Consider the following 57,671-nt stretch of genomic DNA (forward strand, 5'->3'; position numbering starts at 1 on the left):
GCAACTACATCGTTTCGCTGGCAAATGTCACGCGCTGGCTGGGTCAGCAGGCTGAAGCACTGGGTGTGGAAGTATTCCCTGGCTTTGCCGCTGCCGAAGTCTTGTATAACGATGATGGCTCAGTCAAAGGCGTGGCGACTGGCAATATGGGCGTAGATCGCCATGGCCAACCGTCCTCCTCCTTCCAGCTCGGTATGGAACTGCATGCGAAATACACCCTGTTTGCAGAAGGCGCACGCGGCCATCTGGGCAAACAAGTCATCGCCAAATACGATTTGAGCAAGGGCAAAGATCCGCAGTCCTATGGCATAGGCATCAAGGAATTGTGGGAAATCGATCCAAAACAACATAAGCCCGGCCTGGTCGTGCACACCACCGGCTGGCCATTGATGGATCAGTACAGTGGCTCTTTCCTGTATCACCTGGAAGATAATCTGGTGGCAGTCGGCTACGTGGTTGGTCTGGCGTATGAAAACCCTTATCTGTCTCCTTACGAAGAATTCCAGCGCTTCAAGACCCACCCTTCCATCCGCACTTTCTTTGAAGGCGGCAAACGTATTTCTTATGGTGCGCGTGCGATTACTGCCGGTGGCTTGCAATCCCTGCCCAAGCTGGTGTTCCCGGGTGGCGCATTGATAGGCTGTGATGCTGGCTTCCTCAACATGAGCCGCATCAAGGGTAGCCACGCTGCAATCAAGACCGGCATGCTGGCTGCAACGGCGGCCTTTGAGGCAGTATCAGCCAACCGCCAGCATGATGAACTGAGCGCTTATTCAACAGCGTTTGAACAATCCTGGCTGCATGAAGAGTTATATACTGCCCGCAACGTCAAACCCTTGCTCAAGCGCGGCACTTATGGTTCACCACTGGTATGGCTGGATCAGGTGGTTTTGCGCGGCAAGGCACCGTGGACTCTGCATCACAGCAAGGCTGACCATGAATGCCTGCGCCCTGCTTCTGAATGCAAGCCTATTGTCTATCCAAAACCGGATGGCAAGCTGACATTTGACCGCCTGTCGTCGGTATTCATCTCGAATACCAACCATGCAGAAGACCAGCCCATACATCTGACCTTAAAAAATGCCGATGTGCCAGTGTCTGTCAACCTTGCAAAATTTGCAGGACCAGAAGCACGTTATTGCCCGGCAGGCGTGTATGAGTTCGTGAAGACAGAAGAAGGTGCAGACCGCCTGCAAATCAATGCGCAGAACTGCGTGCATTGCAAGACTTGCGATATCAAGGACCCGACGCAGAATATTGTCTGGGTGACGCCTGAAGGTGGTGGAGGACCCAATTATCCAAACATGTAGTCGAAGTTCTGATTAAGCTACTGCGCAGTGCGATTTTGAGCCTGCGATGCTCGTCGTACGTATGTACGACTGCGCTTCTTAACTCAAACTAGCCCTGCTCGCTACGCTTACTCAGAACTTCTTGACATATTAATGTCGGGAATGAGTTTCTAATGCAAAAAGCCGCTAATTAGCGGCTTTTTCGTTTTCAAGATTTCTACGACTTCAAGTTTTAATCACCACTTACCAGCCAGGATTTTCTCCAGCCAGAATGTGCCTATGACGGTTTTTACGTCAGTGATCTGGCCGGATTTAATCCAGTCCAGCATTTCTGGCAGCGTGGCAGTGAATACTTCGAGGAATTCTTCTTCATCCAGGGCGGCCTGCCCTGCTGTCAGGCCTTTGGCCAGGTAGATGTCCAGATGCTCGTCTGAATAAGCGATGGCATTGTGTATGGTGCAGATGAAAGACCAGTCACTGGCTGTATAGCCGGTTTCCTCGCGCAGCTCGCGCTGGGCGCACAGCAAGGGATCTTCACCCACATCTATTTTACCAGCGGGGAATTCTATGAAGACTTGGTGCAAGGGATAACGGAACTGTTTTTCCAGCAGAATGCGGCCATCATCAAACAAGGGGATGATGACGACGGCTCCCGGATGACGTATGTATTCACGTGTGGCAGTCTGCCCATCCGGCAAGGACACGACATCCTTATCAACCTTCAGAAAACTGCCTTCATACACCAGCTCGCTGCTGATCTTGTTTTCTCGCAGATCCAGCTTGCTGGTGATTTTTTCAGCCATGACTGCGCTTCAGGTAGCGATACACAAAACCGGGAAATGCCAATACCAGGAACAGACAGGCATTGATGGCATAAAACTCCCAGCCTTGTGGAAAGCGATTGCCTGCTGCAGATTCCAGGACAGCAGCAATCCCGCCGACACAGAAATACAGGATGATGAGCTCGAAAAGGCGCAGCCACAAGGATTTCAGCGGTGCGCCAGCACGATCCGCAGAGGCTTCAATATCACGGGATTTTTCCAGCGAACCATCACTGGAAGAAAAAACCAATCCACTTGCGCTTATATCCACAGCAGGAAAATCTGTTTTTACCCTGTTCTTTGAGGCGTCAGAGAAAATTGATTTAATGAATGAGAAGTGATGCAAAGAGATGATCGCAAAGCAACGCTCATTCAAAAAAGGCAGGTTGGCAGCGAAAACTGCCAACACAATGATCAACCAGATAGAAGCTGAATTACCCACTGTAACCGTATCAGTATTTAAGCGTGTTGGAAATGGCTTGCACGCATGCTGTCATCAATGAGCCTGGCACAATCCCCAGAACCACAACGATCAAGCCGTTCACACTCAACACCATGCGCATGTCAGTGCTGGCAACGATAGGGCTATGATCGAGCGGTTCGTCAAAGTACATGAGTTTGACGATACGCAGGTAATAGAAAGTACCGATCAGTGAGAAGGCGACGGCAACCAGAGCCAGCCACAATTTGCCAGTAGACAAAACTGCCTGCAAAACTGAAAGCTTGGCATAGAAGCCCATCATAGGCGGGATACCTGCCAGAGAGAACATCAGCAACAGCATGACCAGTGCAAACCATGGGCTACGCTTGTTCAAGCCTTTCAGGTCATCCAGATTTTCTGCCTCAAAGCCTGAACGCGCCAGCAACATGATGATGCCGAAAGTACCCAGTGTAGTCAGTACATAGGTGATGCTGTAGAACATGGAAGAACTATAAGCATCGACCGCCAGATCAGAATTGCCATTTGCCACGCCGGACAACAGGCCCAGCAACATGAAACCCATTTGCGAAATGGTGGAGTAAGCCAGCATACGCTTCAAATTGGTTTGCGCAATCGCGGTCAGGTTACCAATCGCCATAGACAAGACTGCCAGCACAACCAGCATTTGCTGCCAGTCCACCGCCAGCGGGAACAGGCCCTCTACCAGCAAACGGAAGGTGATTGCAAATGCCGCCAGTTTAGGTGCGCCACCCAGCAGCAAAGTCACCGCAGTTGGTGCCCCCTGATACACGTCAGGCACCCACATATGGAAAGGTACAACACCCAGCTTGAAGGCCAAACCAGCTACCAGGAAAACAATACCGAATACCAGAATAGTTTTGTTGGCTGTTGCAGTGGCAGTCACTTTAACGACTTCACTCAATTGCAGGGAACCAGTAGCGCCGTACAACATGGAAATACCATACAACATGAAACCGGAAGCCAGCGCACCCAGGATGAAATACTTCATTGCTGCTTCAGTAGAAACAGTATGGTCACGACGCAGAGCAACCAGGGCATACAGCGCCAGGGACATCAATTCCAGACCAAGATAAATTACCAGGAAATTATTACCGGAAATCATCACCATCTGGCCCAGCAAGGCGAACAGCGCCAGCACATAGTATTCGCCACCCAGATGCGTGTTCGTCATGGCGCGGTCGCTGACATACTGACGTGAGTAGATCAGGGTAATGCCTACCGCAATATAAGAGAACAATTTCAGCAATACTGACATGGGGTCAGAAACAAACATATTATTACTGACGTATTCAGACTTCACCGGATCAGCGAATAACACCGTCAGGACACCACAGATCGTCAATGCCAGTATGCTGAGCACATAAGTCACATTGCGTTTGCTGTCAGGCAAAAACATATCTATCAGCAAGATGCCGCAAATAGCCAGCAGCAAAAAGATTTCAGGGTAAAGTGGTATCAGGTTCATATTATTCATTTTTTACTAGCATTGATCTGCTGCCACGACTATCTGATGCAGACTGCCGTGGCTCGCGTATCCAAATTCCTGGTCAGGGTGTCAGCTTGGGAACTGCCACATGTCTCAACAGATCAGCTACTGAGACCTGCATTGCATCTGTAAATGGTGCCGGATACAAACCCATCACCAGTACCGCTATTGCCAACACACCCAGCATGAAGAATTCACGTTTGTTCAAATCGCTCAGGTGTGCTACATGTTCATTCGTGATATTGCCAAACACCACCCGTTTGACCATCCACAATGAGTAGGCTGCACCAAAAATCAGGGCTGTTGCTGCCAGCATGCCTATCCAGAAATTGAATTGCACTGCACCCAGGATCACCATGAACTCACCAACGAAACCGGACGTTGCTGGCAAGCCGCAGTTAGCCATGGAGAACAAGACGAACAAGGCAGCAAATTTAGGCATGGTATGAACTACACCACCGTAGTCAGCAATTTCGCGGGAGTGTACGCGGTCATACAAGACACCGATACACAGGAACATCGCGCCGGAGATAAAGCCGTGAGAAATCATTTGCACGATAGCGCCCTGCACCGACATGTCATTAAACATGAAGAAGCCCAGAGTCACGAAACCCATATGCGCAATCGAAGAATATGCCACCAGCTTTTTCATATCCTTTTGCACCAGTGCTACCAGGCCAATATAGATAACAGCGATCAGCGACAGTGTGATCATGAAACCTGCCATGTAATGGCTGGCATCAGGTGCGATAGGCAAAGAGAAACGCAGGAAGCCATAGGCACCCAGCTTCAGCATGATGGCTGCCAGTACGACAGAACCACCAGTAGGCGCTTCCACGTGGGCATCCGGCAACCAGGTATGCACTGGCCACATAGGTACCTTGACTGCAAACGCCATCAGGAAGGCACAGAAAATCATGATCTGTGTCGTCAGCGGCAACGGCAGTTTATGCCATACCAGGATGTCGAAAGAGTGACCAGCTTTCAGGTACAGGTAAATAATGGCAACCAGCGTCAGCAGAGAACCCATCAAGGTGTACAGGAAAAACTTGAACGCTGCGTAGACGCGGTTTGGGCCACCCCATACACCAACGATGATATACATAGGGATCAGCGTGGCTTCAAAGAAGACATAGAATAACATGCCGTCAGTCGCGCAAAACACACCTATCATCAAACCAGACAAAATCAGGAAGGCCCCCATGTATTGGGAGACTTGCTTTTCTATGACTTCCCAGGCGGCAATCACGACAATCACAGTGATGAATGCGGTCAGAGGCACCAGCCACAAAGAGATGCCGTCTATGCCCAGTGCATAGAACACATTGAAGCGTTCTATCCAGCTATGCTTTTCAACAAACTGCATGCCGTGTGCAGTATTGTCAAAAAGTTTGATCAAAGGCAGTGTGACAATGAAACTGCAAATCGAACCGATCAGTGCAACACCACGCACCAGCGTAGGGTTGTTGTCACGACCAAAGGCCAGTATGAAGATACCGAAAACAATCGGTAACCAGATCGAAAGGCTAAGTAGAGTAGAAGTTGACTGCATAATAATTATCTTTTTATAGCCGTGGTCACTTATTTAGCAAAGGGAAACAGCACTGTATAAGCCAGGAAACCCATCACGCCGAGTATCATCACAAATGCATAGTGGTAAATGTAACCACTCTGCAAATGACGTATCAGTTTGGAGACCCAGCCAACCAGTTTCGCGCTGCCGTTAACAACCAGACCATCAATGAGGCCCTTGTCACCAATATTCCACAAACCTGCACCAAGTACACGCGCACCGCCAGCAAATACGATCTCATTAAAGCGATCCATGTAGTATTTGTTGTCCAGCAAAGTGTACAGCGGGCTAAATGTTTTCTTGATCGCAGCAGGAATACCAGGCTTGACCATATAGAACACATAAGCAGTCACTACACCAGCCAGTGCCAGCCAGAAAGGCAGTGTTGTAAAGGAATGCAGGCCCATTGCACCAGCACCATGGAATTCTTCTTTCAGTGCATGCATTGCATGATGAGCTTCATTGACAAAAATTACATTTTTGAAGAAGTCACCAAACAACATAGGCTCAATCGCGATCGCACCGATGAACAGCGAAGGAATTGCCAGCAAGACCAGAGGCAACCAGACAACCATCGGTGACTCATGCGGTTTTTGACCTGGAGCCAGACCATGGTGGTGGTCGTCATGATGATCATCAGCAGCATGGTGGTCGTCCTTATGTGCATTTTTATGATCATCGTGATGATCATGCGCATGCGCCTTGCCAAAGTTTTCCTTGCCATGGAAGACTAGGAAATACATACGGAAAGAATAGAAAGCCGTGACGAATACGCCTGCCAACACTGCAAACTTGGCAAAACCAGCGCCTGGCAAGTGGCTTTCCATGACTGCTTCAATAATGCTGTCCTTGGAATAGAAGCCAGACAGGAATGGCGTGCCTATCAGTGCCAGTGAACCTGCCAGGGAAGTCAGCCAGGTGATGCGCATATACTTCCACAGGCCGCCCATGTTACGGATATCCTGATCATGGTGCATGCCGATAATCACGGAACCTGCACCAAGGAACAACAGCGCCTTAAAGAAAGCATGTGTCATCAGATGGAATACCGCAACCGAGTAAGCAGAAGCACCGAGTGCCACTGTCATATAACCCAGTTGTGACAATGTGGAGTAAGCCACGACGCGCTTGATATCGTTTTGGATGATGCCCATGAAACCCATGAACAGCGCAGTAATCGCACCTATCACCAGGATGAAGGACAAGGCAGTATCAGACAACTCAAACAATGGTGACATGCGTGACACCATGAAGATACCGGCGGTAACCATGGTTGCCGCGTGGATCAGTGCAGAAATCGGGGTTGGGCCTTCCATGGAATCTGGCAACCAGACATGCAGAGGGAATTGTGCAGACTTACCCATCGCGCCGATGAACAGGCAGATACAGGCAACCGTGATCAGCATCCAGTCTGTATGTGGCAGCAACATGGCTGCGAGTTCATTTTTCTTGGCGAATACTTCAACATAGTTCATGGAACCGGTATTAGCGACCAGCAAGCCTATGCCCAGAATGAAACCAAAGTCACCGACACGGTTGACCAGAAAGGCTTTCATGTTGGCGTAGATCGCTGTTGGTTTGGTGTACCAGAAGCCAATCAGCAAATAAGAAACCAGACCCACAGCTTCCCAGCCAAAGAACAATTGCAGGAAGTTGTTACTCATTACCAGCATCAGCATGGCAAATGTGAACAGGGAGATATACGAGAAGAAGCGGTTATAGCCTTCGTCTTCTGCCATGTAGCCTATGGTGTAGATATGTACCATCAGTGACACAAAGGTCACGACGCACATCATCATGGCTGTCAGGCTATCGACCATGAAGCCAACTTCCAGCTTCATGTTACCGACCTTCATCCATTGATACAGGGTTTCGTTATAAGTTGCGCCATCCATCACGGCTGACAAGGTCATGCAGGAGATGATCAGTGCAATCAATACACCAAGTATGGTGACTGTATGCGATACCTTGCGGCCAACCACATTGCCGAAAAACTTCGTTCCTAGCAGACCTGCAATAGCAGACCCAACCAGCGGCGCCAGTGGTACTGCCAATAATAATTGTGGGTTAAGTTGCCCCGCCATGATGACCCTTTGTTAGCTTTATTACTTTTTCTAAATCGCCAGCCTATACCGGACTGCCGGACTGCCGCAGCAGGCGACAATCCGCACCATTAACCTGATTAACCTTTTAATGCATCCAGATCTTCGACATTGATGGTGTCCAGATTACGGAACAAGACCACCAGAATCGCCAGACCCATTGCTGACTCAGCGGCAGCAACGGTAAGTATGAAGAACACAAATACCTGCCCTGCTGCATCACCCAGATAATGGGAGAATGCGATGAAATTGATATTCACAGCCAGCAACATCAATTCAATCGCCATCAGCAAGACGATGATGTTTTTACGGTTGAGGAAAATACCGACGATGGAAATCGCAAACAGAATTGCGCCCAAAATCAGGTAGTGCGTCAAACTTAAAGTCAAAGCCATTTAAGCCTCCGGATTCACATTAGCTGCCGCAGCAGTGGCATTATTCTCAGCGCGTTCGGATTCAGCTTTCATGCTGACGATACGGATACGGTCCTTGGCTTTTACTTTGACGGCAGCAGCCGGATCAAAATATTTACTGTCTTTGCGACGGCGCAAAGTCAGGGCAACCGCAGCGATGATAGCCAGCAGCAAAATAGCTGCAGCAACTTCAAAAGCAAATTGATAATTCGTGAAAATCTCTATACCCAGATACTTGGTATCGCCGATCTTGTCAGCAGCGGCTGGGACATGATTGTCCGGACGTAGGAAACCACGCCACAAGACAGCCGCCATCTCCAATACAATCACGCCACCAACTGCGGCTGCCAATGGGAAATGGCTCCAGAAACCCTCCCTGAGCTTGTCGAGATTAATGTCGAGCATCATCACCACAAACAGGAAGAGCACCATGACTGCACCGACATATACCAGCACCAGCACGATGGCGAGGAACTCAGCTTTCAGCAACAACCAGATACCAGCGGCATTGAAAAAGGTCAGGACCAGAAACAGGGCAGCGTGCACAGGATTACGCGCAGAAATAACCTGGATCGCGGCGATTATCATGATCGCCGAGAAAACATAAAATAAAACAGTAGTAAATTCCATATCGAACCAGATCCAGTTAGCGGTATGTAGCATCAGCGGCACGCGCTGCTGCAATTTGTGTCTCGTAACGATCACCTACGGCCAGCAACATCTCTTTGGTGAAGTACAGATCGCCGCGTTTTTCACCGTGATATTCCAGTACATGGGTTTCCACGATGGAATCAACCGGGCAAGACTCTTCGCAGAAACCACAGAAGATGCACTTGGTCAGGTCGATGTCATAACGGGTCGTGCGACGGCTGCCATCAGCACGCTGATCAGACTCGATCGTGATGGCCATTGCCGGGCAGACTGCTTCACACAACTTACAGGCGATGCAACGCTCTTCTCCGTTCGGGTAACGGCGTAATGCGTGCAGACCACGGAAACGTGGAGACTGCGGTGTTTTTTCCTCAGGAAATTGCACCGTGATCTTGCGGGCGAACATATAGCGGCCTGTCAGAGCCAGGCCCTTGATCAGTTCGCGCAGCATCAGGCTGCCAAAAAAATCCTTGATTGCTTCCATTTTTTTAGCCTCTTACTTCCAAATATTCCATGGAGTTTGTATCCATGCTGCGACGATAACCAGATACACCAAAGTCAGCGGGATAAATACTTTCCAGCCCAGACGCATGATCTGATCATAGCGATAGCGTGGGAAAGATGCGCGTGCCCAGATAAACATGGAAACCACAACAAAAGTCTTGATACCGAGCCAGATCCAGCCAGGAATGAAATCCAGAAAACTGAACGGTGCAGACCAGCCGCCGAGGAACATCAGAGATGCCATGGCAGAGATCAAAATCATGTTGGCATATTCAGCCAGGAAGAACATGGCGAAAGACATACCGGAGTATTCAACCATGTGACCGGCAACGATCTCTGATTCACCCTCAACCACGTCAAATGGGTGACGGTTGGTTTCAGCAATACCGGAAATCACATACACCACGAACATCGGCAACAGCGGCAACCAGTTCCAGGAGAACAGATTAAAACCATAGCTGGCAGCAATACCTTTGGTCTGGGCATTGACGATATCAGTCATATTCAGGCTGCCAGATACCATCAGGACGATAACCAGTACGAAGCCCATGGCGATTTCATAGGACACCATCTGTGCAGATGCACGCATGGCACCAAGAAAAGCATACTTGGAGTTGGATGCCCAGCCAGCGATGATGATGCCGTAGACTTCCATCGAGGTGATAGCCATGATCAACAGCAAACCGGCATTGACATTAGCCAATACAGTTTCAGGACCAAAAGGAATCACCGACCAGGCAGCCAGTGCAGGCATGATAGTCATGATAGGTGCCAGCACAAACAAGACTTTATTGGCCTTGGCCGGGATGACGATTTCCTTGAGCAGCAGTTTCAGCGCATCAGCGATAGGCTGCAGTAAACCAGCAGGACCTACGCGGTTAGGGCCAAGACGAATGTGCATCCAGCCTATCATCTTGCGTTCCCACAAAGTCAGATAGGCTACACAGCCCATGACTGGCAACGTGATACAGACAATCTTGATCAAGGTCCACAAAGGCAGCCACAAGGCACCAAGGTAGTGCTGACCCAGTTCATGGATAGAGAGCAGCAAATTCATTATGCACGCTCCAGTTTGATCGCGCCGAACATGCCATCCAGATTACTTGTCAGGCTATGGCCTGCAGCAATCCTGACTACATTATCAGGCAAGGATTTATCGATTCCAACAGGGATCAGGGTAGAACCTGTCTTGCTCAATCTCACCATATCACCTTCGGCAATACCCAGTTTGCTGGCGTCAGCAGAGCTGATCCATGCTTGTGGTGCACGCGCATCTGCTGTCAGTTGCAGTGATTCTGCGCGACGAACGATAGCGTCTGTGCTGTAAATACCAACATCAGCAATACGTTCCATACCAGCTGCAGCGCTGGCAGGAACTGCCGGAGCCAGCTTGGCCAGGTTAGTCAATTGCGTAGTCAGGTCTGCTTGCGTCAATACTGTTGCGCGCACTGCTTCTGCTGTTTCAAAATCAAAGTTCTCCAGACCCAGCAAATTGCCAAGTACACGCAAGACTTTCCATGCGGGACGTGTATCGCCCAGGGGCTTGACCACACCGTGGAAACTTTGTGCACGGCCTTCGCAGTTCACGAAAGTACCGGAAGTTTCTGTGTATGGAGAAACTGGCAGCAAGACGTCAGCATATTCAGCACCGTGCTTGAATGGTGACATAACGACGACCATTTCAGCATTATCCAAAGCTGCCTTGGCTTGCACAGGATGCGCGCTGTCAAGCAAAGGCTCGGCGTGCAAAACGATATAAGCTTTTTTGGCTTCAGTGAATACTGGCTTGGCATTATTGGCAGGGATGGCATTTGCCAGGTAACCGCCAACTGTATTTGCTGCTTCTGTCAGATAACCAAATTCTGTCCCTGCGTTTTCAGCTATCCATTGTGCCAGCGCATGCAATTGCGATGCCTGTGGATGGTAAGACGCTGTATTGCCCAGGAATACGCCAGCATTACCAGCCAGCAGATTTGCCGCAATCGCTTCTGCTTTGGCAGATGCTTGCACAGCTTCAAAACCAGCAGGTTTGGCGATTTCTTTTTTAGCTGCGATAGCAACTGCAACTTCAGCCAGGAATGCTGTCCACAGTGATGGAGCTACTACTGCATTATTTGCCAGTTTGATAAGCAATTCATCATTGGTCGCGTGCAGTATGCTGAGCTTGGCACCCATTTTTACTGATTGACGCAGACGTGCCGCCAGCAAAGGATGATCCTTACGCAGGAAAGAACCGATCACGAAAACGTTTTTCAACTGACCAAATCTGGCGATGCTGGTACCCAGCCAAGGTTTGACAGAAGAATCCAGAGCAAAGTCAGACTGACGCAGGCGGAAGTCAATGTTGTCCGAACCCAGGCCACGCACAACACGTTGCAGCAATGTCAGCTCTTCCAGTGTAGAACTAGGTGCAGCAACCGCAGCGATGGCATCAGCGCCATGTTCATGTTTGACGTTACGCAGACCATGCGCAACATATTCGAGCGCTGTCTGCCAGTCAGTTTCCTGCCATTGTCCGCCCTGCTTGATCATGGGCTTGGTCAGGCGTTCTGTGCTGTTGAGTGCTTCGTAAGAGAAACGGTCTTTATCAGAAATCCAGCATTCATTGATTTCTTCGTTTTCCAGAGGCACGACGCGCATGACCTTATGGTTCTTGACCTGAACGATCAGGTTGGAACCCAGGCCATCATGGGCGCTGACCGATTTACGGCGTGACAATTCCCAGGTACGGGCAGAGTAACGGAAAGGCTTGGATGTCAGTGCGCCAACTGGGCACAGATCGATCATATTGCCTGACAATTCAGAATCAACCGTTTTACCGACGAAGGAAGTGATTTCAGAATGTTCGCCACGGTTGAGCATGCCCAGTTCCATGACGCCAGCGATTTCCTGACCGAAACGAACACAACGCGTACAGTGTATGCAGCGGCTCATTTCTTCCATGGACACCAGAGGACCTACGTCCTTGTGGAATACCACGCGTTTTTCTTCATCGTAACGGGATGCAGTGCCACCATAACCAACGGCCAAATCCTGCAATTGGCATTCACCGCCCTGATCGCAGATAGGGCAATCCAGCGGGTGATTAATGAGCAGGAATTCCATCACTGCTTTTTGTGCTTTTACTGCCTTGTCGCTGGAAGAACGGACGATCATGCCCGCTGTCACAGGTGTGGCGCAGGCAGGCAAAGGCTTCGGTGCTTTTTCAACCTCGACCAGACACATGCGGCAGTTAGCCGCAATAGATAATTTTTTGTGATAGCAAAAGTGCGGGATGTAGGTGCCAAGCTTATTGGCAGCGTCCATCACCATACTGCCCTCTTGGACTTCGACTTTTTTGCCGTCTATTTCGATTTCAACCATGGTCTACTCTAAGTGTGCTAACCGAAGCTGGCTTACATGTAAGTGGGCACCAAGCAATGCTTATGCTCGATGTGATATTCAAATTCTTCGCGGAAATTCTTGATCATTGCGCGTACTGGCATCGCTGCTGCATCGCCCAGAGCGCAAATCGTTTTGCCCTGGATATTGTCAGCAATAGAGTTCAGCATATCCAGATCATCCGGACGGCCATGACCATGTTCTATCCTGTGCACCATGCGATACAACCAGCCGGTACCTTCACGGCAAGGTGTGCACTGACCACAGGATTCTTCAAAATAGAAATAAGACAGACGCAACAGTGACTTGACCATGCAGCGTGTTTCATCCATGACGATGACAGCACCAGAACCCAGCATGGAGCCCGCCTTGGCAATGGAGTCATAATCCATGTCGGTCGCCATCATCACATCGCCAGTCAATACCGGCATGGAAGAACCACCAGGGATAACTGCCTTGATCTTTTTACCGTCACGCATGCCGCCTGCCAGTTCCAGCAAGGTGGCAAACGGTGTGCCCATAGGCACTTCATAATTGCCTGGTTTTGCTACGTCACCAGACATGGAGAAAATCTTGGTGCCGCCATTATTTGGCTTACCCAAGGCAGCGTATTTTTCACCGCCCATGGCAAACACGAAAGGCACAGCAGCAAATGTCTCTGTGTTATTGATCGTGGTTGGCTTGCCGTACAAACCAAAGCTGGCCGGGAAAGGCGGCTTGAAGCGTGGCTGCCCTTTCTTGCCTTCCAGCGATTCCAGCAAGGCTGTTTCTTCGCCACAGATGTACGCGCCGTAGCCATGGAAAGCATGCAACTGAAAGTTGAAGTCAGAGCCAGCAATCTTGTCGCCCAGCATATTGGCTGCACGTGCTTCTTCCAGCGCTTCTTCGAAACGGTCGTAGTCAGCAAAAATTTCGCCGTGGATGTAGTTGTAACCTACCGTGATGCCCATGGCGTAAGCGCCTATGGCCATACCTTCGATCAGGGCATGCGGGTTATAACGAATGATGTCACGGTCCTTGAATGTACCAGGCTCGCCCTCATCTGTATTACATACCAGATATTTTTGACCAGGGAATTGACGCGGCATGAAGCTCCACTTCAAACCAGTAGGAAAACCCGCACCACCGCGGCCACGCAATGAAGAAGCCTTCAACTCAGCAATGACTTGCTCAGGAGGGATTTTCTCATTGAGGATACGCTTCAGGGATTCATAGCCACCGCGTGCTACGTAATCTTGCAGATGCCAGTTTTTACCATCCAGGCCAGCCAATATTAAAGGCTTAATATGGCGATTATGCAGACTCGTCATTATTTAACCTCTTTCAATTCATTGACCAGACCGTCAATTTTGTCATTCGACATAAAACTGCACATGCGTTTGTTATTGACCAGCATCACAGGCGCATCACCGCAGGCACCCATGCACTCGCCTTCAACCAGGGTAAATTGGCCGTCAGCGGTAGTTTCTCTGTAATCGATACCGAGTTTTTGCTTCAGGTGATGTGCTGCACGCTCACCACCAGACAAGGCGCAAGGCAGATTGGTACAGACCGAAATCTTGAACTTGCCCACCGGCTTGGTGTTGTACATATTGTAGAAAGTCGCCACTTCCTGTACTGCTACTGCCGGCATGCCGATGTAGTCAGCCAGAGTCTGCATGACTTCCGGGGATACCCAGCCAGTTTCATCCTGGGCAATAGCCAATGCGGCCATCACAGCGGACTGGCGCTGGTCAGCCGGGAACTTTGCAAGTTCACGATCAATTTTTTTAAATGCCTGCTCTGATAACACCATAGCTAATGCCTCGATTCGACGTCCTCAGGACGCCGCTTTATCTGTCAATCTCACCAAACACAATATCCTGAGTACCGATGATCGTTACTGCATCAGCAATCATGTGACCTTTTGCCATTTCATCCAAACCCTGCAAGTGCGCGAAACCTGGCGCACGGATTTTCAGACGATAAGGCTTGTTAGCACCATCGGACATCAAGTAAATACCAAACTCGCCTTTCGGATGCTCCACTGCGGCATACGCTTCACCAGCAGGAACATGGAAACCTTCGGTGAACAGTTTGAAGTGATGGATGAGTTCTTCCATGTTCGACTTCATGTTCACGCGATGTGGCGGCGCAACCTTGTGGTTATCAGTAATCACCGGACCCTGGTTGTTTCTCAGCCACTCTACGCATTGTTTGATGATGCGGTTGGACTGGCGCATTTCTTCCACGCGCACCAGGTAACGGTCATAACTGTCGCCATTGACGCCAACTGGAATATCAAAATCCAGCAAGTCGTAGACCTCGTACGGCTGCTTCTTGCGCAAATCCCATTCGATACCGGAACCACGCAACATAGGTCCACTAAAGCCCATGGCCATGGCACGCTCAGGTGACACTACGCCAATACCAACCAGACGCTGTTTCCAGATACGGTTGTCGGTCAACAGTGTTTCGTATTCGTCGACATATTTCGGGAAACGGTTAGTGAAGTCTTCAATGAAATCCAGCAGGGAACCCTGACGATTTTCATTCAGCAACTTCATCGCTTTTTCATTTTTCAAAGCAGATGTTGTGAATTGCGGCATTTGATCCGGCAAATCACGATACACACCGCCCGGGCGATAGTAAGCAGCATGCAAACGTGCACCTGAGACTGCTTCATAGCAATCCATCAGATCTTCACGTTCGCGGAATGCGTACAGGAACACCGCCATCGCACCCACGTCCAGCGCATGCGCGCCTATCCACAGCAAGTGGTTCAACAGACGCGTGATTTCATCAAACATGACGCGAATATATTGCGCACGCAAAGGCACTTCCAGGCCCAGCATCTTTTCTATGGCCATGACATAAGCATGCTCATTGGCCATCATGGATACATAGTCCAGGCGATCCATGTAAGGCACGGATTGCAGGAAAGTTTTTTGCTCAGCCAGTTTTTCAGTCGCGCGATGCAAGAGACCAATGTGCGGGTCAGCACGTTGTATCACTTCACCGTCAAGCTCCAGCACCAGGCGCAGTACACCGTGCGCAGCAGGATGCTGAGGACCAAAGTTCAGGGTGTAATTCTTAATCTCAGCCATTATTTCATCCCGTAATTTTCTTCACGAATCACACGCGGCACATTTTCGCGCGGTTCTATCGTGACAGGCTGGTAAACAACGCGCTTTTGATCTGCGTCGTAACGCATTTCAACATAGCCGGAAACTGGAAAGTCTTTACGGAATGGATGACCGATAAAACCATAGTCAGTCAAAATACGACGCAAGTCATTGTGACCATCAAACAGGATACCGAGCAAGTCGAACGCCTCACGCTCATACCAGTTGGCAGCATTCCAGATATCGATCAGCGATGGCACGACCGGCATTTCATCATCCGGCGCAAACACGCGCACACGCAAACGCCAGTTATGCTTGATCGACAGCAGATGTGAAACAGCGGCAAAACGCGCACCTTCCCACAAGCCATCACCATAGGCAGAATAATCGACACCACACAGGTCGATCAATTCTTCGAAGCTGGTTTCTGCATGATCACGCAAAGTGCGCATCACATCCAGATAAGCAGTTGCAGAAACCACGATAGTGATTTCACCCAGCGCATTCTTCAAGTCCAGAATACGCTCACCCAAGACATTTCTTACTGCCGCCTCAAGGTTTTCCAGTTTGGTAGTCATAATTTATTATTGCCCCAGCGATCGCGCGATTAACGAGCAATGGTATTGGTACGTTTAATCTTGTTTTGCAACTGTATGATGCCGTACATCAGTGCTTCAGCAGTTGGCGGGCAACCTGGCACATAAATATCAACTGGCACAATACGATCGCAACCACGTACTACGGAATACGAATAATGGTAGTAACCACCACCATTGGCGCAAGAACCCATGGAGATAACCCAGCGTGGCTCGGCCATCTGGTCATATACCTTACGCAGCGCAGGAGCCATCTTGTTGCACAATGTACCGGCAACGATCATGACGTCAGACTGACGCGGAGAAGGACGAAACACCACACCAAAGCGATCCAGATCGTAGCGGGATGCACCAGCATGCATCATCTCTACCGCGCAGCAGGCCAGACCAAAAGTCATTGGCCACATGGAGCCGGTACGGGTCCAGTTGATCAGCTTATCGGCTGTTGTCGTAACAAAGCCTTCGTTCAATACACCTTCAATTGACATAATCCATCACTCCCAATCCAGAGCGCCTTTTTTCCAGATGTACCAAAATCCAACGCCGAACTCGAGCACGAAGCCGAGCATAATCAGAAAACCTGTCCAGCCCAGATCACGCATTGCAACGCCCCACGGGAAGAAGAATGCCGTTTCCAGATCGAACAAAATAAACAGAATCGCCACCAGGTAATAACGCACGTCAAACTTCATACGCGCATCCTCAAATGCCTCAAAACCGCATTCGTAAGCAGAATTTTTTTGTGAATCTGGTTTATAGGGAGCAAGAACACGCCCCAGAATTTGCGGCACCACACCAACGGCGATACCAACCAGAATAAAGAGAAGAACTGGGAAATAATTTTCGAGGTTCACGTTAGGCTACCTGTAATTGAATGCCAGATTGAAGCAAGTCATTTCTTAAGATCAAACCGCAAGAAAAGACTGCTTCCTCGACCGGGCCAGCAAAGAAAACTGGCCTTATTTTTTTGGTGCCGACGACGAGACTCGAACTCGTACAGCTTTCGCCACTACCCCCTCAAGATAGCGTGTCTACCAATTTCACCACGTCGGCTTAAGCCCAGCATTCTACTATGTATAGCCTCATTGTTCAACGCGCAATTGCAGCAATTCAACGTTTTTTGCTGAGCAAGATCAAATTATTTTGGAATCTGACCCGATTGACCAGCAGATGAAGCAGGCGCAGGCGCTGCAGTGACTGCCGGAGCAGATGCTGGCGCACTGGCCGCTGCATTAGTCGCAGGCTGAACTACCGTTACGCCTTCCATCACGCCACCAGACGGCTTGCGCGCACCAGTGCTGAACACAGCCAGGCCCAAAGTTGCAGCAAAAAATATCGCGGCAGCTATCCCCGTTGCCTTGGACATGAAATTGGAGGAACCAGTTGCACCAAACAAACTACCAGAGGCACCAGAACCAAAAGAGGCCCCCATGTCAGCACCTTTACCGTGCTGCAACAAAACCAGACCAATAATTGCCAATGCAGACAAAATCTGAACAACAATGACCAACGTATGTAAAGTTTGCATTCAAAACATCCAAGTAAAAATTAAGTACTACAATAAATCAATTAACTGGCAGCGATAATTACAAGAAAATCTTGCGATTTCAGTGCAGCCCCACCAATCAAACCACCATCAATATCGGGCATTGCCAACAACTCTTTGGCATTTTCCGGCTTCATGCTACCACCATACAAAATCTGTACTTTTTCTGCGACACCAGCATCACGAACAGCCACTTGCTGACGCAGGAAATGATGCACTTCCTGCGCCATTTCAGGAGTTGCCGTTTTACCCGTACCTATAGCCCAGACAGGCTCATAGGCAATCACCAGGCCATCCAGACTATCCAGCACATCGAGCACAGCATTCAATTGCGCCGCCACAACTGCATTAGTCTGACCGCTTTCGCGCTGCTCCAGAGTCTCACCCACACAGACGATGGGCAATACACCATGCTTCAACAATTGCTGCGCCTTGTGCGCTACCAGCTCATTTGTTTCAGCATGATAAGCACGGCGCTCGGAATGTCCGACAATCGCATATTTACATGCGCAATCCTGCAACATGGAAGCAGAAATTTCACCGGTGTAAGCACCATGCACATGCACAGATACATCTTGCGCACCCCATGAAACAGCTGTACCACCCAGCATTTCAGCGCATTGCGCGAAATACGGAGCAGGAGGACAAACCAGCACATCACACTGCAAACTGACAGGCAAACCCGCCTTGATTTCAGACAACAACGAACGGTTGGCAGCAAAACTACCATTCATTTTCCAGTTACCGGCTATTAAGGTGCGTCGCATAGTGAGCCAAAATATAAATAACCGTCTATTGTAGCCTTCGCGGCAGACAGGGTCAAACCAGCAAGACCAGTTTTACATGAAGATTTGCCTCAAAGACATAATTACATCAGATATATGATCAATATAGCATCATAAAATGCCATCACGCCAGCCATCAACCAACCATCCGCAAAACCCAAGTGCGAGACGAAACTGCAAGCCTAATCCAGTGTTAGCATGATTTTACCTATATGCAAACCCTCTTCCATCATGGCATGGGCTTGCACAGCCTGCTCCAGCGGGAAAGTTTGATGTATCACTGGCACTATTTGCCTCGTCGTCAGTAAAGGCCAGACACGCTCCTGCAATTCAGCAGCAATTTTTTCCTTGAAAGCGACAGAACGGGGCCGTAAAGTCGACCCGGTCACAGTCAGACGCCTGCGCAAGACCTGCCCCAGATCAAGCTCAGCCGAATTTCCACCAAGCAGGGCAATAATGGCCAGCCTGCCATCATCCGCCAGACAATTGATTTCTTTTGGCACATAAGAGCCAGCAACCATGTCCAGGATGACATCGACGCCCTTGCCTGCCGTCAATTCCTTGACGACTTCGACGAAATTTTCAGTCTTGTAATTAATACCGCGCTCAGCACCCAGCTTTTCGGTCGCCCGGCATTTTTCATCCGATCCAGCCGTAGCAAAAACCCTGTGCCCCAATGCCCGGGCAATCTGGATTGCTGCCACACCTATGCCTGAAGTACCACCCTGCACCAGAAAACTTTCGCCAGGCGACAAATGCGCACGCTGGAATACATTACTCCAGACCGTAAAATAGGTTTCCGGCAATGAGGCCGCCTCTATCATGGACAAGCCTTCTGGCGCCTTCAGGCACTGACCCGCAGGTGCCATGCAATACTCAGCATACCCGCCACCTTGCACCAGTGCACAAACACGGTCACCCAGCGCAAATCCACTACCTTGCACATCACCACCAACCACCTCACCAGCCACTTCCAATCCGGGCAAATCAGAAGCACCTGGCGGCACAGGGTAAAACCCCAGGCGCTGCAAAACATCAGGCCGATTCACGCCAGCCGCTGCAACCTTGATTAATAGTTCTCCCTTGCCGGATACTGGCACGGGCCTGCTGCAAATTTGCAAGACTTCAGGTTTGCCATATTGGGTAATTTCAATTGCGCGCATTTCAGTTTTCATCTTCAGCCTTTGTAGGGATCCAGCGATACAGTACGCAATTGTAAGCCAATAAAAAAACGCCCGTACGAGACGGGCGTTTTCAACTCTGAAAGGCCCGGAGACCTTAGAATTTATTACTGCTGTTGCTGCTGCTGTTGTTGAGGCTGAGCTTGCGCCTCAGATTCAGAAGCAGCTGCTTTCATCGACAACTTGAAGCGACCACGGTCATCAGTTTCCAGCACTTTAACGCGTACTTGCTGGCCTTCTTTGAGGTAGTCAGCAACCGCATTCACGCGCTCATTGGCGATCTGGCTGATGTGCAGCAAACCGTCTTTACCTGGCATGATTTGCACGATCGCGCCGAAGTCCAGCAACTTCAATACTGTACCTTCGTAGATTTTGCCGACTTCAACTTCTGCAGTCAGCTCTTCGATACGGCGTTTGGCTTCCTGGCCAGCTGCGGCATCAACAGAAGCGATAGTCACTACACCTTCATCGCTGATGTCGATTTGTGTACCAGTTTCTTCTGTCAGAGCACGGATCACTGCACCACCCTTACCGATCACATCACGGATTTTTTCAGGGTTGATCTTGATCGTGATCAGGCGTGGAGCGAAGTCCGACAATTCGGTTTTACCGACAGGTACTGCCTCTTGCATTTTACCCAGGATATGGATACGGCCTTCTTTGGCTTGCGCCAGAGCGACTTGCATGATTTCTTTAGTGATACCCTGGATTTTGATATCCATTTGCAGGGCAGTAATGCCTTCTGCAGTACCAGCTACTTTAAAGTCCATGTCGCCAAGGTGATCTTCATCACCGAGGATATCTGTCAGAACAGCAAACTTGTTGCCATCTTTGATCAGGCCCATGGCGATACCGGCAACGTGTGCTTTCATAGGCACGCCAGCATCCATCAACGCCAGACAGCCGCCGCAGACGGAAGCCATGGAGGAAGAGCCATTGGATTCAGTAATTTCAGACACCAGACGAACGGAGTAGCTGAAATCCTCTGGATCAGGCAGGGCAGCTTGCAATGCACGCTTAGCCAGACGGCCATGACCGATTTCACGACGCTTAGGTGTGCCAACACGGCCAGTTTCGCCAGTAGCAAACGGAGGCATGTTGTAATGCAGCATGAAGCGGTCAGAGTATTCACCCATCAGCGCATCAATTTTTTGCTCGTCACGGGCAGTACCCAGAGTAGCAATCACCAAAGCCTGAGTTTCACCACGGGTGAACAGGGCCGTACCATGCGTACGTGGCAAAACGCCAGTGCGGATAGTGATAGGACGCACAGTGCGTGTATCACGGCCATCAATACGTGGCTCGCCTTCCAGGATTTGGGAACGAACGATTTTCGCTTCCAGATCAAACAGGATATTGCCAACTTCAGATGAATCAGGAGCAGCTTCGCCTTTGGCAGCAGCTTGCTCAGCCAGTGCTGCAGCAACTGTAGACGTTGCCGCCTTCAATTGTTCAGTACGTGCTTGTTTTTCTTTGGTTTGATAGGCAGTGCGCAACAGAGGCTCTGCCACTGCTGTCACAGCAGCGATCAGCGGTTCATTTTTTGCAGCAGGCGCCCATTGCACTTCTGGCTTGCCACCGTCGCGTACCAGATCATGGATAGCATCGATCACAGCCTTCATTTGCGTGTGGCCGTAAACAACCGCACCCAGCATGATTTCTTCAGACAATTGCTGCGCTTCAGACTCAACCATTAACACGGCTTGCTCAGTACCAGCAACAACCAGATCCAGCTTGGATTGCTTCAGTTGAGTTGCTGTTGGGTTCAATACATATTGCCCCTCAATATAACCAACTCTTGCCGCACCAACCGGACCGCTGAATGGGATACCAGCAACAGAGATCGCAGCAGAAGCACCGATCATCGCAGCGATATCAGGATCGATTTCTGGATTGACGGACAATACATGGATGATGACCTGAACTTCGTTCAGATAACCTTCTGGGAACAGCGGGCGGATAGGGCGATCGATCAAACGGGAAGTCAGTGTTTCTTTTTCTGATGGACGACCTTCACGCTTGAAGAAACCGCCAGGAATACGACCGGCAGCGTAAGTTTTTTCCATGTAATCCACGGTCAGGGGAAAGAAATCCTGACCTGGTTTTGCATCTTTCTTGGCGACCACGGTTGCCAGTACAACGGTATCTTCTATGGATACCAGGACTGCACCCGATGCCTGGCGAGCGATTTCGCCGGTTTCCAGTGTTACCTGGTGCTGACCATATTGGAAGGTTTTAGTAATTTTATTAAACACAATGTGTCCTTTCTATTTGCCGACAGATTTTCAGGCGCTGTCGTTCACCTCACCGCGAGCAACCCGCCTGGATTGCTTTTTGCCTGTTTTTTAATATGGGTATCAAAAACCGGGCTAAAACTGGATAAAACTAGATGAAACCAAAACTCTAGATGGACAAAAAGCCTGCGACAGTTAAATGACGCAGGCTTTTTGCTACAAATCTTTTGCTAAATTCAGCAAGAATTACTTACGCAAGCCGAGTTTTTCGATCAGTGAGCGATAGCGATTCAAGTCTTTACCTTTCAGGTAAGACAACAGACTCTTACGACGGTTAACCATCATGATCAAACCACGACGTGAGTGGTGATCTTTAGAGTGTGCTTTGAAGTGACCATTCAGATCATTGATACGTGCAGTCAACAGAGCAACTTGCACTTCAGGAGAGCCTGTGTCGTTTTGACCACGGGCATTGTCCGCTACGATAGCGGCTTTTGCATTTTTTTCGATAGACATGATTTTCCTTAACATGCGATAACAATAGTCATATTAACTATACAAACCATCATTATCGTGACATAACAATTCCGCCGGAATGGCAGAACGCGTGACTATAACACCGTTTTTAACCAGAATCAAATCCCGGATTAAATCTGTGGATTCAGCTTTTCTGTTTTTGATTGCAATTTATTCAATGCAGACAAATAAGCTTTCGCCGAAGCAACAACGATATCAGGGTCAGCCCCAACACCATTGACGATACGGCCAGCTTTGGACAAGCGCATGGTGACCTCACCCTGCGACTGCGTACCAGTGGTAATCGCATTCACCGAGAACAGTAACAGCTCTGCCCCACTCTGCACCTTGGAATCGATAGCATTCACGATGGCATCTACCGGGCCATTGCCATTTCCTTCACAAGCAACCTCTTTGCCTTCAGAAGTAAATACGACTTTGGCATACGGCAACTCACCTGTTTCCGAACGCTGGGACAAGGATACATAATGGAAGGCATCATTGTTATGCGCATATTCCTCATCAGAAACCAGAGCCAGAATATCTTCATCGAAGATTTCAGACTTACGGTCGGCCAGTTCCTTGAAGCGGGCAAAGGCGGCATTGACTTCGGTTTCCGACTCCAGTGAGATACCCAATTCTTCCAGACGTTGCTTGAAGGCGTTGCGGCCAGACAGTTTGCCCAGGACCAGCTTGTTGGCACTCCAGCCTACGTCTTCTGCACGCATGATTTCGTAGGTATCACGCGCTTTCAAAATGCCATCCTGATGGATGCCGGACGCATGTGCAAAAGCATTCGCACCGACAACTGCTTTATTCGGTTGCACAGCAAAACCAGTGATTTGCGACACCAGCTTGGATGCAGGCACGATCTGACTGATGTCGATACCGAGTTGCAAATCAAAATAATCCTTGCGAGTACGCACGGCCATGACAATTTCTTCGAGCGCCGTATTACCAGCACGCTCGCCCAGGCCATTGATGGTGCATTCAATCTGACGTGCGCCACCTATCATGACGCCAGCCAGGGAGTTGGCAACCGCCATGCCCAGGTCATTATGGCAGTGCACAGACCAGACGGCCTTGTCGGAATTGGGGATGCGCTCACGCAAGGACTTCAACATATTGCCGTACAGCTCAGGCACGGCATAGCCGACGGTGTCAGCAAAATTGATCGTCGTCGCACCTTCTTTAATAACGGCTTCCAGCACGCGACACAGAAAATCCATATCTGAGCGGCTGCCGTCTTCAGGGCTGAACTCCACATCATCAGTAAAATTGCGTGCATAGCGCACGGCCTGTATGGCTTGCTCCAATACCTGGTCTGGCGTCATGCGCAATTTCTTTTCCATGTGCAGAGGAGAAGTTGCGATGAAGGTATGAATACGCTTGCGTTGCGCGGCTTGCAAGGCTTCTGCTGCGCGGGCGATGTCGCGGTCATTGGCGCGCGACAAAGAGCAGATCGTCGAATCCTTGATGATGGAAGCAATTGCCTTGATGGACTCAAAATCACCTGGCGAAGCTGCAGCAAAACCAGCCTCAATCACATCGACTTTCATTCTTTCCAGTTGCTTGGCAATACGGATTTTTTCATCCTTGGTCATGGATGCACCAGGGGATTGCTCGCCATCGCGCAAGGTTGTGTCAAATATGATGAGTTTGTCGGCCATGTTATTACTCCTGATATAAATTTAAGTCTGAAATGTTGTAGATGTAAAACTGCAAACTGTGAATATTCTTTGGCCTACCCTTGCAAGACGCACATGGGTGGCGAGACTACTCGAATTGTGGATATAGGGGGATTTAGCGCGTGAACGCTAGTAGAGATGCCAGCAATAGCGATAGCAGACCAGACAGGCCTGCTGTAATGTTTTTTGCTATTGATGTAGATGCGGAGTTCATGCCAAAGACTATAAGCGCAAAGGCGAAAAAGTGCAAGAATTTATAGCAGGAAAATCCTGCTTTTCTCAGGCAGAAAAGCAAAAAAGCCGCAATACATTTTCCGTATTGCGGCTTTTCTTGAAAAACACCGAATTTAATCTGGCAGCGCGAGTTTTGATGCCAATTTATTTTTCATCGTGATGATGATCATCAACACTGGTCTGCACGATGCTGACCGGCCTGCCCTTGCGCCAGCGCCACAGCAAAACGACGTAGCCAGACAAGCCATACAGGACGAACAAGCCAAACAAAACCTTGGGTGGATCACTGACTACCGCAACATAGGCCAGCACAATAAGGAAAGGCGCGATGAATGGTACAGACTTACGCAGGTTCACGTCCTTGAAACTATAGAAAGGCACATTGGTCACCATCGTCAAACCTGCAAACAAGGTAATGCTCCAGGTACTCCAGCTCAAGTCACGCCCGAGGAAATGCAGATCTTCCATCAGCAATACAAAGCCCGCAACCAAAGCAGCGGCCGCAGGACTGGGCAAGCCCTGGAAATAACGCTTGTCGACCACACCAATATTGGTATTGAAGCGAGCCAGGCGCAAAGCAGCACCGGCACAATAGACGAAGGCAGCCAGCCAGCCCAGCTTGCCCATGCCCTTCAACGACCATTCATAAGCCACCAGTGCCGGAGCGGCACCAAAGGAAATCATGTCTGACAAACTATCGTATTGCGCCCCAAACTCACTCTGGGTATTGGTCATGCGGGCGACGCGACCGTCCAGACTATCCAGCACCATGGCCGCGAAAATCGCCAGGGCCGACCGGTCAAAACGTTGATCCATTGCCATGACAATCGCATAAAAACCGCAAAACAAGGCGGCAGTCGTAAATGCGTTCGGCAATAAATAAATGCCGCGCCGCCTCTTGGGAGCGACCTCAGTAGCAACAACTTCAGCAGACTGTTGCGTTTTGCGTATACCCTTGGGGAAAAGCTTGAAACTACCCTTGGGCTTGCGTCGATTAGGTGTGGACATGCGGTTATTTCGTAGAAACTTGCCCGGCAATGCCAGACAATAGAAATCAAAAGTGTGGGAAGTATAACCGTGATTATTGACTGCGAAAACAATTCGCACACTTGAATGACATGTTCGTGACAGCAAAAGGTGGCCTGACAACAGCCACAAAACAAAAATCGCCCTTGCGGACGATTTTTGTTTTAGCACCACCTGCACCAACCAGCGCACGCCGGATGATGCCCGGCGATCTTAAAAATTAGTTTTTGGATTGATCAACCAGTTTGTTTTTAGCAATCCAAGTGCACTTGAAGGTGTAAAAAAGTCGTCCTAGTGGACGACTTTTACCCTTCGAGCTGCGTGCGCCTACGAGCGCACGCTGGATGATGTCCGGCGATCTTAAAAATTAGTTTTTGGATTGATCAACCAGTTTGTTTTTAGCAATCCAAGTGCACTTGAAGGCGTAAAAAAAGTCGTCCAAGTGGACGACTTTTAGCCTTCGAGCTGCGTGCGCCTGCAAGCGCACGCTGGATGATGCCCGGCGATCTCTGCAATTAGTTTTTGCTTTGATCAACCAGTTTGTTCTTCGCTATCCAAGGCATCATCGCACGCAATTTCGCGCCCACTTCTTCGATCTGGTGCTCGGAAGTCAAGCGACGGCGGGAAATCAAAGTCGGTGCGCCAGCTTTGTTTTCCAGGATGAAGCTCTTCGCATATTCACCAGTCTGAATATCTTTCAGGCATTGGCGCATGGCGTTTTTAGTGTCTTCTGTAACGACTTTAGGGCCGGTCACATATTCGCCGTATTCTGCATTATTGGAGATCGAGTAATTCATGTTGGCGATACCGCCTTCATAGATCAGGTCAACGATGAGTTTCAATTCATGCAGACATTCGAAGTAAGCCATTTCTGGCGCATAACCAGCTTCAACCAGGGTTTCAAAACCAGCTTTGATCAGCTCAACGGCACCACCGCACAGAACCGCTTGCTCACCGAACAAATCAGTCTCTGTTTCTTCACGGAAGTTGGTTTCGATGATACCAGCACGACCACCGCCGTTAGCCATTGCATAAGACAAGGCGATGTCGCGGGCAGAACCGGATTTGTCCTGATACACAGCGATCAGGTGAGGTACGCCGCCACCCTGGCTGTAAGTACCACGCACAGTGTGGCCTGGCGCTTTAGGGGCGATCATGATGACATCCAGATCGGCACGTGGCACAACCTGACCGTAGTGAACATTGAAGCCGTGAGCAAATGCCAGCACTGCGCCTTGTTTGGCGTGAGGTGCAACGTTTTCAGCGTAAACCTGGGCGATGTTTTCATCTGGCAGCAAAATCATGATGACGTCAGCTGCTTTAACTGCGTCATTGACTTCAGCGACGTTCAGACCAGCATTTTTTGCCTTGTCCCATGAAGCGCCGCCTTTACGCAGGGCGACAGTCACTTTACAGCCGGAATCATTCAAGTTCTGTGCATGAGCATGACCTTGAGAACCGTAGCCGATGATAGCAACGTTTTTGCCTTTGATCAGGGAGAGATCACAATCTTTGTCGTAGAAAACTTTCATTTTGTATCCTAATAATTAAGTATTTTTGTAGGGGATGGCGTATGCCTGAAACTATATTAAACCTTGAGGATGCGTTCGCCGCGTCCTATGCCTGAACCACCGGTACGTACCGTTTCCAGAATTGCCGTGCGGTCTATGGAATCAATGAAAGCATCCAATTTACCTTTATTACCGGTCAATTCTATGGTGTAGGTCTTTTCGGTGACATCAATGATGCGGCCACGGAAAATGTCTGCGGTGCGCTTCATTTCTTCGCGCTCCTTGCCAACCGCTCTTACCTTGATCAGCATCAGCTCACGTTCTATGTGCGCGCCTTCGGTCAGATCAACCACCTTGACCACCTCAATCAGGCGGTTCAAATGCTTGGTGATCTGTTCGATGATGTCATCAGAACCGGAAGTCACGATCGTCATACGTGACAGTGTCGGGTCTTCAGTCGGTGCAACCGTCAGGGTTTCAATGTTATAGCCGCGGGCAGAAAACAGGCCAACCACACGGGACAAGGCACCAGCTTCATTCTCAAGAAGGATGGAAATAATATGTCTCATTACAGATCCTCCGAACCCAGCAACATTTCAGTCAAGCCCTTGCCTGCCTTGACCATGGGCCAGACATTCTCAGTTTGATCAGTAATGAAATTCATGAATACCAGCCTGTCTTTCATGGCAAAGGCTTCACGCACTGCGCCGTCAACGTCTGCAGGGTTTTCTATCTTCATGCCGACGTGGCCATAAGCTTCCACCAGCTTGGTAAAGTCAGGCAGAGAGTCCATGTAAGACTCGGAATAGCGTGAGCCATAATCAATTTGCTGCCACTGCCTGACCATGCCAAGGAAGCGGTTGTTCAACAAGATAATTTTTGGTGTCAGATGATATTGCTTGCAGGTTGCCAGTTCCTGTATGCACATCTGTATCGAGGCTTCGCCAGTGATACAGGCAACAGTCGCATCCGGATTAGCCATCTGCACACCCATGGCATACGGCAAACCTACACCCATGGTACCCAGGCCACCGGAATTGATCCAGCGACGCGGTTTATCAAAGCGATAGTATTGCGCAGCCCACATCTGATGCTGACCTACGTCTGAAGTAACAAAGGCATCGCCCTTGGTGACTTCCCAGACTTTTTCAACCACGGACTGTGGTTTGATAACTTCATTTGAAGTCGGGTATTTCAGGCATTCACGACCACGCCATTCATTGACCTGCTTCCACCAGGTAGCCAGCGCCTTGGGATCAGGGCGAGTCTCAACCGTACTCAGTTGCGACAGCATTTCCTGCAAGACGTCTTTGACATTACCTACGATAGGAATATCAACCTTGACACGCTTGGAAATCGATGAGGGATCAATATCAATATGAATGATCTTGCGTGGATGCGAAGCAAAATGCTTGGGGTTGCCAATTACGCGGTCATCAAAACGAGCGCCAATGGCGATCAGCACATCACAGTGCTGCATGGCCATATTGGCTTCGTAAGTACCATGCATGCCAGGCATGCCGAGGAATTTTTCATCGCTGGCACGATAGGCACCGAGACCCATCAGGGTATTGGTACATGGGAAACCGAGTAAATCTACCAGCTTGTTCAGCTCCGGTGCTGCATGCGCGAGTATCACGCCGCCACCGGTATAAATCATGGGACGTTCAGCCTGCAACAACAGTTGCACAGCCTTGCGAATTTGCCCTGCATGCCCTTTGTCGACTGGCTTGTAAGAGCGCATTTCGACTTCTTTAGGGTAGCTATAGGTAGTTTTGTGCATGCTGATATCCTTGGGGATATCGACCAGCACAGGACCAGGACGACCTGTCGTTGCAATATAGAATGCTTTCTTGACGGTCTCGGCCAGGTCCCTGACGTCTTTCACCAAAAAATTATGCTTTACGCATGGACGGGTAATACCAACGGTGTCGCACTCCTGGAAGGCATCCTGGCCAATAACGGCACTGGGAACCTGACCCGAAATGATGACCATGGGAATCGAATCCATATAAGCAGTTGCCAGACCGGTTACCGCATTGGTAACGCCAGGTCCGGAAGTGACCAGAGCCACACCTACTTTATTGGAGGAACGGGAATAAGCATCGGCAGCATGTACTGCAGCCTGCTCATGACGCACCAGGATGTGTTGAAACTTGTCCTGATTGAAGATTGCATCATAGATATAGAGTACGGCACCACCCGGATATCCGAATACATGCTCAACACCCTCTTCGGCCAGACACTTGACAAGTATCTCTGCGCCTGTAAATTCTGAACTCATAAATTGTGTCCTTTCAAGGTCCATAGGAGATTGATCGGATGTTCTTTCCTGGCGAAATCGACATGTAAATACCGGAAAGCTGAGATCCCTTTACGTGCGGTCACATTCCCCTTTACACATCCGTTGGATATGGTACCAGGCAAGGCTTATTGCACTCGTTCAATCAGTATTAAGGCTTTACAACGACAGACTTCTCACGCTTGTGGCATGGGTCAGAACAAACAGCTTCTTAAAGCGAACCTGTCGGCGACGGCATTGTGAGCTGTTCCAGACAAGTATTTTGTGCCCCGAGATTTTGGAGCGGACTCACAAGGTACTGCGTCGCAGCAATTTGGTCAAGGAAAATTCTATAAGAAAAGAAACTTATTTGCCTTTGAAATGTTATCAAATGACAAGAAAGCACAAAATTCAGGACATAAGCACGTATTTTTGCTAGCATGTGCGCAATTTTGCATGGTCCGCTTCTTTAAAAAGCTCAATGACTTTGCCCTGGTATCTCAGGGGAAGCAGCGCCTGCTATAAACCACGTAAAGCACGTAACTGCCAACAATGGCCACAGACAAAGAATTATCCAGCTTTTTGGAAGGTGTGGAACGCCGCGCTTTCAAACATGCTGTCTACACAGTAAGAAATGAAGAATCTGCTCTGGACATCGTCCAGGAAGCAATGATCAAGCTCGCCGAAAAATATGGCGACAAGCCTGCGGCAGAATTGCCCATGTTGTTTCAACGCATATTGCAAAACACCATCCTGGATTTTTTTCGCCGGGAAAAGGTCAGAAACACCTGGGTCAGCTTGTTTTCCAACATTACGCCATCAAATAATCAAGATGACGATAATTTTGACTTATTGGAAAGTTATGCCGCAGAAGATGGCACAGAAGCATCAGAATCCAGTGCCGACAAGATAGAACGTGAGCAAGTTCTCAACATAATTGATGAAGAAATAAAAAAACTTCCTGCGCGTCAACGGGAAGCCTTCCTCATGCGTTATTGGGAAGACATGGATGTAGCGGAAACCGCCGCTGCAATGGGTTGCTCAGAAGGTAGCGTCAAAACACACTGCTCCAGAGCAACACATGCATTGGCTGTCACGCTCAAGGCTAAAGGAATTCACCTATGAACTATTCAAAAGAAGCGAAAGACCTTGAATTTGCTTACAAGGTAAGACGGGCGCTGAATGAGTCAGCGGAAAGCCTGCCTGCTCCCACTTTAGACAGGTTGGCGCAAGCGCGCAAGCTGGCTTTGTCACGCAAGAAACAGGAAGCACCTGTAGCCGTAAAGGTATTCAAAGGCGTGCTGGCTGGCAATTCGGGCTTTTCTTTCCAGGGGCCTGGTTCCTGGATGGGCAAACTCGGCCTGGTATTGCCTTTGCTGGTGCTGGTTGTGGGCCTGCTGGGTATTTACGAATACGAGCAACAGCAAAACATTAACGAACTGGCAGATATTGATACTGCCGTCCTGGTGGACGAATTACCGCCAGCCGCCTATGTTGATACCGGGTTTAGTGCGTATTTGAACAAAACGGAGGAGTAGTAGTGACGTTTGCGTTAATACCGAATTCTGTTTGTCTCATTATTCTGTCTCTTGCAATACCGCTGGCTTTCGCTGGCGGTATTTCTGTTCCTGCGTCCAATGCACAAGCTACCAGTAAAGCCAGTACCGGTTTGCTGGGCGGCAGCACGCTGAGCAAACCCCTGTGGGCGGAACTCAGTGCAGCGCAAAAACAGGCTTTGGCACCGCTGAGCCCTGAATGGGACAAGATGTCAGAACTCGGTAAGAAAAAATGGCTGGGCATCGCCGATCGTTACGCAACGATGAAGCCAGACGAGCAAGCCAGGTTGCAAGAACGTATGCGTGACTGGGTCAAGTTGACTCCAGAGCAACGTATGGCTGCCCGTGAAAATTACGCAAAATCGACACAACTCAAGCCTGAACACAAGTCAGCACAGTGGCAACAATACCAGCAGTTAAGCGAAGAAGAAAAAAAACGCCTGGCTGATGAAAATCAAAAAAAGAAAAGCGTGACCAATTTGCCATCGGAATCTGTCAAGAATCCAAAAATCCTGGCACCGATTAAGGTGGGCCCCAAGCCAGCAGGTGTTACCCCCCCTGCTGTTAAGGTGGTCACTCCGGCCTCACAGCCTGCAAGCAGTGTTGCTCCCGCCATCAACCCAGCACCTGCCTCAGGCGCAAATGAGGTGCCAGCAAGCATTCCTGCGTCTCAGGGAACAAGCAAGTAATCCTGTGAATTCTGATCTGACTGCCCCACCACTACGTCGCCGCCTGATCTGCATGGTGTATGAAGCCATGCTCCTTTTTGGCATTGTTTTTGTTTCTGATTTTGCATTCGATGTTATTACCCAGAGCAAACATGCTCTGGTGTTACGGCATGCCCGTCAGTTCTGGCTGTTTCTGGTGATAGGTGCGTATTTTGTATTTTGCTGGACGCGCAGCGGCCAGACCCTTGCCATGCAAACCTGGCGCATCAAGGTAGTCGACCTGGATGGCGGCAAGCTCCCAGTCGTCAAGGCGATTGTGCGCTATTGCCTGGCCTGGATGTGGTTTTTGCCTGCTGCAGCCCTGGTTTACCAGCTAGGCCTCAAGCAATGGAAAATGGCTGCCGCAATCGCTCTGGGCATGCTGGCCTGGGCATTGACAGCCCGTCTCGACAAATATGGACAATTTCTGCATGACCGTCTTGCCAAGACCAGACTGGTGCATATTCCTTCAGAAAAAGAACTGAAAGTACAGTCCGAAGCCTGATACTCTTTTGATGTTGCGCTTTCAATGTTATTCTTATGAAATAATTTATCGAGAAGAATGACATGCAACACAAAGCTCCTCGTCGCACCAGGGAACGGATACTAGAACTTTCCCTGCGCCTTTTCAATGAGTTCGGTGAACCGAATATCACCACGACCGTGATTGCGGAGGAAATGAATATTTCCCCCGGCAATCTGTATTATCATTTCCGCAACAAAGACGATATCGTTAATTCCATCTTCGTCCAGTTCGAGGCAGAGATTAACAAGAAGCTGGCTTTCCCTGAAGGGCGCAAAGCCAATATTCAGGATATCTGGACTTATCTGCACCTGACATTTGAACTGGTCTGGCGTTATCGCTTTTTCTACCGCGACCTGAATGATTTACTCTCCAGGAATCGCAAGCTTGAACTCAATTTCAAAGAAATACTGACGCACAAGATCAAGGTTGCAACAGGTCTCTGCACAGGCTTGCGTGCCGATGGTGAATTTGAAGCCAGTGATATCGATATCGATGCCCTGGCCACCAATATGGTGGTAGTGGCAACTTACTGGCTGTCGTATGAATATGTACGCAATCCGCGCAAATATACTGAACTGCAAACCATGTCCGAGTCACTGGCACGTGGCTGTTATCAGGTGATTGTCCTGATCAGCCCTTATCTGCGTGGCGAGACCAAGAATGTCTTTGAAAAACTGTCGCAAGACTATTTGCGCAAAATTAATCCGGCATGAAGAATATTTGCGTTTATTGCGGCTCATCTCCAGGCATTACTGAAGATTATGCCATTGCAGCACGCCAACTGGCTGCCGAACTGGTCACGCAAGACCTGGGGCTGGTGTATGGCGGTGGCAATGTTGGGTTGATGGGTGTCATTGCCGACGAAGTCATGCGTCTGGGTGGCAGAGTCACCGGAGTCATCCCCAAGGCATTGATGGACAAGGAAGTCGGCCACACTGCCCTCACGTCCCTGCATGTCGTTGCCAACATGCATGAACGCAAGGCCATGATGGCAGAATTGTCCGACGCCTTCATCGCCATGCCTGGCGGCATAGGTACTCTGGAAGAATTATTTGAAGTGCTGACCTGGTCACAACTGGGTTTTCATGAAAAACCTGTTGGTTTATACAATATCAATGATTTTTATCGAAAACTGCATGATTTTCTCTTGCATACGGTAGAACAAGGCTTCCTGCGGCCTGCTCATCTGGATCTCTTGTATATGGAAACTAAACCTGCAAAACTATTGCAAAAATTTGCCGACTACCGTCCCAAGCACATCAAAAAATGGCTGGAAGTCAAAGACCTTTGATTTTCCAAGAACCTGTTTACGATCTGTAGCGAGCGGGCGTCAGCGGGGTCGAGAGTAACAAAAACGCAGCGCAAAAAGCGGAATGTACTTGAGTACATGAGCATTTTGAGCAGCGCATGAACCCCCGCATTAACTCCGGTTGCGCTCGCGCTTAAGATCGGAAACAGCTTATAAGTCAATTGAAGCTTTACTCAAAGGGCAAAACACCATAGTCAGCCCAAAAGAAGAGTAAAATGCGGCTTCATCCGACTTTTTGTGTTTATTTCAAATTATGAAATTCTCCAAGCAATTCTCGCTGTACGAATCCGAAGCAACCAATTTCATCAAAGACTTGAAAAAAGCCAATCCTGCGCTGGAACAAAGTCAGCGCGATGGCCGTGCCCTGCTGTGGGACAAACAAGCCATAGACCTGGATACGCAAAAACGCAATCAGGAATCGCGCATCAACCAGCAAGCCTACGTGTATCAAAACAAGGGCTGATACAGCCTGTATTGATACTACAGATATCTAGCCGGAAAGCTTGTGAGCACCACAAACGCTTTAACGCCAACCGATTTACCTCTGGTTGGTGCAGTCGACAGCACACCTGATGTTGTCGACGGTCTGGCTTTTGCCAGACTGTATGGCGAGCCGCTGTTCAAGCTGCCAAACGACCTCTACATCCCCCCCGATGCGCTGGAAGTATTTCTGGAAGCATTTGAAGGCCCGCTGGATTTGCTGTTGTACCTGATACGCAAGCAGAATTTCAATATCCTCGACATTCCCATGGCGCAAGTCACGCTGCAGTATTTGCAGTATGTCGATCAGATACGCAAGCACAATCTGGAACTGGCTGCTGAATATCTGCTGATGGCTGCCATGCTCATCGAGATCAAATCACGCATGCTGCTGCCCTCCAACAAGAGCACAGACAGTGAAGAAGCCGATGATCCGCGCGCAGAACTGGTACGCCGCCTGCTCGAGTACGAACAGATGAAGCTGGCTGCTTATGATCTCAATGCAGTACCACAACTGGGCCGTGATTTTTTGCATGCCCAGGTGTTCGTCGAACAAAACACCGTGCTGCACTGGCCGCATGTCGATATCGCTGACTTGCAGTCTGCCTGGGCAGATGTATTGAAGCGCGCGACTCTGGTGGCCCATCACAAGATCAGCCGCGAAGAACTGTCGGTGCGCGAACACATGACAGGGATTTTGCGCAAGCTGCAGTCATCCAAGTTTGTTGAATTCTCCGATCTGTTTGACGTCAGCCGTGGTGCGCCGGTGCTGGTCGTGAATTTTGTCGCCCTGCTTGAGCTGGCCAAAGAAACCCTGATAGAAATCACCCAGGCTGAAGCCTTTGCGCCTATTTATGTGCGCCTGGCATATTCACCAGCCTGATGGCAAGAATAAAACTATTCCTCACTAAAGAGCCGTAACATGAAAATCATTTCCTCCATTGAAGAATTGCGCGACCAGTTGAGTGGACAATTGCGTACTGCATTTGTACCTACCATGGGCAATTTGCATGAAGGGCATTTATCCCTGATGCGGCTGGCAAAAAAACATGGCGACCCGGTGGTCGCTTCGATTTTCGTGAACCGCCTGCAGTTTGGTCCGAATGAAGACTTCGACAAATACCCGCGCACTTTCCAGGCTGACGTAGAGAAGCTGGAAAAAGAAGGCGTGTATGTCCTGTTTGCACCGACTGAAAAAGACCTGTATCCAGAGCCGCAGGAATACCGCGTACGCCCACCAGATGATCTGGGCAATATACTCGAAGGTGAATTCCGACCTGGTTTCTTCACAGGTGTCACCACCGTCGTATTGAAACTGTTTTCTTGCGTACAGCCACGCGTTGCCGTCTTCGGTAAAAAAGATTATCAGCAGCTCATGATCGTACGTAATATGAGCAAGCAATTTGCCTTGCCGACCGAAATTATCGCCGCTGAAACTTTCAGGGCAGAAGACGGCCTGGCGCTGTCTTCGCGCAATATGTATCTGTCACCAGAAGAGCGTGCCGAGGCACCTGCCTTGTACAAAGTCTTGAATGAAGTCGCGGCAGAAGTACGCGGCGGGCATCTGGATATGTTTGAACTCGAACGTCAGGCCATGGCAAAACTGGCGACACGTAACTGGAAGCCAGATTACATCTCCATACGCAAGCGCGCAGACCTGCAACCACCATCTGCTGGCGATATCGCCCAGCAATCGCCACTGGTGGTAGTCGCTGCCGCTAAACTGGGTGGGACTCGCCTGATCGATAATCTGGAAATTTGATGCGTCGCTTTCAATTGCTAACAGGCAGCCTTGCATTTGCAGCCTGCCTGACAGGGAGTCTCGCATCAAGCAATTCGCATGCTGCCATCACGGTACTGGATGATGCGCAACGCCCTGTCACGATAGACAAGCCAGCGCAACGCATCGTCAGCCTGGCGCCACATATTACCGAGATGCTGTTCGAGGCTGGCGCGGCAAATAACATCATCGCCGTGACTGATTACAGCGACTATCCAGAAGCTGCGAAAAAACTGCCATCGATAGGCAATATTTTTGCACTGGACCTGGAACGCCTGCTGTCTCTCAAACCTGATCTGGTCATCGTCTGGGGTACGGGCAATGCAAAAATCCTGGCCAATAAATTGCGCAGCAACCACATCACTGTCTTTGAAAGTGAGCCTCATAATTTTGAAATGGTGGCAACTTCGATAGAAAGACTGGCGACACTGGCTGGCACAGACAGTACCGGTAAAGCCAATGCACGAAAGTTCAGGCAGCGTCTCGACAATCTGCGCAAGACTTATCAATTGCCAGCAGGGGCAGCACCTGTCAGCGTGTATTATCAAATGATACGCAGGCCATTGATGACGATCAATGACACGCACATGGTGTCCGACTCCATACGTCTGTGCGGCGGCAAAAATGTATTTGGCCAGCTCAAGGAGTTGAGCTCCACCATCACCAATGAAGCCGTGCTGGCGGCCAACCCGGACGTCATACTTGGCAGCGGTGAAAATACCGACGGCATGCTGGACTGGAAGCAATACCCCATACTGACAGCAGTAAAGAAAAACAATTTCTATGCAGTCAAAGGTGACTGGTTAAATCGTGCGGGGCCGCGCATACTCGATGGTACCGAAGCTCTATGCAAGCACTTGGCCACAGCAAGAAGCAAATAGGCACTGGCAGCAAACAATTTCTTTTCAAGCGATAATGTTTGCCTTGCTTGCTGCCGCAAGCCTTACAGATTGATTGCTACTCATGCGCCAAGGTATTTTGTTTGCAGGCTCCGCGTATTTCCTCTGGGGCCTGTTCCCCATCTATTTCAAGACCCTGCACGACGTCCCTGCGCTGGAAATCCTGCTGAACCGCATGCTGTGGTCGCTGCTTTTCCTGCTTGGTGTACTGACCTGGCGCAAGCAGTGGGCATGGGTCAGTACAGCAATCAGGCAACCAAAACTGATAGGCGGCTTTGCACTTAGCGCAGTACTTTTATCGGCCAACTGGTTCGTCTATATCTGGGCCGTCAATCATGGTCACATCGTTGATGCCAGCCTTGGCTACTTCATCACGCCCCTTGTGAATATCCTTATAGGCTCAGTCTTGCTGCGTGAAAAACTGCGCCCTGGTCAATGGCTGTCAGTGGCATTGGCTGCTGTCGGCGTCGCCTGGCTGACCATACAGACAGGTCACCTGCCATGGATAGGCCTGGTGCTGGCAACGACCTTTGGCACCTATGGCTTGCTGCGCAAGACTTCTGCCCTCGGTGCGCTGGAAGGCCTGTCACTGGAAACCGCCCTGCTCTTTCCATTTGCCTTTGGCTGGCTATGCTGGATGACTGTCCAAGGTCAAAACAGCTTCATCGCCAGCACTGTGGATATCAAGATGCTACTGCTCATCAGCGGCCCGATTACTGCTATCCCCTTGTTACTGTTTGCTGCAGGCGCAAGGCGCATACCAATGACCACACTCGGATTGCTGCAATACATTTCACCACTGGTGCAATTATTGCTGGGCGTCTGGCTGTATCACGAACCTTTTGACTCCAACAAACTGGCAGGCTTTATCGCCATCTGGGCTGCGCTGGTCGTCTATTCAGCTGAGGGTTTGTGGCGCAATTTCCGCACTGTCAAAATGGAAGTAAAACCAGGCAACTAAGCGCCAATTGCCGCAAAAAGCTCATATAAATGGTTTCGTGTTAAACTGCCGCCTACGCTAGGGGTCCTGGAAATAGTATTTCCGGGTGAGAGAGTCCCTTCTACCTGATCTGGATAATGCCAGCGAAGGGAAGCGCAAAGTCCCGGCTCCTCCTGCTTCTTTGTTTGCTCCCGCGCTGTCATCCACAACGCATTAAAAGCAAACCAAGAGCACATCATGTCTGACTTTACTGTACGTCCCCACTTTTTACGTCCCACCGTCATCGCTTTCTCGATTGCCCAGGCTTGCCTGCTGCTGTCATCTGCGCATGCCCAGAACACACCAGGCAATGATAAATCGCTGCCAGAAGTCACCATTACCGGCAGCAAAGGCTCTGAAACCAAAGTCGAACGCAGCAAGGTCACTGGTTTTATTGATGCAGCCTTGCTGGATACGCCCAGCTCGGTCAATGCCTTCAGCACGGCACAAATGCAAGACTTGCGCATACGCCAGACTACGGATGCAATGAAGTTTGATGCCAGCGTCAATGATGCGTATAACGCCATTGGTTATGCCGAACAATTCTCGATACGCGGCTTTGCCCTGGATAATTCCAGCAGTTATCGCAAAGACGGTTTTGCCATACCAGGTGACGCCTCCATCCCGCTGGAAAACAAGGAACGCATAGAAATACTCAAAGGTATCGCTGGCTTCCAGGCGGGTTTTGGAACACCAGGCGGCATCATCAATTATGTGACCAAACGCCCCGCCAGCCATACAGTTCGCTCTGCCACATTTGAAATCAGTGAGCGTGGCACTGTGTATGGCGCAGCGGATATCAGTGACAATTCCAGCGACAAGCAATTTGGCTTCCGCATCAATGCAGCGGGTGAACGACTGCGCTCTTATGTCAAAGGTGCGGATGGCAATCGTCAGTTTGTGTCTGCAGCATTTGACTGGCGCATCACACCACAAGCCCTGTTGCAAATCGATGCTGACTACCAGCACAAATCGCAATTGTCCGTACCCGGCTTTCAATTATTCAATGGCACGGATTTGCCACGTGGTGTTGCTCCTGACCTGATGCTGAATGCCCAGCCCTGGGCAAGACCGGTAGATACCCGCAACAGCAATTTAGGCCTGCGTTTTGAGTATCAGCTCAATGCTGACTGGCGCGCCAGTGTCTCTGCCAATAAACATGAATTCAAACGTGACGACTACACAGCCTTCCCATATGGCTGTGGCGCGGCCAACCTGTATCCAGGTTATTGCGCGAATGGCGACTATGATGTGTATGACTACCAAAGCGTGAATGAATCCAAATCACTGTGGGGCACACAAGCCCTGCTGAATGGTAAATTCAATGCCGGTGGCATGCAGCACGAGCTGGCCGTGGGGCTCAGTAACTCGCAGCGCAAGGATTATTTTGGCGACTACATCTACGACTATGCAGGCAGCAGCAATTTGTTCCGCCCCGTCAGCGTCGCACCATCGGCAAATAAAACCGGCCCGGTTTTCTTGCGCCGCACTGACAAGGAATGGTCGGCATTTGTACAAGACATCATCAGTCTGCAAGATAACTTGAAATTGCATCTGGGCTTGCGTCATTTGAACATCTCGCGCACTCAGTTTAATAATCCTGGCTATGACCAGAACAAGCTACTGTCAACGGCAGCGCTGGTATTCAAACCCACGCAACAAGTGTCGGTCTACGGCAGTTTTGCGCAAGGCCTGGAACATGGTGGCATAGCCCCTTTTGGCACCAGCAATGAAAACAAAATGCTGAATCCTGGCAAATCCACGCAAATTGAATTTGGCGTGAAAGCAGACGTACTGCGTGACCTGAGTCTGTCCGCAGCCATCTTCCGCATCAAGAAACCGCTGGAATATACCAATAGCAGCAATACCTATGTCAGCAATGGTGAAGCACTGCACACAGGCCTGGAGCTCTCTGCCCAAGGCAAGCTGACATCGCAACTGAATCTGGGTGCCAGTCTGACTGCGCTGGATGCCAAACAGCAAAACACCGGCATCAGCAGTCTGGATGACAAGCGTGTCATGAATGTGCCGCGCGTCAAATCCACTGTCTATGCTGATTATGCAGTAGCTGAAGTCAAGGGCCTGAATATGAATGCAAGCTGGCAATATGCCAGCAGCAAGGCCTTCAGCCCGGATAATAGCGTTACCGTGCCGGGCTACCACCTCGTAAATCTGGGCGCGCGCTATACCACGCAAATTGGTAATACGGCGGCTACCTTGCGTTTCAATATCGACAATGCGCTGGACAAATTTTACTGGCGCGATGTGACGCAATCCCTGGGTGGCTATTTGTTCCCAGGAGCACCGCGTACATACAAAGTATCAGCGCAATTTGATTTCTGATACAGCATACCCTGCTCAAAAAGCGATGCCAGTTTAGCTGGCATCGCTTTTTTATTGCCTGTGGTACTGATACTCAATACTTTCCAGGCAGTGCGTGGCATAAGGTCCAGACTATGTCATTCTTGAAGCTCATATTCAAGCAAACCTATGGGCAATGCCATGATGAACATCGTCAAGTATATTTTTGTGATCGCAGGCAGTCTGCTCACCAGTCTTGCAAGCGCGGAAGAGGCATTGAAATGCCGCGCCAGCTTCCCCGATTTTGGCAATGGCAAGCGCCAGTTTGAAGTGCGGATAGATAAGCTGGCAGATGGCAGGCTCGCCGGGAAAATTGACGACAAGGCCGCCAATCAGGATATCAAGATGAAAGAGTATCTGATATCACCTGCACTGAACTATGAGACAGATCCGTACTCAGCGGCTTTTGGCAAGCTCAATGAAGCAGAGACTGCCCTCATACATATCCATAAATTGCAGCAAGATCCGTATGCCGGAGAAAAACCGCTGGTTTCATTCCCCTTAAAGGAAGTGAGTAAGATCCATTATTACGATATGGTGGGAGGCGCAGGCAGTAAAGCCAACAAATTTGGTGGCACTGTACTTTTCGAAGCGTATAACAAATCAGGCAAACGCCTGGGTCGCGTTTTCAGGTCCATCATGGTGGCTGATTGCATTTGAGCCCCCCCCTTGCCAAGTAAAATCCGTGAGGGCAAGGAGTGGTAAGCAGTACGCAGAAAATTACACGTTCGCTCTGACCAGAAAATCTATGCCTATCTCACGCCAGGCTTCAGTTTCTTTTTGCAGCCAGTAAGCCACTGTGGGATGGACACTGACCCAGTCACGCTTCATTTCCAGCTCAACCCTGCCCTTCATTTTGAGACGTATATCTTCAAAATCAATTTCAGCACGTGAATGCATGAGCATCACAGCCAAGCGCAATGCCAGCACTGCCTTGGCAAAATCCTGGTCAGCCAGGCCATCACCGACCTTGCGTAAATTGCCTTTCTGACTGAGGATGAGTTTACTCATCACTCTTTGCTCACGCGTGGTAAAGCCTGCCATATCGGCATTCTCTATCATGTAAGCACCGTGCTTGTGATAGCCAGTATGGGAGATCACCATGCCCACTTCATGCAGGGTTGCACTCCATTGCAATAAGCGTACATAAGTGTCACCGGTGGGCTTCAGTTGTAGATACAGTGACTTCACCATATCTGCCACCCGCTTGGCACGAGACATGTCGGTGCGGAATAAATTCGCAAAAGATTCGACAGCAACTTCACGACGGTCACGCCTGGTGGCACGCAGGTACAAATCCCACATCACACCCATGCGCAAACCCGCTTCTATCGGCAGCAAGACACTGATATTAAACTCTGTCATCAGGCCTATCAGTATGGCGAGACCGCAGACTACCATGGCGACACGCTCAGGCTTGATGCCGCTTAACTCCAGCTGATCTATCTGCCCGCATTGCACGCAATATTGTTTAAGCGCATTCAGGCTCTTCAAGGTCAGGCTGCCATCTCCCAAGCCACCTTTGCTGATGGCATCAGAAATCGCACGCATGGTACCAGATGAGCCATAAGCCTTGCGCCAGTGTTGTGGCTGGTAAGGTGGCGCAGCATCTTCAAACATCGAGCGGGCGGACAGGATGGCTGCTTCAAATGCAGCATCCGTCAAACGTCCGTCCGGGAAGAAACTGGCGCTATGCTTGACTGTACCTATGCTGAAGGATTCAACCTTCAGAATTTCATGACCGTGACCAAGTATCACCTCGGTAGAACCACCACCAATATCAAGCACCAGACGACGCTCACCAGGTACGGCCACTGCATTCGATACGCCAATATAAATCAGGCGACCTTCTTCTTCACCAGAAATCACTTCGATCGGGCAACCTATGGCTGCCTCGGCCAGTGGCAATAATTGCGCGGCATTTTTGGCAATGCGTATGGTATTGGTAGCGACTACCCGCAGACTTTCTACCGGATAAGCATTCAGGATTTCACGAAAACGCGCCAGGCAATTAATCGCTTTTTGCATGGCCTCTGGCGTCAGGTTGCCATTTTTATCCAGGCCTGCAGCAAGGCGTATAGGGTCGCGCGCGCTTTTAATAACTTTGATGACATCGCCCTCATGCCTGGCAATGTGCATGCGAAAACTGTTGGAACCCAGATCAACGGCGGCCAGCATGCTTTTTATCCTTTACTGAGTATGAATGTAGCAATCAAAAAATGCGCAAAAATGCGTATAAAACCGGCGAATTACAGAATAAGCATAAATGATATTAATCATTTTTTATGACCATACAGTGACCTCGGCAAACTGCGGTGGTCAGTGCACCACAAATACTCAGGGCTGCACAAAAAATCTTCTCTGCATGGCTTCGAGACCTGTCGTCTTCAGCACTTCGGCCAGACGTTCTGCAGGTCGCTTGGCTGGCAAGCCCTTGTATTCTGCCACGATGAGTTCGTTTTTCATCGAATGTTCCCATCCTACCAGTTCTGTGACCCTGACCTGATATCCATGCGCTTCCAGTTGCAGACAACGCAGCACATTAGTGATCTGGCTACCGAACTCCCGCGTGTGTATCGGGTGCCGCCACATTTCTGACAAAGGGTTATTTTTAACCGCATCGCCCTTGGACTTGCGCAACTCTGCTGCGACCTCTGCCTGACAACAAGGCACCAGTACCATGAACTGTGCTTTTTTCTTGAGGGCAAACTGTATCGCATCATCTGTCGCTGTATCGCAAGCATGCAAGGCTGTGACGATGTCGATTTTTTCTGGCAGGGCAGATGAAGTAATCGAATCTGCAACAGACAGATTCAAAAAAGACATGCCAGGAAAATCCAGGCGTTGCGCCAGTTCAGTTGAACGCTGCACCAGCTCATCCCGCGTCTCTATGCCATAAATCCTGGCCTTGCTTTGCGCCTGTTCTGACTTGAAGAACAGGTCATACAGGATGAAGCCCAGATAAGACTTGCCCGCACCATGATCCACCAGACTGATATCTGCATGATCTTGCTGCAATTTCTGCAATAGCGGTTCTATAAACTGGTAGAGATGATAAACCTGCTTGAGCTTGCGGCGACTATCCTGGTTCATCTTGCCGTCACGCGTGAGGATATGCAGTTCTTTGAGCAACTCCAGCGACTGGCCAGGGCGTATTTCGTGCTTTTCCTGTACCTCAGGCGCCGTTTGCTTGTTTGCGCTGCCAGATTTCTTTTTCATGGTATTAAGCTCACTCAAAGTGATAAGGGCATGATAGTCCCACGATGAATAACATGATAGTAGAGCCAGGGCGAAGCCTGCCCTGGTTTGCCATTACGCTTTGTGGAGAGTATGCCATCAGCCGTGATACAAAAACAAAAAAGGACTCAGGTTTTAAACCTGAGTCCTTTGTTTTGGTAGGCCGTGCGGGATTCGAACCTGCGACCAACGGATTAAAAGTCCGCTGCTCTACCAGCTGAGCTAACGACCCAAAACTTGTTGCAAACTGCTAAAAAATTTAAAGACTTAGTAAAGTGACCTAAGTCTTTCGTATTCGTGGTAGGCCGTGCGGGATTCGAACCTGCGACCAACGGATTAAAAGTCCGCTGCTCTACCAGCTGAGCTAACGACCCGAAGACAAAGATTATATGAGGTTTCGGGCCTGATGTCAACGCCGCTGCCAGATTATGGGGTCAACAAGCTTCTCCTGACTCTTATTTCAGTGCTGCCAGGCGGTTCTTGGCAGCCTGAGCAGCTTCGGTATCAGGGTACTTGGTCAACACGCTTTCCAGGACTTTTTTGGCAGCTGGCTTCTCTTTCAATTCAATATGGCAGGAAGCGATATTCAACAAGGCATCAGGCGCCTTGGGATGATCGGGATAGTTTTTCACTACTTGCTGCATATTCAAAATGGTATTGCGGAAGTCACGCTGGGCAAAGTAAGAGAAGCCCAGCCAGTATTGCGCAGACCCGGCAAATGCCGACTGCGGGTTATTCATGAGGAAGCTGGAGAATGCTGGTGCGGCAGACTTGTAGTCGCCTGCCTTGAATAAGGCCATGGCAGCATCGTAAGAGCGCTGCTCGCTGACATCTACGGTCGCTTCCTGTCCATCCACGGTGACGCGTTTGGGCTCAAGCTTGCGGACACGATTATCAAGATCCACATAAAAATCTTGCTGGCGCTTTTGTACATTCGCCAGGTCGTTAGTCAGCACTTCTATCTGGCCACGCAACTTGGCAATTTCTGCGCGCAGCGATTCATTTTCATTTGCCAGCGTCAGGGCCGTGCTTTTATCAGCCTTGGTTTCCAGTTTGGAATCGAGCTTGGTATTCACTGCATCCACTTTTGCCCGCAAGTCCAGAATGGCTTTACGTGCCTCATCATCATCAAAAATACCGGCAGATGCCATGGATGGCAAAAATGTACAGGACAGTGCGGCAGCAAGAAAGGTAGTGCGTAAAGAATTGAGTTTCATGGCAATCTGAAAAAATGGATACGCGCTACATCAAGTACACAAAGATGTAGCGCCAAATGCAAAGAAAGCCTCAAACGAGGCTTTCAAACACGAGATTACTTGTACAGAATGTCGGAACGACGATTTTCTGCCCAGGAAGCTTCGTCACTGCCTGTTGCCTTTGGTTTTTCTTTACCCAAAGAAACAGCTTCAATTTGTGCGTCAGATACGCCCAGCAAAGTCAGGGACTTGCGTACTGCTTCTGCACGTTTTTGGCCCAGTGCCAGATTGTATTCACGGCCACCGCGTTCATCGGTATTACCTTGAATCAGAATGTTGCGGTTTTTGTTTGTCACAAGATATTTGGCATGCGCTTCAACTACTGGCTTGAATTCTTCTTTTACAGCATAGCTGTCATAGTCGAAATAGACACTACGTTTTGCCAGTGCACCTTGGGTCAATGGATCAACAACTGCAGTCACTTGCTTGACTGAATTAGTGTCAGTCTGTGTAGTTGCTGTGGTGTTGGTGGATTTATCTTCAACCTTTTTGTCTTCCAGAGGCACTTTGGAAGCGCAGGCTGTCATCAAAACGACGCTGGAAATCAACATTGCCAGGGTTTTGGATTGGGATGTAAAACGCATTTTCTCTCCTGATTAAAATAGATAAGCAATTAGTTAAGCAAATAGTCAATACTGCTTATTTCATAAAGGGACCCCAGGTGGGCTCCCGAATATCTCCGGCCTGGACCGTCAATTTCTGTTTCACCTTGCCATCAATGGACACCACAGCGAGCGAGCCGCGGCGGCCGGACTCGGTTGCATACATAATATAACGTCCATTTGGTGAAAAGCTCGGTGACTCGTCCTTGGTAGTGTCAGACAGCCTTAATTCCTGGCCGCTGGCCAAATCCAGTACATATAACTGGAATTTGCCATCGCGACGTGAAATATAAGCCAAAGTCTTGCCGTCGGGGGATATTCTTGGAGTGATATTGTAAGTGCCGCCAAAAGTAACGCGCGTCGCCTCACCTCCACCTGCACTCATTCTATAAATCTGCGGGTTGCCACCACGGTCGCTGAGGAAGTAAATCGACTTGCCATCTGCTGAAAATTGAGGCTCTGTATCGATGGCAGAACTGGAAGTCAGTTTTTGCAGATTGCCGCCATTGGCATTCACCGTAAAAATCTGGGTCTGGCCATCGCGTGACAATGCCACAGCCAGCTTGCTGCCATCTGGTGACCAAGCCGGTGCAGAATTATTACCCTTGAAATTGGCAATCTCAGTTCTTTCACCTGTGATGAGGTTTTGCACCAGAATCACAGGTTTGCGTTTTTCAAAGGACACGTAGGCAACCTTGGTACCATCTGGTGACCAGGCTGGGGAAATAATAGGCTCGGAAGATCGCAAGGCGATCTTGGTACCTTCACCGTCAGCATCTGCTACTTCCAGTCGGTATTCAGAACCTGCCTTGGTCACATAAGCGATGCGGGTAGAAAATATGCCGCGCACACCAGTCAGTTTTTCATAGATGTCATCAGCAATCCTGTGCGCCGTCAGACGTACATTGGCTGGTGGTGCAGTCACAGAAAAACCGGACAAGGTGCTGGACTTGACGGTATCCAGCAATTTATAACGTACATCAAAACGACCATCAGCCAGGCTTTGCACACTGCCGACTACCAGTGCATCCGCCCCTTTGGATTTCCAGTCGCCGAAGTTAACCACTGCGTTTTCATTCAGAACGACATTGGAATCAATGATCTTGAAGTAGCCACTGCGTGTCAGATCGTCCTTGATGATGCTGGTGACTTGCTGGGGCGTCAAGGCTTCGTCGGTAAAACCAGCGATAGCAATGGGAATCTGGTTGGACCCTACGCCAGACACTTCAACCCTGATCTGGGCATAAGCCGGTGCCAGGCCAGAAAGATTAGCGACAGCGGCAATAACGGCAGTAACAGCAATTTTTTTCAACATGGACATCATCGGATTTTATTCTTCCTTCATACGGTGAGCCAGCGTCAGGCTGGCGGGAACTTGACCAGTCTTGTCACGCGGAAAGGGAGCAGATTTTTCTATGGCTGCTGCCACCGCATCATCAAAAGCTATGTTCCCAGAGGATTTAACTTTGCGTATTGCACCACGGAGTGATCCATCTGGCAATAGGTTAATGAGGTATTCCACTGTAGGATTACCGGCCGTGCTGTCAATTCCGCTGAAATTCGTGTTGGATCTGACCTTGGCGGCAATTTTAGCGATATAACTTGGGTCACCGCGGTTATTGCCGGTAGATTTTTCACTGGTGCCCGTACTACCCGTGCCTACCGCCTGTTTAGTGACACGCGCCATCTCTTCATCGTAGACTTTAGATTTTTCTTTGGTAGATTTTTCTTTTTCCTTGGCCAGCAATTTCTTTTTGTCAGCAGCTTCCTGCGCCAGCTTTTCTTCCTTGCGTTTTTGTTCGGCAAGTTTATCTTGCTGTTCTTCCTTGCGTTTTTTCTCAGCCAGTTCGCGCTGATGCTCTTCTTCTTTTTTCTTTTCGAGCAGTTTCCGCTTTTTTTCCTGCGCCAGGACGATTTCAGGGTCTTCCTGACGCACTTCCGCCTTGACTGGCTCAGGTTCTTTGATTTTTTCTATGACGGGTTCAGGAACTGGAACAGGTTTGGGCGCAGCTTCACGATAGGTCAAATCCCAAACCTCTACATCCTGAGCTTCGGCAGGTTTATTCTGCCAACGTACACCTACCCATAAAAAACTTAATAAAATAACATGCACAAGGGCGGCCAGTGCGATGGATCGCAATTGCCCTGTCTGATGCTGATGAAAATCCGGATGTGCTTGCTGGGAAACCTGATTCATAGTCCTTAAGACTTTATTTGCCCGACTTGGTTCCGGAAAAAGTTGACCACGTCAGTGACAAAAAAATGCGCGTTAAAGTTGTAACAGCTGAAATTATAAACCGCAATCGGCTTTTCACCCCAGAGTTCGTCATGATTGTCTATGGTAACGCATATTAGAAAGCCAATTTATGTGAAAATTGTAATATTGCGCGTTTGATCATAGCTACGACTTGAAAACACAAGAATTTCAGGCATCAGCAAGAAGAATGACTAGAATGAAAATATCTCATTGCCAGCTTGGCATTATCTTTCAAGTCATTGGCAAAGTTTTACCTCGTGCATCTAAAAGCAAAGGAAGATCATGTCCCACCTAGCTACCCCAGGCGCAGTTATCTATGCCAAGGATTTGAGTAAAGTCAGCTGCTTTTATGAACAGCTTTTGCAGTCAATCGCTACGCATGCAGAAGACAACTATACGATATTGGAATTACCGCATTTCCAGTTGGTCATCCATGCCATACTAGCACAGATAGCCAGCACTTTCGAAATTGCCAATCCCCCGGCAAGACGCGGCGAAACTGCCATCAAATTAATGCTACCCGTGACCAGCATCAGCAAAGCAAGAGACATCGCAGCCAGCCTGGGCGGCCATATAGATGCCGCCAATTATGAATGGGAATTTCAGCATTGCCGCATCTGTGATGGGCATGATCCCGAAGGCAATGTTATCCAGGTCAGAGAAGTCATATCGAAATAAGTACATTAATTTGTACTGTTTGTTATTTGCGTTGAAACTTCCTTATCTGCATGCGGTCCATCATTCTTTAATTTGATGGGTAAATGACATGATGGACAAAGCAAACAGCCTCAGCAAGCTGAGTATTTCCCTGCACTGGATTATTGCCATACTCATCATTGGCTTATGCGCAGTGGGCTTGTATATGACAAGGGCTGAAGCCTGGGCTTTGTATCCAGTTCATAAATCCCTGGGAGTGCTGGTACTGGTTGCTGCCATATTACGTGTGATCTGGCGTATAAAGAACGGCTGGCCTGCAGCAGTGGCCGAGTATTCCCGGCTGGAGCAAATCACTGCGAAAATCATCAAATGGGTGTTAATCACGGGCACGATAGCCTTGCCCCTCAGCGGCATGTTATTTTCTGGTGCCAGCGGCCATGGTTTCGGCATATTTGGTTTGGTCCTGGTGCCTGCACAACACATGCCTGGCAACCCGGCAGAAGTGCTGGCGTATAGCGAATTCTGGGCAAAGGCAGGCGCAAGCCTGCATCAGGCAAGCGCCTACCTTTTGATTGCAGCCATACTTTTGCATCTGGCTGGTGCGTGTAAACACCATTTCATCGACAGGGACGCGACCCTGAGACGCATGCTGGGCAAATAAATCAACGCAAACAAAACAACTAGCAAACGCACGCCTATGAATCATCAAACCTCGATATGCGGGCTGCTGCTCGCCCTCCTCATCCCTATCACGCTGCCCTCTGCTACTGCACAAACCAGATCACCAGCGTGGGATGCCTGGCTCAGCAATAATACCCATGCCGTTTCGGACAATAAGATTAATGACGATTATGCTGACCTGGCGGCTTTTGGTGCAGCCATCAAAGATAGCCGCATCGTCATGCTGGATGAGCAAAGCCATGGTGAAGAAAATGTCTTTGCGCTCAAGGCCAGACTGGTCAGGTATCTGCATGAGAAACACGGCTACCAGGTGCTGGCCCTGGAAAGTGGCTTATATGATGTTGACCGCATCTGGCGCACTGCCGATGCGAAAAACAGCATACGCACCCAAGCGCCGGGCAATGTCTTTTACCTGTACGCCAACAGTCCGGCCATGCGGGGTTTATTCGACTATCTGCAAACCCAAAAGCAGGGTAAATCTCCCTTGATATTATCCGGCATGGATAGCCAGCATACTGGGCAACATACGCGGCAGCACCTGGTCAGTGATTTACGAAAAGAGCTGGACAAGACTGGCAACAGCAAGCTGAGCAATGATGCTTACTGGAGCAAGTTTGCAGAACTCAATCTGCAGTTATTCAACATGAATCGCACTGCGCCGGACACCCGCATTCAGGAAGAATACTTTCAATTCATTCAAAAATTGAAAACCGCTTTTTCTTCCAGTGAGCAGTATTTCTGGCAACGTTTGATCATCAGCATGGAAGATCAGGCGCAACGTTACTGGGGGCACAGGCATGAGCACCGCAGCGCTGTCATGGGTGAAAACTTACTGTCCCTGATAACGCAAAGATACCCGGGCCAGAAAATCATCGTCTGGGGCCACTTTGTTCATTTGAACCGCACTGGCTTGCCATTGCATGGCAATCTTGGCCATGTGATCAGCAAGCAATTCAAAGACCAGGTCTATGTCGCGCACTTCACCGGCAACAAGGGCAATTACTATAATTTCTTCAATGATCAAAACACGCCCGTATTAAGCTTCCCCTCCAAGACCATAGAAAATCATCTGGAACGCCAGCCCGGCCCTTATAATTTCACTGACTGGCGCAAGCTACCAGCACACCTGAAACAGGATGTGAGCATGCAGGCAGCGCTGAGTTCTTACTTGCCACAGGGCTTGTTTGAGCTACCTGAAGCTGGAGCACAATGGCATGAGCGCATAGATGGCACGTTTTACCTGAACAAGATAACCAGTACAAAACCTTGAATGCGCAGTTAAACATACACATATCACAGACATATTTTCTGGCATAAATTCTCAGCGCTCCGGAGATTATTCATGCAACATTACATTTCCACTTTTAAAAATCAACTGACAGAAATAAGCTGGTTCAGTTTTCTTAAAATATTGGCGATGATTTTTCTTGCCAGCGTATTTCTGCAGCTGGCATTCACTTCGCGTGAAAGCATAGTCTTGCTCAAAAAATCCGTCCTGGTCACACTATTGTCTCTGATCGTCTTGAAGGACATGCTGGAAGCACCAGCAGCATTTCGTCGTGTAAAGGCCGCGAGGCAACAAGGTGCAAACTGGATGCAAAGCCTGGCTGAATTGTCCCCGCCTGAATTTCCCGCCTTGCTGCGCCTGGAAAGAAGCATGTGGCAAGGATGCTGGTATTGGCTGTCCAGAAAAACACCCATAGCTCCTGTCGCTGGCCAGCAGTTTGGCTTTTGGAGCAAGAGCACATACAGCACCATCTTTCTTGTTTTATTAATTGGCCTCGCAACGGAAATTCCATTCTCGGCGCTGATGGTGCCCATCATGACTCAGGATGCGCACACACGCACGCTGGTGCATTGCATCTTGTTGGCACTGACTGCCTACTCACTGGTCTGGATACTGGGCGACCGCTACTGGATCAGGCATAGCTGCCATATACTCGCTGAAGATACCCTGCATTTGAAACTGGGTAGCAGAAGCATGGGCAAGATACCTTACATGGCCATCTCCGCCTGCGAGAATTTTGCGGTGGATAATAATCAGCCATCGTGGAAAAAGTTCGATTACCCAAAGGCTTCCATCATACTCAGCCCCTATGACAAGCCAAATCTTGTCATCAGTTTGCATGCAGATGCACATCTGCATATCTGGCATTTTCAATTGCAAAAGACTGATGTGCAAAAGATTTACCTGTATGTCGATGAGCCAAACCAGTTAAAACTGGCATTGCAGATGCATATTGCGAATCATCAAAAATCCGGTCAATCAAATTAATCAGTTATCACATATCCTGCTGCTGCCCCAGACAGCAGGCGCCAGACCCCACCCTCGCCCCACCCGAGCGACGATCCAAAATGCAATTTGATATGCATACTGGATCGCTGCCCCTCCTCTTATGCATAAATTGAGCCCTTACAGATTTAACAAATAAATGCGTTTGGCAGCTCCACATTGCGCAATACATCAAACATGGCCATCAGTTGAGTTTAGCAACTCACTCATCAAAACATCAATAAGTATCGAATACTGATACTTCCTGTTCAAGCATACGGGGCCTGCGATTTTCTATTGGCATAGTTTTTTTATCTTTGCGAGACTTCGTTCCGAGCTCTCCGCCGGAGAGAAGTTGTGCGGCAAAAATGTCGCTCTGGACTGCTTAGCTTCCATTGATTAATCGCTTAAAGGATCACCATGAAACACATTTTTAAACTGACCGCTATCGCTTTCTCCAGCTTGATGGCCATGTCGTTTTCTGCTCATGCACAAGACAAGACAGCAGCAGAACCTGAGTCCACCGCGGTGGTCGGTGCTGGCGTATTCTATGCCCCTGAATACATAGGCGCGAAGAAAAATCGCTTTGGCCCTGCCATTTATGGCGAATACCAAAACAAAAATGGCTTCTTTGCCAGTACCATGCGCGGCGTAGGTTTTGGCACGAAGGTTGATGACTTTTCTTTCAGTGCGGCCCTGGGCTACCGTGCAGGCCGTGAAGACTCACGCGATTCAAAATCTTTGTTCAGTTCTGATGATTTGAAAGGCATGGGCAATATTTCCGGTTCTGCTACGGCCAATCTGCAAGCAAGTACTACATTTGGGCCCGGCATCAAAGCGAGCTTCAACGCCAATATGGCACTGTCTCACAGGGAAAACGGCAATGCCTATACTTTTGGCCTGGCAGCCCCAGTATTCCAGACGGCCTCAGACAAGGTAGAAATCGGCGGCAATCTGACATATGGTGATGCCAAATACAACCAGACTTATTTTGGCGTAACGCCGACACAAAGTGCCAATTCAGGCTACAAGGCATACTCGATAAAAGCGGGCTTCTCACAGGCTACTGCTAACGTAGCGTGGACACATGTGATAGACAAAAACTGGTCAGTACGCAGTGCCGTAGGTGTATCACAAGTAATGGGCGATGCTGGTGATAGTCCTTTGGCAAAAAAGAAAACCAATCCATTATTGATCAGCACTGTCAATTACGCTTTCTGATTTTGCCTTTATCCGTATGAACTAAATCGCACAATTAGTTCAGCAACAAAGATGACAGATGCGGGTTCAGCTTTGAACCCGCATCTGTTTTTTATTGCGCAGTTTGTAAACCAGGATGTGATTTTTTGGCTTTGTTACGCAAATAATTATTTGCTGGCTCAGTGACATATCGCGCCACCAGAGCAGCTAGCAGGGAACTTAGTAGCAGAAACAAAAACAGGCAAGGTAAACGCATTTCATATGACAATTCTTTCTTGCTGACGACATTACGCATGAGTGCCAGCACGATGATATGAAACAGATACAGCTCATAACTATGCCTGCCCATCCAGCCCAGCCAAGCCACTCCTTTTCGAATGCCCCAGCCTTGCTGGGATGGCTGTTTTGTCGCAAACAGGAAAGCGGCACTGCATAGCGAAATCAGAGTAAAACCTTCTATTTCATGCCCACCTATGCCGCGCAAATACACAGCCGCCAAAGCCAGCAAGGCAAGCCAGCGCAAACACATTGCAACAGTTTTACCCAACTCGATTTTTTGAATGAGCAATGCAGTCATGCAGCCTATGGCAATCGCATCAAAGCAGGCGAAATAGGCATACATGTATTCGATTTCACTCTTCAAATGCTGGCTGCGGTAGATAGGTGCATACACGATCAGGCCAAGACAGAGCAAAACAAACAGGCTTTGCTTGCGCAAGCTAATGCACAGTAAAGGCAGGCAAAGATAAAACATCTCCTCTACTGAGAGTGACCAGTATATATTGAGGCAATAATTAAAATAGCCTGTCGATTGCATGAGAACGTTGTGCCAGAATGTCAGCACAGATCCTGCAGCAATGAAGAAATAGGAGGCAGGCAGATGATTGCCGTTATCGGCATTATCAAAATGCGGTACACCCAGACTACCGAGCGTGACGATGATGAATAGCGCCAACAATAACGGCGGCATGATGCGGGCAATCCGCAACAGATAGAATTCACGCCAGTTAATTTGTGCCAGGCTGCCCCAGCGTTTGAGTGAATTGGACGTGATCAAATAACCGGATATGGTGAAAAAGATAGTGACGCCATAATTGCCATTCAATACGACGGAACGCAATAAATCAGGGCCGAGCAAACTACCCAGGGGGCTATCTTTCAAACCAAGTCCCAGTGAAAAATGCAAAAGCAAGACCAGTAAAATTGCCAGTCCCCGTAAAAAATCAATCCCTGCATTTCTGCTACTTATATTTTCCTGCATGGGCGAGCATCCTTAAATCAGTGAATACAAAAGAATAGAGTTGATTCTGAATCAACATATTCGTTTCTTTGTATATCATATTTCCAGGAATTAATTACCAGCGGAATAATGAAAAATCACTAATGAATAGCTTGAGGTTTTACGCGCAGAGCAGTGACGACGCCAACAATCAGTAAAATGATCCCCAGTAAAACCATGGGTTCTGGCATGCGCTTGCTCAAAATGAATGCATAGGCCAGCGCGGCCAGTGTCTCAAACACGATGAGCTGACCTGCCAGGTTGGTAGGCAGGCGCTGGCTGGCCTGGTTCCAGCACATAGTGCCCAGCCATGAGGCGAACAGACCGATGATGAGCATCAGAGTGATGAAGTATTGTGGCCGTGGGCCAAATGGCATAGAAAAATCCTGGCCGCTCACACTCATGTATATCCATAGTCCCAGGTAACCAAGCAAAGCCAGCGGTAAAGTGGCAACGCCCTGGGCACTGGCCCAGACTCTGGGATTGCGGTCAGGGTGATGGCGCAGCCAGTCTGCATTTCTTAATGGGTACCAGGTCCAGCAGGCAACGGCAACCAGTGCAAACAAACCACCAACGATATAGGTCTGAATGTCTTTGTCAGAAGCTGCCTGCAATGCAGCGATTTCCACGCTATTGACGCAGGCAACGCCAGCAAAGATGATCAATAGCGATGGCAACATGCGTCGCCAGGCAATACTGCCATCACGCTGGGCATTGCGGTAATTGGCGGTGATGGCGATAACGACAGGCAGCGTGCCTATCAGCATGGTAGGCAGCGGTGCCCCGGAACGTTGTATCGCACTGGCCAGGCACAGGTAATAGAGGATGTTACCGACTGCTGCCAGCTTCAATGCTTCTATCCAGTCTGACTTGCTCAACAGACGCAATTGCCGCCTGTCCATCCAGGCGATAGGCAGAGTGATCAAGCCAAATGCCAGATAGCGGCCAAATGATTGCAAAGCTGCCGGGTATTCAGGCAGTAGCAATGGGCCGATGAATACCAGGCCCCACATCAAACCTGCTGCCATTGCATATAAAACGCCGATACCCATGCTGTTTATCCCCTGAAAAGAATCAGCTTAAAACAAAATGGAATAGCGGTCTTGTACCAGATTGCGCTCGCGGGCAGTTTTGCAGTGAAGTTTAAGCGCGCATCTGCTGTTGATAACGCGATGGCGTCACACCGTAGCGACGCAAGAAGGCCTTGTTCAAATGCGATTGATCTGTCAGGCCAGTTGCCGCCGCTACCTGCGCCGGTGGAAAGCCCTTGCCCAGCAGGCATTTGGCTTCATACAGACGCAAGGCCATCAGCATTTGCTGGGGTGTCGCGTGATATTGCGCTTTGAAGCTGCGCAAAAAATGAAATGGGCTCAAGCCTGCAACTACAGCCAGTTGCTCCAGGCCGATGCGTTCTGCCATGCTGGCGCGCATATAATCGAGCACGGCTGTAAAGCGCTGTTTGCCCAAAGATGCTGGTGCTTGCGGCGCACTGGCAAAACGTTTGAATTCGGACAGGATATCAAACAGGAGGCTGTCAAAACTCAGCTTGTCAGTGGCTTGCCAAATCTGCTCAAGCATGACACCCAGTTTGCGCGCACTGATGGCATCGTTGGCGACCGCATCCTTGAACCACCAACCACTTTCGCCCGTGACTTCTGCCACCACTTCCGGCTCTATATACATCATGCGATAGCGCCAGCCAGTGTCTGTTTCTGCCCTTCCGGTATGCAACTCATCCGGGTTCATCATCACGACCGAATCTTGCGGTGCCAGATGATCGCTACCCAAGTATCGAAAACGCTCTACTCCACTGGCAATAGAGCCCAGGCCAAATGCTTCATGCGTATGAGGTTCAAAGGCATGGGCAACGATATGGGCACGGTAAAGTTCTACGCCAGGGCGATGTTGCGCCCTTTTGAATTCAGCACGGTCACTCACATGTTCAAAGCTTTCAGGCACACCGGGCATGGACAAAGCGCCATCATTGTCCTGGAGGCTTTGCCGGCCCTGTTGCATGCCAGTGTGGATGTTCGCTATGTCCATGAGATATTTCGTCTCTCTTTACAGTACTGACTCAACACCACGATTGGCCAGTTGATCTGCTCTTTCATTACCTGGGTGGCCAGTGTGGCCGCGCACCCAGCGCCAGTCAATTTCATGGATGGTACGTGCGGCATCGAGTTGCTGCCACAGGTCGACATTCTTTACCGGAGCCTTGGAAGCGGTTTTCCAGCCCTTGGCTTTCCAGCCGGTAATCCACTCCGTTATGCCCTTCAATACATACTGGCTATCGGTATGCAAAGTGATATGACAGGGACGCTTCAATGCACCCAGTGCCTGTATCACTGCCATCAATTCCATGCGGTTATTGGTGGTTTCTTTTTCGCCGCCAAATAATTCTTTTTCTTTATTGCCCGCTATCAGCAAAGCGCCCCAGCCGCCTACGCCAGGATTGCCCTTGCAGGCACCATCCGTGTAAATTTCTATATTATCCATTTGATTCTTTTGATTTGTTTGCAACTGGCAAGGCATGTGCGCTTGATACCCGCTTTTGCTTCCATGCGGGGCCTATCAAATGCATGCCTTTGACTCTTTTCACGGCCTGCAATATATACACTGCGCCAAAATAAGGCCACCAGCGTTGTCCTGCTTTTTCCATGAAACTATAGCGTTGCAACCATTTTTCTGATTTCACGGGAGGAGCATAACAACCAAAATCGCTGCTACCTACCTCCATATTCAATAACTTCAGCCAATCCTTCAAACGCGGATGGCTGATAAATTCGCCTTCCTTGGGCAAGAAATAATTCTTGCTCAAACGCCCGGTCGCTTGCCTGGCGCCCCACAGGCTGGCGCGGTTAAAGCCTGTGATGATAACCCGGCCCTCCGGTATCAATACTCTCTCCACCTCACGCAATATCTGATGCGGTTCCGCGGCAAATTCCAGTACATGGGGCAAGACAATCAAATCTATGCTGTGGGCATCAAAGGGCAATTCGGCAAAGTCATGGATGACCACAACCGGTCGCTTCTGCCCCGGCTGATTTTCGTCAGGCATACGGGAATTGGTCAGCCAGCGATGGGGCATGCGACTGGCTGCCAGCGCATCAATTTGCGGCAAACCTATCTGCAAAGCATTGAAACCAAAGATGTCCACCGTCAATTTATCGAGCATGGCCTGCTCCCATTGACGGATATAGCTACCGGCTGGCAGCTCTAACCACGCTCCGAGGTCTATAATGTTTTTTTCCAAAGCATCCATGCCTGATATGAAGAATTCCCTGAGTATATTGACTGTCCCCGCCTTTGACGACAATTATCTATGGATTATCCATGATGGCCAGCATGCTGCCGTGGTTGATCCTGGTGATGCCATGCCAATTTTACAAGCCCTGGCACAACATCAACTGACATTGTCCGCTATTTTACTCACTCATCACCATGCAGATCATATAGGCGGTGTGCCACGCTTGCTGGAACATGCAGCCGTGCCAGTTTTTGGCCCCACCAATGACAAGATCGCCGTGGTCACGCAAAAGCTGAAACAGAATGATGTTGTGAACGTGCCCGGCATCAATCTGGAGTTGAACGTACTGGACGTTCCCGGCCACACACTGGGCCATATTGCCTATTTCGCCCCTGAACAGCATTGGCTGTTTTGTGGCGACACTCTGTTTGCCGGTGGCTGCGGCCGTTTGTTTGAAGGCACGCCCGCACAGATGCTGCATTCACTGGACCAACTGGCTGCACTGCCGGACGATACTGCTGTGTACTGCGCCCATGAATACACCTTGTCCAATTTGCGCTTTGCCAAAGAGGTCGAACCTGGCAACCAGGATTTGCTGGAGCGCATCAAGCGCGAACAAGCCAGGCGCGAACAAGGCATACCTACCGTGCCTACCCAGATAGGCCTGGAAAAACAGACCAATCCATTCTTGCGTAGCCGCGAAAGCACAGTTATCGAGCGCCTTCTGGAAAGCGGTAAAATCCCTGCCGCACAAAATGATGTCAGCCATTTCGCCGCCTTGCGTGAATGGAAAAACCGCTTTTAAGTAAGCTTTTAGGTACGCTTTCAAAAACATATTGCAATGCATTCAACAGAAATAAATACGACTCAAGCAGCAAAATCTTTGGCCCTGTTCTGCAAGGTCGTTGATAATTTCGGCGATATAGGCATTTGCTGGCGCATGGCCAGGCAACTGCAGCAAGAACATGGCATCGCCGTCACGCTATGGGTAGATGACTTGC

58 protein-coding genes, 3 tRNA genes, 1 pseudogene and 1 riboswitch (2 of these 63 cut by a window edge) are annotated in these 57,671 nt (G+C 49.5%); of the genes and pseudogenes, 21 read left to right on the forward strand and 41 right to left on the reverse strand.

Going from position 1 to position 57,671, the window contains the following annotated elements; translation table 11 throughout:
* Positions 1-1,310, forward strand: partial view of an electron transfer flavoprotein-ubiquinone oxidoreductase gene (locus DFR42_RS05865; protein WP_110253955.1) — the 3' portion only. It extends 313 nt beyond the left edge of the window; 1,310 of the gene's 1,623 nt are visible here — the last part of the coding sequence; the start codon falls outside the window, past its left edge; its stop codon occupies positions 1,308-1,310.
* A gap of 215 nt (positions 1,311-1,525) precedes the next feature.
* On the opposite strand, the gene DFR42_RS05870 is transcribed toward DFR42_RS05865, so the two are convergent.
* The 28 genes and pseudogenes from DFR42_RS05870 to DFR42_RS06000 form a co-directional block, all read right to left on the reverse strand.
* Complete coding sequence (locus DFR42_RS05870; RefSeq protein ID WP_110253956.1) at positions 1,526-2,092, reverse strand: NUDIX domain-containing protein; 567 nt, start codon at positions 2,090-2,092, stop codon at positions 1,526-1,528.
* Positions 2,085-2,333 (reverse strand): DUF2818 family protein, encoded by a 249-nt coding sequence (locus DFR42_RS29685; RefSeq protein WP_425450869.1) that lies wholly within the window; start codon positions 2,331-2,333, stop codon positions 2,085-2,087. The genes DFR42_RS05870 and DFR42_RS29685 overlap by 8 nt, the downstream gene beginning before the upstream one ends.
* A gap of 129 nt (positions 2,334-2,462) precedes the next feature.
* Positions 2,463-2,552 (reverse strand): annotated as a pseudogene (locus DFR42_RS29990) (DUF2818 family protein); the annotation flags it as partial.
* A gap of 10 nt (positions 2,553-2,562) precedes the next feature.
* Entirely contained in the window at positions 2,563-4,047 is a 1,485-nt protein-coding gene (gene nuoN / locus DFR42_RS05880; RefSeq protein WP_110253958.1) for an NADH-quinone oxidoreductase subunit NuoN, read from the reverse strand.
* Positions 4,048-4,120: 73 nt separating this feature from the next.
* Entirely contained in the window at positions 4,121-5,614 is a 1,494-nt protein-coding gene (locus DFR42_RS05885; protein WP_110253959.1) for an NADH-quinone oxidoreductase subunit M, read from the reverse strand.
* 26 nt (positions 5,615-5,640) lie between these two features.
* Positions 5,641-7,716 carry an NADH-quinone oxidoreductase subunit L gene (gene nuoL / locus DFR42_RS05890; RefSeq protein ID WP_110253960.1) on the reverse strand — a complete coding sequence of 692 codons (2,076 nt, stop codon included), beginning with the start codon at positions 7,714-7,716 and terminating at the stop codon, positions 5,641-5,643.
* Between the two features lie 98 nt (positions 7,717-7,814).
* The gene (gene nuoK, locus DFR42_RS05895) at positions 7,815-8,129 is read right to left on the reverse strand and encodes an NADH-quinone oxidoreductase subunit NuoK (protein WP_110253961.1); all 315 of its coding nucleotides are present in this window, start codon (positions 8,127-8,129) and stop codon (positions 7,815-7,817) included.
* Positions 8,130-8,777 (reverse strand): NADH-quinone oxidoreductase subunit J, encoded by a 648-nt coding sequence (locus DFR42_RS05900; RefSeq protein WP_110253962.1) that lies wholly within the window; start codon positions 8,775-8,777, stop codon positions 8,130-8,132.
* Positions 8,778-8,793: 16 nt separating this feature from the next.
* Entirely contained in the window at positions 8,794-9,282 is a 489-nt protein-coding gene (gene nuoI / locus DFR42_RS05905; RefSeq protein WP_110253963.1) for an NADH-quinone oxidoreductase subunit NuoI, read from the reverse strand.
* 12 nt (positions 9,283-9,294) lie between these two features.
* On the reverse strand, positions 9,295-10,359 hold the full coding sequence (gene nuoH / locus DFR42_RS05910; protein WP_425450866.1) for an NADH-quinone oxidoreductase subunit NuoH: 1,065 nt from the start codon (positions 10,357-10,359) through the stop codon (positions 9,295-9,297).
* Entirely contained in the window at positions 10,359-12,665 is a 2,307-nt protein-coding gene (nuoG, locus tag DFR42_RS05915) for an NADH-quinone oxidoreductase subunit NuoG (RefSeq protein WP_110253965.1), read from the reverse strand. Before nuoG ends, nuoH begins: the two co-directional genes overlap by 1 nt.
* 32 nt (positions 12,666-12,697) lie before the next feature.
* Complete coding sequence (gene nuoF / locus DFR42_RS05920) at positions 12,698-13,993, reverse strand: NADH-quinone oxidoreductase subunit NuoF (protein ID WP_110253966.1); 1,296 nt, start codon at positions 13,991-13,993, stop codon at positions 12,698-12,700.
* On the reverse strand, positions 13,993-14,478 hold the full coding sequence (gene nuoE / locus DFR42_RS05925; protein ID WP_110253967.1) for an NADH-quinone oxidoreductase subunit NuoE: 486 nt from the start codon (positions 14,476-14,478) through the stop codon (positions 13,993-13,995). Before nuoE ends, nuoF begins: the two co-directional genes overlap by 1 nt.
* A gap of 37 nt (positions 14,479-14,515) precedes the next feature.
* Positions 14,516-15,769, reverse strand: a complete 1,254-nt coding sequence (locus tag DFR42_RS05930) for an NADH-quinone oxidoreductase subunit D (RefSeq protein ID WP_110253968.1) — start codon at positions 15,767-15,769, stop codon at positions 14,516-14,518.
* Positions 15,769-16,365 (reverse strand): NADH-quinone oxidoreductase subunit C, encoded by a 597-nt coding sequence (locus DFR42_RS05935; protein WP_110253969.1) that lies wholly within the window; start codon positions 16,363-16,365, stop codon positions 15,769-15,771. Before DFR42_RS05935 ends, DFR42_RS05930 begins: the two co-directional genes overlap by 1 nt.
* 29 nt (positions 16,366-16,394) lie before the next feature.
* Positions 16,395-16,871 carry a NuoB/complex I 20 kDa subunit family protein gene (locus tag DFR42_RS05940; RefSeq protein ID WP_110253970.1) on the reverse strand — a complete coding sequence of 159 codons (477 nt, stop codon included), beginning with the start codon at positions 16,869-16,871 and terminating at the stop codon, positions 16,395-16,397.
* 6 nt (positions 16,872-16,877) lie between these two features.
* Entirely contained in the window at positions 16,878-17,237 is a 360-nt protein-coding gene (locus tag DFR42_RS05945) for an NADH-quinone oxidoreductase subunit A (protein ID WP_110253971.1), read from the reverse strand.
* Positions 17,238-17,351: 114 nt separating this feature from the next.
* Positions 17,352-17,436: transfer RNA gene (locus DFR42_RS05950), tRNA-Leu, on the reverse strand.
* An 85-nt stretch (positions 17,437-17,521) separates the two neighbouring features.
* Complete coding sequence (gene secG / locus DFR42_RS05955; RefSeq protein ID WP_110253972.1) at positions 17,522-17,911, reverse strand: preprotein translocase subunit SecG; 390 nt, start codon at positions 17,909-17,911, stop codon at positions 17,522-17,524.
* 41 nt (positions 17,912-17,952) lie between these two features.
* Positions 17,953-18,696: a triose-phosphate isomerase gene (gene tpiA / locus DFR42_RS05960; RefSeq protein WP_110253973.1), complete on the reverse strand. Its 744-nt coding sequence runs from the start codon at positions 18,694-18,696 to the stop codon at positions 17,953-17,955.
* A gap of 200 nt (positions 18,697-18,896) precedes the next feature.
* On the reverse strand, positions 18,897-19,877 hold the full coding sequence (locus DFR42_RS05965; protein ID WP_110253974.1) for an NAD(P)H-quinone oxidoreductase: 981 nt from the start codon (positions 19,875-19,877) through the stop codon (positions 18,897-18,899).
* A 125-nt stretch (positions 19,878-20,002) separates the two neighbouring features.
* Complete coding sequence (gene pnp, locus DFR42_RS05970) at positions 20,003-22,150, reverse strand: polyribonucleotide nucleotidyltransferase (protein WP_110253975.1); 2,148 nt, start codon at positions 22,148-22,150, stop codon at positions 20,003-20,005.
* A 225-nt stretch (positions 22,151-22,375) separates the two neighbouring features.
* Entirely contained in the window at positions 22,376-22,645 is a 270-nt protein-coding gene (rpsO, locus tag DFR42_RS05975) for a 30S ribosomal protein S15 (RefSeq protein WP_110253976.1), read from the reverse strand.
* A 131-nt stretch (positions 22,646-22,776) separates the two neighbouring features.
* A complete protein-coding gene (locus DFR42_RS05980; RefSeq protein WP_110253977.1) occupies positions 22,777-24,315 on the reverse strand; it encodes a 2-isopropylmalate synthase in 1,539 nt (512 codons plus the stop codon).
* A 396-nt stretch (positions 24,316-24,711) separates the two neighbouring features.
* Positions 24,712-25,575 carry a CDP-diacylglycerol--serine O-phosphatidyltransferase gene (gene pssA, locus DFR42_RS05985; RefSeq protein ID WP_110253978.1) on the reverse strand — a complete coding sequence of 288 codons (864 nt, stop codon included), beginning with the start codon at positions 25,573-25,575 and terminating at the stop codon, positions 24,712-24,714.
* Between the two features lie 533 nt (positions 25,576-26,108).
* Entirely contained in the window at positions 26,109-27,125 is a 1,017-nt protein-coding gene (gene ilvC, locus DFR42_RS05990) for a ketol-acid reductoisomerase (protein WP_110253979.1), read from the reverse strand.
* A 56-nt stretch (positions 27,126-27,181) separates the two neighbouring features.
* Complete coding sequence (gene ilvN, locus DFR42_RS05995) at positions 27,182-27,673, reverse strand: acetolactate synthase small subunit (protein ID WP_110253980.1); 492 nt, start codon at positions 27,671-27,673, stop codon at positions 27,182-27,184.
* Complete coding sequence (locus DFR42_RS06000; RefSeq protein ID WP_110254264.1) at positions 27,673-29,388, reverse strand: acetolactate synthase 3 catalytic subunit; 1,716 nt, start codon at positions 29,386-29,388, stop codon at positions 27,673-27,675. The genes ilvN and DFR42_RS06000 overlap by 1 nt, the downstream gene beginning before the upstream one ends.
* 549 nt (positions 29,389-29,937) lie before the next feature.
* On the opposite strand from DFR42_RS06000, the gene DFR42_RS06005 reads away from it, so the two are divergent.
* The 13 genes from DFR42_RS06005 to DFR42_RS06065 all read left to right on the forward strand — a co-directional run bounded on the left by DFR42_RS06005 (position 29,938) and on the right by DFR42_RS06065 (position 40,642).
* Positions 29,938-30,510, forward strand: coding sequence for an RNA polymerase sigma factor (locus DFR42_RS06005; protein ID WP_110253981.1), 573 nt, complete (start codon positions 29,938-29,940; stop codon positions 30,508-30,510).
* Positions 30,507-30,923 (forward strand): DUF3619 family protein, encoded by a 417-nt coding sequence (locus tag DFR42_RS06010; protein ID WP_110253982.1) that lies wholly within the window; start codon positions 30,507-30,509, stop codon positions 30,921-30,923. Before DFR42_RS06005 ends, DFR42_RS06010 begins: the two co-directional genes overlap by 4 nt.
* A 2-nt stretch (positions 30,924-30,925) precedes the next feature.
* Entirely contained in the window at positions 30,926-31,630 is a 705-nt protein-coding gene (locus tag DFR42_RS06015; protein ID WP_110253983.1) for a DUF3106 domain-containing protein, read from the forward strand.
* A gap of 4 nt (positions 31,631-31,634) precedes the next feature.
* Positions 31,635-32,153, forward strand: coding sequence for an RDD family protein (locus DFR42_RS06020; RefSeq protein ID WP_245936840.1), 519 nt, complete (start codon positions 31,635-31,637; stop codon positions 32,151-32,153).
* Between the two features lie 62 nt (positions 32,154-32,215).
* On the forward strand, positions 32,216-32,887 hold the full coding sequence (locus tag DFR42_RS06025) for a TetR/AcrR family transcriptional regulator (RefSeq protein ID WP_110253985.1): 672 nt from the start codon (positions 32,216-32,218) through the stop codon (positions 32,885-32,887).
* The gene (locus tag DFR42_RS06030) at positions 32,884-33,465 is read left to right on the forward strand and encodes an LOG family protein (protein WP_110253986.1); all 582 of its coding nucleotides are present in this window, start codon (positions 32,884-32,886) and stop codon (positions 33,463-33,465) included. The genes DFR42_RS06025 and DFR42_RS06030 overlap by 4 nt, the downstream gene beginning before the upstream one ends.
* A gap of 271 nt (positions 33,466-33,736) precedes the next feature.
* On the forward strand, positions 33,737-33,946 hold the full coding sequence (locus DFR42_RS06035) for a DUF3460 family protein (protein WP_110253987.1): 210 nt from the start codon (positions 33,737-33,739) through the stop codon (positions 33,944-33,946).
* 42 nt (positions 33,947-33,988) lie between these two features.
* Positions 33,989-34,846 carry a segregation and condensation protein A gene (locus tag DFR42_RS06040; protein WP_110253988.1) on the forward strand — a complete coding sequence of 286 codons (858 nt, stop codon included), beginning with the start codon at positions 33,989-33,991 and terminating at the stop codon, positions 34,844-34,846.
* A 39-nt stretch (positions 34,847-34,885) separates the two neighbouring features.
* A complete protein-coding gene (gene panC, locus DFR42_RS06045; protein ID WP_110253989.1) occupies positions 34,886-35,725 on the forward strand; it encodes a pantoate--beta-alanine ligase in 840 nt (279 codons plus the stop codon).
* The gene (locus DFR42_RS06050) at positions 35,725-36,624 is read left to right on the forward strand and encodes a cobalamin-binding protein (RefSeq protein WP_110253990.1); all 900 of its coding nucleotides are present in this window, start codon (positions 35,725-35,727) and stop codon (positions 36,622-36,624) included. Before panC ends, DFR42_RS06050 begins: the two co-directional genes overlap by 1 nt.
* 82 nt (positions 36,625-36,706) lie before the next feature.
* The gene (gene rarD, locus DFR42_RS06055; protein WP_110253991.1) at positions 36,707-37,603 is read left to right on the forward strand and encodes an EamA family transporter RarD; all 897 of its coding nucleotides are present in this window, start codon (positions 36,707-36,709) and stop codon (positions 37,601-37,603) included.
* A 49-nt stretch (positions 37,604-37,652) separates the two neighbouring features.
* A riboswitch (TPP riboswitch) is annotated at positions 37,653-37,751 on the forward strand.
* Between the two features lie 68 nt (positions 37,752-37,819).
* Positions 37,820-39,964, forward strand: coding sequence for a TonB-dependent siderophore receptor (locus DFR42_RS06060; RefSeq protein ID WP_110253992.1), 2,145 nt, complete (start codon positions 37,820-37,822; stop codon positions 39,962-39,964).
* A gap of 159 nt (positions 39,965-40,123) precedes the next feature.
* Positions 40,124-40,642, forward strand: coding sequence for a hypothetical protein (locus DFR42_RS06065; protein WP_146218790.1), 519 nt, complete (start codon positions 40,124-40,126; stop codon positions 40,640-40,642).
* Positions 40,643-40,702: 60 nt separating this feature from the next.
* Here DFR42_RS06065 and DFR42_RS06070 read toward each other — a convergent pair whose 3' ends face one another.
* The 8 genes from DFR42_RS06070 to tolA all read right to left on the reverse strand — a co-directional run bounded on the left by DFR42_RS06070 (position 40,703) and on the right by tolA (position 47,274).
* Positions 40,703-42,160: a Ppx/GppA phosphatase family protein gene (locus DFR42_RS06070; protein ID WP_110253994.1), complete on the reverse strand. Its 1,458-nt coding sequence runs from the start codon at positions 42,158-42,160 to the stop codon at positions 40,703-40,705.
* Between the two features lie 159 nt (positions 42,161-42,319).
* Positions 42,320-43,201 (reverse strand): class I SAM-dependent methyltransferase, encoded by an 882-nt coding sequence (locus DFR42_RS06075; protein ID WP_110253995.1) that lies wholly within the window; start codon positions 43,199-43,201, stop codon positions 42,320-42,322.
* A 174-nt stretch (positions 43,202-43,375) separates the two neighbouring features.
* Positions 43,376-43,451, reverse strand: a tRNA-Lys gene (locus DFR42_RS06080).
* 66 nt (positions 43,452-43,517) lie between these two features.
* A tRNA-Lys gene (locus DFR42_RS06085) sits at positions 43,518-43,593 on the reverse strand.
* Positions 43,594-43,674: 81 nt separating this feature from the next.
* Positions 43,675-44,436, reverse strand: coding sequence for a tol-pal system protein YbgF (gene ybgF / locus DFR42_RS06090; RefSeq protein ID WP_110253996.1), 762 nt, complete (start codon positions 44,434-44,436; stop codon positions 43,675-43,677).
* A 95-nt stretch (positions 44,437-44,531) separates the two neighbouring features.
* The gene (pal, locus tag DFR42_RS06095) at positions 44,532-45,059 is read right to left on the reverse strand and encodes a peptidoglycan-associated lipoprotein Pal (RefSeq protein WP_110253997.1); all 528 of its coding nucleotides are present in this window, start codon (positions 45,057-45,059) and stop codon (positions 44,532-44,534) included.
* 55 nt (positions 45,060-45,114) lie between these two features.
* Entirely contained in the window at positions 45,115-46,392 is a 1,278-nt protein-coding gene (gene tolB / locus DFR42_RS06100; protein WP_110254265.1) for a Tol-Pal system beta propeller repeat protein TolB, read from the reverse strand.
* Positions 46,393-46,407: 15 nt separating this feature from the next.
* Positions 46,408-47,274, reverse strand: coding sequence for a cell envelope integrity protein TolA (tolA, locus tag DFR42_RS06105; RefSeq protein WP_110253998.1), 867 nt, complete (start codon positions 47,272-47,274; stop codon positions 46,408-46,410).
* A gap of 342 nt (positions 47,275-47,616) precedes the next feature.
* On the opposite strand from tolA, the gene DFR42_RS06110 reads away from it, so the two are divergent.
* The 5 genes from DFR42_RS06110 (at position 47,617) to DFR42_RS06130 (ending at position 52,165) form a co-directional block, all read left to right on the forward strand.
* Complete coding sequence (locus DFR42_RS06110; RefSeq protein ID WP_110253999.1) at positions 47,617-48,012, forward strand: VOC family protein; 396 nt, start codon at positions 47,617-47,619, stop codon at positions 48,010-48,012.
* Between the two features lie 88 nt (positions 48,013-48,100).
* Positions 48,101-48,652, forward strand: coding sequence for a cytochrome b (locus DFR42_RS06115; protein ID WP_245936841.1), 552 nt, complete (start codon positions 48,101-48,103; stop codon positions 48,650-48,652).
* A gap of 36 nt (positions 48,653-48,688) precedes the next feature.
* A complete protein-coding gene (locus DFR42_RS06120) occupies positions 48,689-49,942 on the forward strand; it encodes an erythromycin esterase family protein (protein WP_110254000.1) in 1,254 nt (417 codons plus the stop codon).
* Positions 49,943-50,014: 72 nt separating this feature from the next.
* Positions 50,015-50,947 carry a hypothetical protein gene (locus tag DFR42_RS06125; RefSeq protein WP_110254001.1) on the forward strand — a complete coding sequence of 311 codons (933 nt, stop codon included), beginning with the start codon at positions 50,015-50,017 and terminating at the stop codon, positions 50,945-50,947.
* 417 nt (positions 50,948-51,364) lie between these two features.
* Entirely contained in the window at positions 51,365-52,165 is an 801-nt protein-coding gene (locus tag DFR42_RS06130) for a MipA/OmpV family protein (RefSeq protein WP_110254002.1), read from the forward strand.
* A gap of 91 nt (positions 52,166-52,256) precedes the next feature.
* Here DFR42_RS06130 and DFR42_RS06135 read toward each other — a convergent pair whose 3' ends face one another.
* From DFR42_RS06135 to DFR42_RS06155, 5 genes are all read right to left on the reverse strand, one after another.
* On the reverse strand, positions 52,257-53,405 hold the full coding sequence (locus DFR42_RS06135) for an acyltransferase family protein (RefSeq protein ID WP_110254003.1): 1,149 nt from the start codon (positions 53,403-53,405) through the stop codon (positions 52,257-52,259).
* 119 nt (positions 53,406-53,524) lie between these two features.
* Complete coding sequence (locus DFR42_RS06140; RefSeq protein ID WP_110254004.1) at positions 53,525-54,475, reverse strand: DMT family transporter; 951 nt, start codon at positions 54,473-54,475, stop codon at positions 53,525-53,527.
* Between the two features lie 91 nt (positions 54,476-54,566).
* A complete protein-coding gene (locus DFR42_RS06145) occupies positions 54,567-55,391 on the reverse strand; it encodes an AraC family transcriptional regulator (protein WP_110254267.1) in 825 nt (274 codons plus the stop codon).
* A 93-nt stretch (positions 55,392-55,484) separates the two neighbouring features.
* Positions 55,485-55,919 carry a ribonuclease HI gene (gene rnhA / locus DFR42_RS06150; RefSeq protein WP_110254005.1) on the reverse strand — a complete coding sequence of 145 codons (435 nt, stop codon included), beginning with the start codon at positions 55,917-55,919 and terminating at the stop codon, positions 55,485-55,487.
* Positions 55,912-56,685 (reverse strand): class I SAM-dependent methyltransferase, encoded by a 774-nt coding sequence (locus DFR42_RS06155; protein WP_110254006.1) that lies wholly within the window; start codon positions 56,683-56,685, stop codon positions 55,912-55,914. Before DFR42_RS06155 ends, rnhA begins: the two co-directional genes overlap by 8 nt.
* Between DFR42_RS06155 and gloB the strand changes: the two genes are divergently transcribed.
* Both gloB and earP read left to right on the forward strand, forming a co-directional pair.
* Positions 56,663-57,475 (forward strand): hydroxyacylglutathione hydrolase, encoded by an 813-nt coding sequence (gene gloB / locus DFR42_RS06160; protein ID WP_245936842.1) that lies wholly within the window; start codon positions 56,663-56,665, stop codon positions 57,473-57,475. The genes DFR42_RS06155 and gloB overlap by 23 nt on opposite strands.
* A gap of 36 nt (positions 57,476-57,511) precedes the next feature.
* Positions 57,512-57,671 carry the beginning of an elongation factor P maturation arginine rhamnosyltransferase EarP gene (gene earP, locus DFR42_RS06165; RefSeq protein ID WP_110254007.1) on the forward strand. It continues 1,037 nt past the right edge of the window, so the window shows 160 of its 1,197 coding nt (coding positions 1-160); its start codon is at positions 57,512-57,514; its stop codon lies off the right edge, out of view.

Origin of the sequence: Undibacterium pigrum (assembly GCF_003201815.1) — a bacterium.
GTDB classification, from domain to species: domain Bacteria; phylum Pseudomonadota; class Gammaproteobacteria; order Burkholderiales; family Burkholderiaceae_D; genus Undibacterium; species Undibacterium pigrum.

Bases quoted from the DNA above. Each gene is read 5' to 3' on its own strand.
- DFR42_RS06120 (WP_110254000.1), top strand. From the start codon at position 48,689: ATGAATCATCAAACCTCGATATGCGGGCTGCTGCTCGCCCTCCTCATC.
- DFR42_RS05980 (WP_110253977.1), bottom strand. From the start codon at position 24,315: ATGGCCGACAAACTCATCATATTTGACACAACCTTGCGCGATGGCGAG.
- nuoN (WP_110253958.1), bottom strand. From the start codon at position 4,047: ATGAATAATATGAACCTGATACCACTTTACCCTGAAATCTTTTTGCTG.
- DFR42_RS06145 (WP_110254267.1), bottom strand. From the start codon at position 55,391: ATGCCCGGTGTGCCTGAAAGCTTTGAACATGTGAGTGACCGTGCTGAA.
- nuoG (WP_110253965.1), bottom strand. From the start codon at position 12,665: ATGGTTGAAATCGAAATAGACGGCAAAAAAGTCGAAGTCCAAGAGGGC.
- tolB (WP_110254265.1), bottom strand. From the start codon at position 46,392: ATGTTGAAAAAAATTGCTGTTACTGCCGTTATTGCCGCTGTCGCTAAT.
- ilvC (WP_110253979.1), bottom strand. From the start codon at position 27,125: ATGAAAGTTTTCTACGACAAAGATTGTGATCTCTCCCTGATCAAAGGC.
- DFR42_RS06030 (WP_110253986.1), top strand. From the start codon at position 32,884: ATGAAGAATATTTGCGTTTATTGCGGCTCATCTCCAGGCATTACTGAA.
- nuoH (WP_425450866.1), bottom strand. From the start codon at position 10,359: ATGAATTTGCTGCTCTCTATCCATGAACTGGGTCAGCACTACCTTGGT.
- DFR42_RS05965 (WP_110253974.1), bottom strand. From the start codon at position 19,877: ATGCGCGCAATTGAAATTACCCAATATGGCAAACCTGAAGTCTTGCAA.
- DFR42_RS06060 (WP_110253992.1), top strand. From the start codon at position 37,820: ATGTCTGACTTTACTGTACGTCCCCACTTTTTACGTCCCACCGTCATC.
- gloB (WP_245936842.1), top strand. From the start codon at position 56,663: ATGTTTTTTTCCAAAGCATCCATGCCTGATATGAAGAATTCCCTGAGT.
- DFR42_RS06155 (WP_110254006.1), bottom strand. From the start codon at position 56,685: ATGGATGCTTTGGAAAAAAACATTATAGACCTCGGAGCGTGGTTAGAG.
- DFR42_RS06035 (WP_110253987.1), top strand. From the start codon at position 33,737: ATGAAATTCTCCAAGCAATTCTCGCTGTACGAATCCGAAGCAACCAAT.
- nuoF (WP_110253966.1), bottom strand. From the start codon at position 13,993: ATGACGAGTCTGCATAATCGCCATATTAAGCCTTTAATATTGGCTGGC.
- rarD (WP_110253991.1), top strand. From the start codon at position 36,707: ATGCGCCAAGGTATTTTGTTTGCAGGCTCCGCGTATTTCCTCTGGGGC.
- DFR42_RS06075 (WP_110253995.1), bottom strand. From the start codon at position 43,201: ATGAAAAAGAAATCTGGCAGCGCAAACAAGCAAACGGCGCCTGAGGTA.
- tpiA (WP_110253973.1), bottom strand. From the start codon at position 18,696: ATGCGACGCACCTTAATAGCCGGTAACTGGAAAATGAATGGTAGTTTT.
- DFR42_RS05930 (WP_110253968.1), bottom strand. From the start codon at position 15,769: ATGGCTGAGATTAAGAATTACACCCTGAACTTTGGTCCTCAGCATCCT.
- rpsO (WP_110253976.1), bottom strand. From the start codon at position 22,645: ATGTCTATCGAAAAAAATGCAAAAGCCGCTATCGTAGCGGACAATGCC.
- pal (WP_110253997.1), bottom strand. From the start codon at position 45,059: ATGCGTTTTACATCCCAATCCAAAACCCTGGCAATGTTGATTTCCAGC.
- ilvN (WP_110253980.1), bottom strand. From the start codon at position 27,673: ATGAGACATATTATTTCCATCCTTCTTGAGAATGAAGCTGGTGCCTTG.
- secG (WP_110253972.1), bottom strand. From the start codon at position 17,911: ATGCAAACTTTACATACGTTGGTCATTGTTGTTCAGATTTTGTCTGCA.
- pssA (WP_110253978.1), bottom strand. From the start codon at position 25,575: ATGTCCACACCTAATCGACGCAAGCCCAAGGGTAGTTTCAAGCTTTTC.
- DFR42_RS06140 (WP_110254004.1), bottom strand. From the start codon at position 54,475: ATGGGTATCGGCGTTTTATATGCAATGGCAGCAGGTTTGATGTGGGGC.
- panC (WP_110253989.1), top strand. From the start codon at position 34,886: ATGAAAATCATTTCCTCCATTGAAGAATTGCGCGACCAGTTGAGTGGA.
- nuoI (WP_110253963.1), bottom strand. From the start codon at position 9,282: ATGGAAGCAATCAAGGATTTTTTTGGCAGCCTGATGCTGCGCGAACTG.
- DFR42_RS05900 (WP_110253962.1), bottom strand. From the start codon at position 8,777: ATGGAATTTACTACTGTTTTATTTTATGTTTTCTCGGCGATCATGATA.
- DFR42_RS06135 (WP_110254003.1), bottom strand. From the start codon at position 53,405: ATGCAGGAAAATATAAGTAGCAGAAATGCAGGGATTGATTTTTTACGG.
- DFR42_RS06110 (WP_110253999.1), top strand. From the start codon at position 47,617: ATGTCCCACCTAGCTACCCCAGGCGCAGTTATCTATGCCAAGGATTTG.
- DFR42_RS06070 (WP_110253994.1), bottom strand. From the start codon at position 42,160: ATGCTGGCCGCCGTTGATCTGGGTTCCAACAGTTTTCGCATGCACATT.
- DFR42_RS05940 (WP_110253970.1), bottom strand. From the start codon at position 16,871: ATGTCAATTGAAGGTGTATTGAACGAAGGCTTTGTTACGACAACAGCC.
- DFR42_RS06115 (WP_245936841.1), top strand. From the start codon at position 48,101: ATGATGGACAAAGCAAACAGCCTCAGCAAGCTGAGTATTTCCCTGCAC.
- tolA (WP_110253998.1), bottom strand. From the start codon at position 47,274: ATGAATCAGGTTTCCCAGCAAGCACATCCGGATTTTCATCAGCATCAG.
- DFR42_RS06130 (WP_110254002.1), top strand. From the start codon at position 51,365: ATGAAACACATTTTTAAACTGACCGCTATCGCTTTCTCCAGCTTGATG.
- DFR42_RS06000 (WP_110254264.1), bottom strand. From the start codon at position 29,388: ATGAGTTCAGAATTTACAGGCGCAGAGATACTTGTCAAGTGTCTGGCC.
- nuoE (WP_110253967.1), bottom strand. From the start codon at position 14,478: ATGGTGTTATCAGAGCAGGCATTTAAAAAAATTGATCGTGAACTTGCA.
- DFR42_RS05870 (WP_110253956.1), bottom strand. From the start codon at position 2,092: ATGGCTGAAAAAATCACCAGCAAGCTGGATCTGCGAGAAAACAAGATC.
- ybgF (WP_110253996.1), bottom strand. From the start codon at position 44,436: ATGAAACTCAATTCTTTACGCACTACCTTTCTTGCTGCCGCACTGTCC.
- nuoL (WP_110253960.1), bottom strand. From the start codon at position 7,716: ATGGCGGGGCAACTTAACCCACAATTATTATTGGCAGTACCACTGGCG.
- rnhA (WP_110254005.1), bottom strand. From the start codon at position 55,919: ATGGATAATATAGAAATTTACACGGATGGTGCCTGCAAGGGCAATCCT.
- DFR42_RS06010 (WP_110253982.1), top strand. From the start codon at position 30,507: ATGAACTATTCAAAAGAAGCGAAAGACCTTGAATTTGCTTACAAGGTA.
- DFR42_RS05935 (WP_110253969.1), bottom strand. From the start codon at position 16,365: ATGACTACCAAACTGGAAAACCTTGAGGCGGCAGTAAGAAATGTCTTG.
- DFR42_RS06125 (WP_110254001.1), top strand. From the start codon at position 50,015: ATGCAACATTACATTTCCACTTTTAAAAATCAACTGACAGAAATAAGC.
- nuoK (WP_110253961.1), bottom strand. From the start codon at position 8,129: ATGGCTTTGACTTTAAGTTTGACGCACTACCTGATTTTGGGCGCAATT.
- DFR42_RS06005 (WP_110253981.1), top strand. From the start codon at position 29,938: ATGGCCACAGACAAAGAATTATCCAGCTTTTTGGAAGGTGTGGAACGC.
- DFR42_RS06050 (WP_110253990.1), top strand. From the start codon at position 35,725: ATGCGTCGCTTTCAATTGCTAACAGGCAGCCTTGCATTTGCAGCCTGC.
- DFR42_RS06025 (WP_110253985.1), top strand. From the start codon at position 32,216: ATGCAACACAAAGCTCCTCGTCGCACCAGGGAACGGATACTAGAACTT.
- DFR42_RS06065 (WP_146218790.1), top strand. From the start codon at position 40,124: ATGATGAACATCGTCAAGTATATTTTTGTGATCGCAGGCAGTCTGCTC.